The sequence below is a fragment of the Paraflavitalea devenefica genome, assembly GCF_011759375.1.
GTDB lineage: Bacteria > Bacteroidota > Bacteroidia > Chitinophagales > Chitinophagaceae > Paraflavitalea > Paraflavitalea devenefica.
The window spans coordinates 749,728-807,398 of record NZ_JAARML010000001.1 but is presented as its reverse complement, the minus strand read 5'-3'; the positions used below and the strand labels follow the sequence as shown (position 1 = coordinate 807,398).

48 protein-coding genes (2 of these 48 only partly in view) are annotated in these 57,671 nt (G+C 47.5%); 29 read left to right on the top strand and 19 right to left on the bottom strand.

All coding sequences use genetic code 11. The annotated features are described in order from the left end of the window. A protein-coding gene (locus HB364_RS03135; protein WP_167286438.1) for a T9SS type B sorting domain-containing protein crosses the window boundary here: on the bottom strand, positions 1-456 show its beginning. Its footprint begins 3,351 nt before the window's first position; only the first 456 of its 3,807 coding nucleotides appear in the window; it begins with the start codon at positions 454-456; the stop codon falls past the left edge of the window. Positions 457-884: 428 nt separating this feature from the next. Here HB364_RS03135 and ileS point away from each other — a divergent pair, with 428 nt between their 5' ends. Together ileS and HB364_RS03125 are read left to right on the top strand one after the other, a co-directional pair. Then, positions 885-4,298: an isoleucine--tRNA ligase gene (gene ileS / locus HB364_RS03130; protein WP_167286437.1), complete on the top strand. Its 3,414-nt coding sequence runs from the start codon at positions 885-887 to the stop codon at positions 4,296-4,298. A 4-nt stretch (positions 4,299-4,302) separates the two neighbouring features. Then, a complete protein-coding gene (locus HB364_RS03125) occupies positions 4,303-5,166 on the top strand; it encodes a TraR/DksA family transcriptional regulator (protein WP_167286436.1) in 864 nt (287 codons plus the stop codon). A gap of 157 nt (positions 5,167-5,323) precedes the next feature. Here HB364_RS03125 and HB364_RS03120 read toward each other — a convergent pair whose 3' ends face one another. Then, on the bottom strand, positions 5,324-7,462 hold the full coding sequence (locus tag HB364_RS03120) for a S9 family peptidase (RefSeq protein ID WP_167286435.1): 2,139 nt from the start codon (positions 7,460-7,462) through the stop codon (positions 5,324-5,326). A 90-nt stretch (positions 7,463-7,552) separates the two neighbouring features. After that, complete coding sequence (locus HB364_RS03115; RefSeq protein WP_167286434.1) at positions 7,553-9,367, bottom strand: ABC transporter ATP-binding protein; 1,815 nt, start codon at positions 9,365-9,367, stop codon at positions 7,553-7,555. A 140-nt stretch (positions 9,368-9,507) separates the two neighbouring features. Here HB364_RS03115 and rbfA point away from each other — a divergent pair, with 140 nt between their 5' ends. Both rbfA and HB364_RS03105 read left to right on the top strand, forming a co-directional pair. Next, a complete protein-coding gene (gene rbfA / locus HB364_RS03110; protein WP_167286433.1) occupies positions 9,508-9,885 on the top strand; it encodes a 30S ribosome-binding factor RbfA in 378 nt (125 codons plus the stop codon). 115 nt (positions 9,886-10,000) lie between these two features. Beyond that, entirely contained in the window at positions 10,001-11,227 is a 1,227-nt protein-coding gene (locus HB364_RS03105) for an FtsX-like permease family protein (RefSeq protein ID WP_167286432.1), read from the top strand. A 133-nt stretch (positions 11,228-11,360) separates the two neighbouring features. Here the strand turns inward: HB364_RS03105 and HB364_RS03100 are convergent, their stop codons facing one another. Then, entirely contained in the window at positions 11,361-12,197 is an 837-nt protein-coding gene (locus HB364_RS03100; RefSeq protein ID WP_167286431.1) for a transketolase, read from the bottom strand. 234 nt (positions 12,198-12,431) lie between these two features. Between HB364_RS03100 and HB364_RS03095 the strand changes: the two genes are divergently transcribed. The 7 genes from HB364_RS03095 to HB364_RS03065 all read left to right on the top strand — a co-directional run bounded on the left by HB364_RS03095 (position 12,432) and on the right by HB364_RS03065 (position 18,688). Next, positions 12,432-13,556, top strand: coding sequence for an MraY family glycosyltransferase (locus HB364_RS03095; RefSeq protein WP_167286430.1), 1,125 nt, complete (start codon positions 12,432-12,434; stop codon positions 13,554-13,556). Between the two features lie 86 nt (positions 13,557-13,642). Next, positions 13,643-14,206 (top strand): ribosome recycling factor, encoded by a 564-nt coding sequence (gene frr / locus HB364_RS03090; RefSeq protein ID WP_167286429.1) that lies wholly within the window; start codon positions 13,643-13,645, stop codon positions 14,204-14,206. Positions 14,207-14,305: 99 nt separating this feature from the next. Then, positions 14,306-15,067, top strand: a complete 762-nt coding sequence (locus HB364_RS03085) for a PPK2 family polyphosphate kinase (RefSeq protein ID WP_167286428.1) — start codon at positions 14,306-14,308, stop codon at positions 15,065-15,067. Between the two features lie 110 nt (positions 15,068-15,177). Beyond that, positions 15,178-15,606: a large conductance mechanosensitive channel protein MscL gene (mscL, locus tag HB364_RS03080; RefSeq protein ID WP_167286427.1), complete on the top strand. Its 429-nt coding sequence runs from the start codon at positions 15,178-15,180 to the stop codon at positions 15,604-15,606. Between the two features lie 71 nt (positions 15,607-15,677). After that, positions 15,678-16,721, top strand: a complete 1,044-nt coding sequence (locus tag HB364_RS03075) for a DUF3078 domain-containing protein (protein WP_167286426.1) — start codon at positions 15,678-15,680, stop codon at positions 16,719-16,721. A gap of 114 nt (positions 16,722-16,835) precedes the next feature. Continuing rightward, positions 16,836-17,735, top strand: coding sequence for a segregation and condensation protein A (locus HB364_RS03070; RefSeq protein WP_167286425.1), 900 nt, complete (start codon positions 16,836-16,838; stop codon positions 17,733-17,735). 101 nt (positions 17,736-17,836) lie between these two features. Then, complete coding sequence (locus HB364_RS03065; protein ID WP_167286424.1) at positions 17,837-18,688, top strand: pirin family protein; 852 nt, start codon at positions 17,837-17,839, stop codon at positions 18,686-18,688. On the opposite strand, the gene HB364_RS03060 is transcribed toward HB364_RS03065, so the two are convergent. Both HB364_RS03060 and dxs read right to left on the bottom strand, forming a co-directional pair. Then, positions 18,685-19,326: a murein L,D-transpeptidase catalytic domain-containing protein gene (locus HB364_RS03060; protein ID WP_167286423.1), complete on the bottom strand. Its 642-nt coding sequence runs from the start codon at positions 19,324-19,326 to the stop codon at positions 18,685-18,687. The genes HB364_RS03065 and HB364_RS03060 overlap by 4 nt on opposite strands. A 110-nt stretch (positions 19,327-19,436) precedes the next feature. After that, on the bottom strand, positions 19,437-21,371 hold the full coding sequence (gene dxs / locus HB364_RS03055) for a 1-deoxy-D-xylulose-5-phosphate synthase (protein WP_167286422.1): 1,935 nt from the start codon (positions 21,369-21,371) through the stop codon (positions 19,437-19,439). A gap of 286 nt (positions 21,372-21,657) precedes the next feature. On the opposite strand from dxs, the gene HB364_RS03050 reads away from it, so the two are divergent. The 3 genes from HB364_RS03050 (at position 21,658) to HB364_RS03040 (ending at position 24,846) form a co-directional block, all read left to right on the top strand. Next, positions 21,658-22,698: a sensor histidine kinase gene (locus HB364_RS03050; protein WP_167286421.1), complete on the top strand. Its 1,041-nt coding sequence runs from the start codon at positions 21,658-21,660 to the stop codon at positions 22,696-22,698. Between the two features lie 6 nt (positions 22,699-22,704). Further along, on the top strand, positions 22,705-23,442 hold the full coding sequence (locus HB364_RS03045; protein WP_167286420.1) for a LytR/AlgR family response regulator transcription factor: 738 nt from the start codon (positions 22,705-22,707) through the stop codon (positions 23,440-23,442). 123 nt (positions 23,443-23,565) lie between these two features. Further along, the gene (locus HB364_RS03040; RefSeq protein ID WP_167286419.1) at positions 23,566-24,846 is read left to right on the top strand and encodes a M28 family peptidase; all 1,281 of its coding nucleotides are present in this window, start codon (positions 23,566-23,568) and stop codon (positions 24,844-24,846) included. A 64-nt stretch (positions 24,847-24,910) separates the two neighbouring features. Here HB364_RS03040 and HB364_RS03035 read toward each other — a convergent pair whose 3' ends face one another. Beyond that, positions 24,911-26,593, bottom strand: coding sequence for a TlpA family protein disulfide reductase (locus tag HB364_RS03035; protein WP_167286418.1), 1,683 nt, complete (start codon positions 26,591-26,593; stop codon positions 24,911-24,913). A 211-nt stretch (positions 26,594-26,804) separates the two neighbouring features. On the opposite strand from HB364_RS03035, the gene HB364_RS03030 reads away from it, so the two are divergent. Both HB364_RS03030 and HB364_RS03025 read left to right on the top strand, forming a co-directional pair. Continuing rightward, positions 26,805-27,011, top strand: coding sequence for a hypothetical protein (locus HB364_RS03030; protein WP_167286417.1), 207 nt, complete (start codon positions 26,805-26,807; stop codon positions 27,009-27,011). 185 nt (positions 27,012-27,196) lie between these two features. Then, positions 27,197-29,143 carry a lectin-like domain-containing protein gene (locus tag HB364_RS03025; protein WP_167286416.1) on the top strand — a complete coding sequence of 649 codons (1,947 nt, stop codon included), beginning with the start codon at positions 27,197-27,199 and terminating at the stop codon, positions 29,141-29,143. Positions 29,144-29,177: 34 nt separating this feature from the next. On the opposite strand, the gene HB364_RS03020 is transcribed toward HB364_RS03025, so the two are convergent. The 4 genes from HB364_RS03020 to HB364_RS03005 all read right to left on the bottom strand — a co-directional run bounded on the left by HB364_RS03020 (position 29,178) and on the right by HB364_RS03005 (position 32,488). Continuing rightward, the gene (locus HB364_RS03020) at positions 29,178-29,789 is read right to left on the bottom strand and encodes a hypothetical protein (RefSeq protein WP_167286415.1); all 612 of its coding nucleotides are present in this window, start codon (positions 29,787-29,789) and stop codon (positions 29,178-29,180) included. Positions 29,790-29,931: 142 nt separating this feature from the next. Continuing rightward, positions 29,932-30,570: a hypothetical protein gene (locus HB364_RS03015; protein ID WP_167286414.1), complete on the bottom strand. Its 639-nt coding sequence runs from the start codon at positions 30,568-30,570 to the stop codon at positions 29,932-29,934. Between the two features lie 97 nt (positions 30,571-30,667). Further along, positions 30,668-31,939 carry a serine--tRNA ligase gene (gene serS, locus HB364_RS03010; protein WP_167286413.1) on the bottom strand — a complete coding sequence of 424 codons (1,272 nt, stop codon included), beginning with the start codon at positions 31,937-31,939 and terminating at the stop codon, positions 30,668-30,670. Between the two features lie 111 nt (positions 31,940-32,050). Next, complete coding sequence (locus tag HB364_RS03005; RefSeq protein WP_167286412.1) at positions 32,051-32,488, bottom strand: GNAT family N-acetyltransferase; 438 nt, start codon at positions 32,486-32,488, stop codon at positions 32,051-32,053. Positions 32,489-32,529: 41 nt separating this feature from the next. On the opposite strand from HB364_RS03005, the gene HB364_RS03000 reads away from it, so the two are divergent. The 6 genes from HB364_RS03000 to HB364_RS02975 all read left to right on the top strand — a co-directional run bounded on the left by HB364_RS03000 (position 32,530) and on the right by HB364_RS02975 (position 36,147). Continuing rightward, a complete protein-coding gene (locus HB364_RS03000; RefSeq protein ID WP_167286411.1) occupies positions 32,530-32,877 on the top strand; it encodes a hypothetical protein in 348 nt (115 codons plus the stop codon). 64 nt (positions 32,878-32,941) lie between these two features. Beyond that, positions 32,942-33,661: a peptidylprolyl isomerase gene (locus tag HB364_RS02995; protein WP_167286410.1), complete on the top strand. Its 720-nt coding sequence runs from the start codon at positions 32,942-32,944 to the stop codon at positions 33,659-33,661. A gap of 134 nt (positions 33,662-33,795) precedes the next feature. Then, entirely contained in the window at positions 33,796-34,176 is a 381-nt protein-coding gene (gcvH, locus tag HB364_RS02990; protein ID WP_167286409.1) for a glycine cleavage system protein GcvH, read from the top strand. Between the two features lie 90 nt (positions 34,177-34,266). Then, entirely contained in the window at positions 34,267-34,812 is a 546-nt protein-coding gene (locus tag HB364_RS02985) for an RNA polymerase sigma factor (RefSeq protein ID WP_167286408.1), read from the top strand. Next, positions 34,809-35,615 carry an anti-sigma factor gene (locus tag HB364_RS02980; RefSeq protein WP_167286407.1) on the top strand — a complete coding sequence of 269 codons (807 nt, stop codon included), beginning with the start codon at positions 34,809-34,811 and terminating at the stop codon, positions 35,613-35,615. Before HB364_RS02985 ends, HB364_RS02980 begins: the two co-directional genes overlap by 4 nt. A gap of 124 nt (positions 35,616-35,739) precedes the next feature. Continuing rightward, positions 35,740-36,147, top strand: coding sequence for a VanZ family protein (locus tag HB364_RS02975; RefSeq protein ID WP_167286406.1), 408 nt, complete (start codon positions 35,740-35,742; stop codon positions 36,145-36,147). Between the two features lie 390 nt (positions 36,148-36,537). Here HB364_RS02975 and HB364_RS02970 read toward each other — a convergent pair whose 3' ends face one another. Then, positions 36,538-37,104 carry a hypothetical protein gene (locus HB364_RS02970; RefSeq protein WP_167286405.1) on the bottom strand — a complete coding sequence of 189 codons (567 nt, stop codon included), beginning with the start codon at positions 37,102-37,104 and terminating at the stop codon, positions 36,538-36,540. Between the two features lie 144 nt (positions 37,105-37,248). After that, positions 37,249-38,313: a peptide chain release factor 1 gene (gene prfA, locus HB364_RS02965; RefSeq protein WP_167286404.1), complete on the bottom strand. Its 1,065-nt coding sequence runs from the start codon at positions 38,311-38,313 to the stop codon at positions 37,249-37,251. Positions 38,314-38,462: 149 nt separating this feature from the next. Here prfA and HB364_RS02960 point away from each other — a divergent pair, with 149 nt between their 5' ends. After that, complete coding sequence (locus tag HB364_RS02960; RefSeq protein WP_167286403.1) at positions 38,463-39,629, top strand: amidohydrolase family protein; 1,167 nt, start codon at positions 38,463-38,465, stop codon at positions 39,627-39,629. A 182-nt stretch (positions 39,630-39,811) separates the two neighbouring features. Here HB364_RS02960 and recO read toward each other — a convergent pair whose 3' ends face one another. Then, complete coding sequence (gene recO / locus HB364_RS02955) at positions 39,812-40,549, bottom strand: DNA repair protein RecO (RefSeq protein ID WP_167286402.1); 738 nt, start codon at positions 40,547-40,549, stop codon at positions 39,812-39,814. Then, a complete protein-coding gene (porZ, locus tag HB364_RS02950) occupies positions 40,546-42,846 on the bottom strand; it encodes a type IX secretion system anionic LPS delivery protein PorZ (RefSeq protein ID WP_167286401.1) in 2,301 nt (766 codons plus the stop codon). Before porZ ends, recO begins: the two co-directional genes overlap by 4 nt. 270 nt (positions 42,847-43,116) lie before the next feature. Between porZ and HB364_RS02945 the strand changes: the two genes are divergently transcribed. The 6 genes from HB364_RS02945 (at position 43,117) to HB364_RS02920 (ending at position 53,267) form a co-directional block, all read left to right on the top strand. Further along, the gene (locus tag HB364_RS02945) at positions 43,117-45,471 is read left to right on the top strand and encodes an efflux RND transporter permease subunit (RefSeq protein ID WP_167286400.1); all 2,355 of its coding nucleotides are present in this window, start codon (positions 43,117-43,119) and stop codon (positions 45,469-45,471) included. 381 nt (positions 45,472-45,852) lie between these two features. Beyond that, the gene (locus HB364_RS02940) at positions 45,853-46,008 is read left to right on the top strand and encodes a hypothetical protein (RefSeq protein ID WP_167286399.1); all 156 of its coding nucleotides are present in this window, start codon (positions 45,853-45,855) and stop codon (positions 46,006-46,008) included. 168 nt (positions 46,009-46,176) lie between these two features. Continuing rightward, positions 46,177-49,197: a SusC/RagA family TonB-linked outer membrane protein gene (locus HB364_RS02935; RefSeq protein WP_167286398.1), complete on the top strand. Its 3,021-nt coding sequence runs from the start codon at positions 46,177-46,179 to the stop codon at positions 49,195-49,197. Between the two features lie 21 nt (positions 49,198-49,218). Then, positions 49,219-50,676, top strand: coding sequence for a RagB/SusD family nutrient uptake outer membrane protein (locus tag HB364_RS02930; protein ID WP_167286397.1), 1,458 nt, complete (start codon positions 49,219-49,221; stop codon positions 50,674-50,676). A 31-nt stretch (positions 50,677-50,707) separates the two neighbouring features. Next, positions 50,708-51,526, top strand: coding sequence for a hypothetical protein (locus HB364_RS02925; RefSeq protein ID WP_167286396.1), 819 nt, complete (start codon positions 50,708-50,710; stop codon positions 51,524-51,526). A 943-nt stretch (positions 51,527-52,469) separates the two neighbouring features. Further along, entirely contained in the window at positions 52,470-53,267 is a 798-nt protein-coding gene (locus HB364_RS02920; RefSeq protein ID WP_167286395.1) for a hypothetical protein, read from the top strand. Between the two features lie 84 nt (positions 53,268-53,351). On the opposite strand, the gene HB364_RS02915 is transcribed toward HB364_RS02920, so the two are convergent. The 4 genes from HB364_RS02915 to alaS form a co-directional block, all read right to left on the bottom strand. Beyond that, on the bottom strand, positions 53,352-54,536 hold the full coding sequence (locus HB364_RS02915) for a TlpA disulfide reductase family protein (protein ID WP_167286394.1): 1,185 nt from the start codon (positions 54,534-54,536) through the stop codon (positions 53,352-53,354). Between the two features lie 4 nt (positions 54,537-54,540). Further along, entirely contained in the window at positions 54,541-56,046 is a 1,506-nt protein-coding gene (gene gatB, locus HB364_RS02910; RefSeq protein ID WP_246228293.1) for an Asp-tRNA(Asn)/Glu-tRNA(Gln) amidotransferase subunit GatB, read from the bottom strand. A 75-nt stretch (positions 56,047-56,121) separates the two neighbouring features. Further along, positions 56,122-57,150 (bottom strand): PDZ domain-containing protein, encoded by a 1,029-nt coding sequence (locus HB364_RS02905; protein ID WP_167286393.1) that lies wholly within the window; start codon positions 57,148-57,150, stop codon positions 56,122-56,124. Positions 57,151-57,400: 250 nt separating this feature from the next. After that, positions 57,401-57,671, bottom strand: the 3' portion of a protein-coding gene (gene alaS / locus HB364_RS02900) for an alanine--tRNA ligase (protein ID WP_167286392.1). Its footprint extends 2,366 nt past the window's final position; 271 of the gene's 2,637 nt are visible here — the last part of the coding sequence; the start codon falls outside the window, past its right edge; the stop codon is at positions 57,401-57,403.

Genomic DNA, 57,671 nt, shown 5'->3' with positions numbered 1-57,671 from the left:
ATGACTGGGTGGCCTGCCGCTGGAGCGATCGCCTACCTGCGCCCATAAGAAAAGACCGTAGATCTGTATATTGGTGGCATTGGTGGCCTGGAAGATGTAATAATAGAGGCCGTCGTCGGTAAAAAAACCTTGTATGGCCACCCCTACTTTGGCTTCGGTAACGCCAAAAGGATCACCCCGTTGTGAACTTCCGTCAATGACAATATTGGAGGTAAGCCCGGGAAGGGGTTGATTGGGATTAAGCAGGATGGTAACGGGGCCGCGGCCTGAAGGCAGGTTGAAGAGGATATAATCGGTAACAGCGGTACCATTGGCATTGGCCTTTTCAATGGCATCCCGCAGGCTGCCGGCGCCCGTAGGCCGGGAGCTGGTGACCACAAAGGTATCGGCCCGTGTGGCGAGGTAGCTGGATAAGGTTATGACTAGCCAAAGGCAGGTCAGGTATAGTTGTCTCATGTAGTTCTGGCTGCTTTAAAGTTACTGAAAGCGCGCCAGATAGCCTGAAAGGTAAGTGGGGAAAGTTGGCTGGAAAAGCGGAAAGTTGGGTGGGTAATGGTAGTGGAATGCGCTGAGGGTTGTCTGGGAATGGTCAGAGAATGGTCTAAGAGTGCTCTGGAATAGTACTGTATAGAGCCATCCCCGTGCTATCTTAGTGCTATCTCAGAGCATTCCCGTAGCCTTTTGCTACCAGTTGGGTACACTGGGCATACCCCTACAATATCACCCTCTGTAGCTATTGCCATATTTTGGTATTTTATAATTTGATTGGACGCATTTGAGCCTAACCCTACAGATACGGCCCTGAAGCAGCCCTATATAGTATATTTCTGTAACTTTGCACACTTTTTAATTACAGTTTTACCCGGCTTTACGCTAAAGAAATTATGTCATCCAAATACAGAGAGTTTTCGCATTTGAATTTACCTGCCATGGAGCAGGAAATACTGGCCTTGTGGAATGAGCAACAGGCTTTTGAAAAAAGTATGTCGGTACGGGATGGGGCAACCCCCTTCGTATTTTATGAGGGACCGCCCAGTGCCAATGGTATGCCCGGCATTCACCACGTTATCAGCCGTACCCTGAAGGACTTGGTATGCCGGTATAAAACGATGCAGGGCTTCCAGGTAAAACGGAAAGGAGGCTGGGATACCCACGGTCTGCCGATTGAGTTGGGCGTGGAAAAGGAACTGGGCATTACCAAAGAAGATATTGGCAGGAAGATCTCCGTGGAGGAGTACAATCAGAAATGCCGGGAAGCGGTATTGCGGTATAAGGACAAGTGGGATGATATTACCCGCAAGATGGGTTATTGGGTAGACCTGAATGATCCTTATATCACTTTCGATAATAAGTATGTGGAGACCCTGTGGTGGATACTGAGCACCTTGTATAAGAAAGGCCTGCTGTATGAAAGTGTGAGCATCCAGCCTTATTCACCTGCTGCCGGTACCGGTTTAAGCTCACATGAGCTGAACCAGCCGGGCACTTATAAGATCGTGAAGGATACTTCAGCGGTAGTGATGTTTAAAGCAAAGCAGGATGCGAAGACGGAATTCCTGTTTAAAGTTGCGGGCGAAGGAGCTGAGGTTTTCTTCATGGCGTGGACGACCACTCCCTGGACGCTGCCTTCCAACCTGGGCCTGACAGTTGGTGGTAATATTAATTATGTACTGGTAAAAACGTTTAATCCTTATACGCACCTGCCTATAAACGTGGTGCTGGCGAAAGACCTGTTGGGTAAGTATTTCAAACCCGAAGGTGAAACTGCCGACTTCAGCGCCTATAAGGAAGGCGATAAGTTATTACCCTGGAAGATACTGGCTGAATTTAAAGGCAGGGATATAGAAGGCGCGCACTATGAGCAGTTGCTGCCTTTTGAGGCCAATTCGCCGGAATCCATCAGTTACAGTATGCCCGATCCAAAGCCATTCCAGGTATTGGTGGGTGATTTTGTGACTACCGAAGATGGTACCGGTATCGTGCATACAGCTCCCGACTTCGGCGCCGATGATTACCGGGTAGGTACAAAGTATGGCATTGGATATTTCACAGGTATCAATGAATACGGAAAAAGAGAAAAGCTGGTGTTGGTCGACAAGCAAGGTAAGTTTGTTGAGGGCCTGGGCGAGTTTAGCCACCGCTATGTAAAGGATTATAAAAACGAACCGAATTACGTAGATGTGAATGTTGATATCTGCGTAAAGCTGAAGAAAGAGAACCGTGCTTTTAAGATAGAGAAGTACGAACACAATTACCCCCATTGCTGGCGTACCGATAAGCCGGTATTGTATTATCCGCTGGATGCCTGGTTTATCAAAACCACCGCCCTGAAGGATAAAATGGTGGAGCTGAATAAAACGATCAACTGGAAACCCAAATCCACCGGTGAGGGCCGCTTTGGCAACTGGCTGGAGAATATGGTGGACTGGAACCTGAGCCGTAGCCGTTTCTGGGGTACCCCCCTGCCGGTATGGAGAACGGAAGATGGAGCGGAGGAAGTATGTATAGGTTCGATCGGTGAACTGAATGCGGCTATTAAGAAAGCCAATGAAGTGCTGGGTGGCGAGGTGAATAAGAACTACCTGCATGAAGGTATCCTGGACCTGCACAAGCCTTATGTGGATGAGATTGTGCTGGTGAGCGCCTCCGGCAAACCCATGAAGCGCGTATCCGACCTGATTGACGTATGGTTCGACAGTGGCGCGATGCCTTATGCCCAGTGGGGACTGGATTATGACAAGCTGGCGGCGGGCGACCCGTGTCCGTTCAAAGCGCCTTTTGACCAGAACTACCCGGCTGATTTCATCGCCGAAGGGGTGGACCAAACCCGCGGCTGGTTCTATACCCTGCACGCTATTTCTTCTTTACTGTATGAAAGTGTGGCTTATAAGACCTGCGTGTCCAACGGCCTGGTGCTGGATAAGACTGGCGCCAAGATGAGTAAACGTCTGGGGAATGTGGTAGACCCGTTCAAGACGATCGAGCAATTTGGGGCCGATGCCACCCGCTGGTACCTGATCACGAATGCCTCTCCCTGGGATAACCTGAAGTTTGACCTGGATGGTATTAAAGAGGTGCAGCGCAAGTTCTTCGGTACCCTGTATAATACTTACCAGTTCTTTGCCCTGTATTCCAATGTGGACGGTTTTGCCTTCAGGGAGGCTTATGTGCCCCTGGAGCAGCGCCCGGAAATAGACCGCTGGGTCCTTTCCTCGCTCAATACGGTGATTAAGAAGGCCACGGAATATATGGATGATTATGAGCCTACCCAGGCTGGCCGGGTAGTGGAAGAGTTTGTGGATGAGCATCTTAGCAACTGGTATGTGCGCCTTTGCCGCCGCCGTTTCTGGAAAGGGGAGTATGAGCTGGATAAGATCTGCGCATACCAAACCCTGTATGAGTGCCTGGAAACCATTGCGAAACTGATGGCGCCCATTTCGCCCTTCTTCAGCGATATGCTGTTCAGGAACCTGAATGCGGTAACCGGCCGACATAAAGAACAATCGGTACACCATGCTTTGTACCCCAAGGCTAATGAGGCGGCCATTGATAGCTCCCTGGAGGAGCGGATGCAACTGGCGCAGGACATTTCGTCACTGGTATTATCACTCCGCAAAAAAGTGAATATCAAGGTGCGTCAACCCCTGCAAAAGATCCTGATACCGGTATTGAATCCGGGTATGAAGGACCAGGTTGTGCGGATAGAAGACCTGATCAAGAGCGAAGTAAACGTGAAGGAGATTCAGTATCTCACGGAAGATGCCGGGTTTATCAAAAAGAAGATCAAGCCCAATTATACAGCCCTGGGTAAGAAGCTGGGGGGTAAAATGAAGGCCGTAGCTGCCGCTTTGGCCGGTTTTTCACAGGAAGATATCGCCCGTTTAGAAAAAGAAGGGTCTATTTCATTGTTTATTGATAACGAACCCTTAATATTACAGGTTAATGAAGTGGAGATCGCCAGCGAGGATATTCCCGGCTGGATGGTAGCCAACAAAGACTCTCTGACCGTAGCACTCGACGTAACCGTAACCCCCGAGTTGATCAACGAAGGCAATGCCCGCGAATTGGTTAATCGTATCCAGAAAATTCGAAAGGATAATGGCTATGAATTGACTGACAGGATTGCAGTACAGGTCACCAATCACCAGGATCTGAAACAGTCAATAGCCCAATTTAATAACTATATTTGCGCCGAAATTTTGGCAGACACATTGGAATTGGTACCCGAATTGCCCAATGGCACTGAAATTGAGGTGAACGATATTTCACTAAAAGTGTTCGTTATAAAAAAAGCCTAACAGTATGGCAACCAAGAAGAAAGCAGCTAAGCCAGCTAAAAAAACGATTGCACCTAAGAAGGCAGCGCCGGCTAAAAAGCCTGCTGCCAAACCTGCTGGTAAAGTTAGTAAGCCTGCTCCCAAGCCCGTAGTCAAAGCTGCGAAGCCGACGGCCAAACCCAATGGCAGTAAAGCTGTTCCGGACAAGAAGCCGGCTGCTAATAAACATGCTGTGGTTGTTAAACCTGCCGCTAAAGTTGTAAAACCCGAACCAAAACCATTGGTGAAAAAAACTGTTCCTGAACCCGTGAAAGTGGAAAAGAAACCCGAAGTACCGAAAGAGGAAGTAAGGAAACCTGACCCGGTCCCGCCCCCGCCGCCGCCCAAAAAGCCGGTAGCACCCGCCAAACCAGTGAAGGTGGTAATTCCTGAAATTAAAACGAAAACGGTTCGAAAGTATGAACCGGAGTTTACGAAATCCGTATTGGATCAACCAGAAAACACTCAAACAGGACCGACCATGCGTTACAGCGATGCCGAATTAGCAGAGTTCAAAGAACTGATCTTAAAAAAACTGGAACAGGCTAAGAAAGAACTTTCTTATCTGCAAGGTTTGATCACCCGCAAGGATGAAATGGGTGGAGATGAAACCGAAAACCGTTACATGACCATGGAAGATGGTAGCATGAGCATGGAACGGGAGCAGTTGGCCCAAATGGCCAGTCGCCAGATCAATTATATTGATCACCTGGAGAAAGCCATGATGCGCATCGAGAATAAAACATATGGTATTTGCCGTGTTACCGGAAAGCTGATTGACAAAGCCCGGTTAAAAGCAGTGCCACATGCTACCTTGAGCATCGAGGCGAAACAGATGATGAATAAATAATTGTTTCTTAACATTATTAGCCTATAAAACAGGTTGCTGCAAAGCGACCTTTTTTCGTTTATAAGAGGCAGAGCATGATGGGAAAAGGTGAGTAGTATAAAAAAAGACCGTCATGCGACGGTCTCTTTCAGACAGAGCAAGATATGTTGTTGGAATATCAGAATCCTCTTGGTGCCGGAGTAGTGGTAGTACCGGTGAATACGGCTGGCAGCGGTTTGCCCAGCAGGTTCTGGTACCAGAAAGCATAAGCCTCATTGCGGTTATGCTGCCCCTTCTTCATGTTATTGGCGCCGATGCCATGTCTTTCACCCGGGTACACCATGAACTCAAAATGCTTACCCAGGTTCTGCATTTTGTCTATGAGGGTAAGACTGTTTTGCATGTGTACGTTATCGTCAGAGGTACCATGCACGATACGCAGCAGGCCCTTGTACTTTTCAGCATAGGCCATCGGAGCTGTATTTTTATAACCCTCCGGATTTTCCTGCGGGGTATCCATGAAGCGTTCTGTATAGTGCGTATCATAGAAGTGCCAGTCGGTAACAGACGCATTGGCTACACCGTGTGTAAATACATCGGCGCCATACGTGAGCGCCATACAGGTCATATAACCGCCGAAGCTGCCGCCGGTCATAGCTACCTTCGTAGTGTCTACCCAGGCTTGTTTGCGCAGCCATTTGCCACAGGTCATGTAGTCTTCTATTTCCCATTTGCCGAGCTGGCGGTGGATATAGTTCAGTCCCGCTTTACCAAAGTGGCCGCTGCTGCGGTTGTCGAAAGCCACCTGTATAATACCTTCCTGCGCCCACCATTGGGAAATGCCGGAACCACGCCAGCGGTCATATACCGTACCGGAATTGGGCCCGCCATAGATGCTGATGAGTACCGGGTATTTTTTATTGGGATCGAAGTTCACCGGGTAAGTAATGATCATGGGCAGATCAAACACATCATCTCCTGATTTTACGCGCACCAGTTCCGATTTGGGTAAGGCATAAGTGTCAAAATCGCTTCCCTTGCTATCGCCCAGTGTACGGATCACCTTGCCTTTGGCATCGGCCAGGGCCATGGTGGTAGGCGTGGTGAGATTGGAATAGGTGGTGATGAAATATTTACCGTTGGGTGAAAGGTTGACCTGGTCATGGGAGTATTCACCAAAGCTCAGGCGGGTGAGTCCCTTACCATCGAGCCCTACTTTATAGAAATCAAAGCGGGCAGAGTTTTCTTTGCGTGCACGGAAGTAAATGAGCTTTGCCTTCTCATCTACTTTGGTAATGGAAGTACCCCAGAAGTTACCGGTAGTAACCTGGTTGATGAGCTTACCGGTAGCATCATGGTAATACAGGTTTTCCCAGTCATCTTTATCACTCTTGAGGATAAAGCCTTTGCCGGCAGCCAGGAATTCTATGCGGGCAGCTTCGTCAAGGTCGATCCATGTTTTTTGCTTTTCATCATATACTTCTTTTTTGGCCCCTTTGGTAAAATCTATAGTATAGATCTTCAGGTTATCCTGCCCGCGGTTCATCCATTGCACCCATAGCTGACCTTCCGGTGTCCAGAAGGGAGTGCCGAAATATTGATCATCTTTCGGGTTGAAGTCGGCCCATACAGTAGCACCGGTGGTTACGGTAGCAATGCCCACTCTTACTTCGGGGTTCTTTTCACCGGCTTTGGGATAACGTTCGTTTTCGAGATAGCCATCCTGGCCATCCAATACGTAGATGGGAAATACAGGCACCTGCGCATCATCAAAGCGCATGTAGCAAATGCGTTTGCTGTCGGGACTCCACCAGAATGCTTTATAGCGGCTGCCGCGCCCGAGTATTTCTTCATAGTATACCCAGGAGGCATAACCGTTAAGGATGGTTTCCGAGCCATCTTGGGTGATTTGTACAACCTCTTTGGACGCCAGGTCCATGGCGTAGAGGTTATTGTCTTTCCGGGTATAGGCCACCCATTTCCCGTCGGGGGAGGTGGTGATGTTGCGGGCATCCGACACACCAATGGAGGGTACCGTTTGCTGCCGTGGTTCGGCAGGAACGGGACCGGTGTAGGGTTGCGACTTACCCGTTTTAACATCTACGGAAAGGAAGACGGTTTTACCGGCTGTATCTTTTTGTAATTCGATATAGTGTTCATCATCCACCCATCCGCGGATAACGGGGAGCGGTTTGGTGGTATTGGACGCAGCATTTTTAAATAGCTGATCGTACGTGAAATTCTTTTGTGCCGTTGACGATAAGGCAACAGCCAGTAACAGCAGGCAGGCTGTGCCGGATAGAATTAGCTTTCTCATGTAATGAAATATTGCAGGGGTGAATGTACGAAAATGAGTGAATTGGGGGCGGAGAAGGGATTGGTTTGTGATAAGTGGTTAAAAGAGGTTCTATTTTACTTCCTGCATTTCTACCAGTCTTTTATAGAAGCCGTCCTGGCCAAGTAATTGATCGTGAGTACCCCGTTCAACGATCTTTCCTTTTTGCAGTACGATGATCTCATCGGCGTGACGGATGGTGCTGAGGCGGTGGGCAATGACAATGCTGGTGCGGTTGGCCATCATTTTGTTAATGGCATCCTGTACCAGTCGCTCACTTTCTGTATCGAGCGAAGAAGTGGCTTCGTCGAGTATTAAGATGGGCGGGTTCTTGAGTACCGCCCGGGCAATAGTTACCCGTTGACGTTCACCACCACTCAGTTTGTTGCCGCGGTCGCCGATATTCGTTTGGTAATTGTCTTCCTTGTGCATGATGAAATCATGGGCATTGGCAATGCGGGCTGCTTCTTCAATTTCATCAATGGTGGCTACGGGGTTGCCCAGTGCAATATTGCTGGCAATGGTATCATTGAACAGGATGGGTTCCTGCGTTACAATCCCCATCTGATCACGGAGGGATAGTAAAGAATAATCTTTAATGTTAACCCCGTCAATGAGCAACTCACCACTGGTTACATCGTGAAAGCGGGGCACCAGGTCGGCCAGGGTCGATTTACCGGCGCCGCTGGAACCTACCAGGGCAATGGTCTTTCCTTTTTCAATGGTGAGGTTGATATTATCGAGGATGGTGATGTCTTCATATTTGAAGGTCACATTGCGGAACTCAATAGATTTTTGGAAGGTAGCGAGTTGTTTGGGATTGGCGGCTTCTTCCACGGCCAGCGGCGCTTTGAGTATTTCTTCTATTCTTTGAATGGCAGCCGCACCACGTTGTGCATTGTAGAAGGCGGTTGACAAGGCTTTGGCAGGGTTGATGATCTGGGTGAAGAATACCACATAGGTGATGAAGGCCGCAGGTTCTATGTAATTGTCAAATACCAGCTTGCCGCCAAACCACAGGATGCAGCTTAGGGTGAGTACGCCCAGGAATTCAGATATGGGAGAGGCCAGGTCACGGCGGAATGACATTTTCACCCGGAGGTTGTGCAGGAGATTGTTGGTAGTAAAAAAGCGGTTGCCCAGCAGTTTTTCAGCATTGAAGGCTTTGATCACCCGCAGGCCGGTGAGTGTTTCATCGAGGACAGACAATAGCAATCCCTGTTGTTCCTGGGCCATAGTGGATTGTTTTCTCAGGCTACGGCTTATCCGGCCAATGATAAAGCCCATCAGGGGTAGTAATACTACCAGGAATAAAGAGAGCGTGGGGCTTAAGAAGACCAGCCAAAATAGAATGATTAATATGGTCAGCGGTTCCCGGATAAGTCCTTCAAGGGTGCCCACAACGCTCCATTCAATTTCGTTCATGTCGTTACTCATGCGGGACATGATATCGCCTTTGCGTTGTTCGGTAAAAAAACCGATGGGCAGGATGAGGATCTTCCCATACATATCGCGCCTGAACTTGGTCATTACCCGGTTCCGGAGCGGTACCATTACCCGGAGAGAAAAGTAATAGAACAGGTTTTTGAAAAGAATGGATATGATCAATACCGTACAAATGATTGCCAGTGCCCGCTCACGTCCGTGGATGACGATCAATTGTCCCAGTTGGTATTTGAGGTAGTCCATGATACCCGTGGAGTTGAATTCAAATACCGGCTCTTTCACGATGGTCTGCTCTATGCCAAACAACAATTGCAGGAAAGGGGCCAGCATACCCAATGACACGAGTGAGAACAAAACGGATAATAAGTTGAACAGTAAGTATAAGCCCATTTTCCCTTTCTGGTCACGGAGGTAAAAGAGAATCGTTGAAAATCGCTTCATGAATGTTAAAATAGTTCAATAATAGGGTCCTTGCCTGTCCTTTTACAGTTAAATACGCTGTTTGTTGTGCTAATCTGCGCCAGGAATGGCCATAAACAGCGCAAAGTAACTAATTTTACCACGATAAAATCGTTAAGGATATGCAAGAAGGGAAGCGACAAAAACAAATAGCCGGCCTGTTGAATGAAGAGCTCAATGCCATTTTCCAGCGCCTGGGGCTCACGATGATCAATGGTGGCATGGTGTCTATCGTTACGGTAAAAGTAACGCCCGACCTGCTGGAAGCCCGCATTTACCTGAGCCTGTTCCAGACTGGCGACCCGCAGGCTACGCTGAAGAAGATTGAGGAAAGAGCCTGGGAGATCAAAAAGGAGCTCACCGCCCGGGTGGCCAAACAACTTCGCCGCATGCCCGAACTGAGGTTTTACCTGGACGATACGCTGGACCATGTGTTTAAGATGGAAAACCTGTTTAAGAAGATCAATGACGATAAGAAGGAAGAGGGAAGTGAAGAGTAGTGAGTAGGCACAAGCACGCCCCACACTTGTCAGCGCTGCATGCTTGCGCCAGTGCAGGGACAGGAAAGTGCGGTAGCAACCCGAAACTACAAACCCGAAACTCAAAACAGTTTTAATGAATTTCCTTTTCGCCTGGCGCTATTTTAAAGCAAAGAAGTCGACCAATGCCATCAATGTCATTGCATGGATCAGTATGGTGGCCATTATGTGTATCACCTTTGCCTTTATTGTAGTGCTCAGTGTGTTCAATGGGTTTGAAGGGCTGGTGAAGTCCCTATATTCTTCTTTCTATCCCCATGTACTCATCTCCCCTAAAGCAGGTAATAAAACGATCCTGGTATCACCGGAACAACTGAAGCAGTTGAGCGCGGTGAAAGATGTGGTGCATTATACGCGCATCATAGAAGAGAAAACCCTTTTGCTGAATGGAGATATCCAGGTGCCGGTTGAACTGAAAGGCGTAGATGAAAATTATACAAAGGTTACTGGCGTTGCACAGAACATTGTTCGTGGCCAGTATGCTACCGGCACAGCCGACAGGCCTGTTATTGTATTGGGCAATGGAGTGGAAGGAGCGCTGGACCTGGAATCGGACAAGAATATGTTCCCGCTGGTAGCTTATGTATTCAAAGGGGGTGCATCAGTTAATGTGACCGACCTGTACCAGTCGGTAGCTGCCGACAATGTTACTACCGGCGGCACTTTCCTGATACAGGCCGATATTGATAATAAGTATGCCATTACGAATATTGATTTCATGCGGCGGATGATGGGGTTGAAGGAAAATGAGTACAGCCACCTTGAGATTGCCCTTACCGATGAAAGGAAGGGAGACGCTGTAGTAAAGAACCTGCGGCAGCTCTTTGGCGGCAACTATGTGGTAGAAACACGCTATGAACAAAACAAGAGCCTGTACGGCGTGATGACGCTGGAGAAATGGGCCATCTATGCTATTCTTACCTTAATGCTCATTGTCTCTGCTTTTACCATGATCGGTGGATTGACAATGCTGGTACTGGAAAAGCAAAAAGATATACAGGTGTTGAAAGCCATGGGCGCCAACAACCGGCTGATACAAAAGATATTTCTGAGTGAAGGATTGCTGCTGGCAGGCATTGGCGCTATCACTGGTATTGTACTGGCCGTGCTCTTTTGCTGGGCGCAGGTACAGTTTCACCTGATCTCCCTCGAAGGCGGCACTTTCCTCATTGATTATTATCCTGTAAAACTGGTGGCGGGCGATTTCCTGTTGGTCGTTGCTACTGTATCGCTGGTAGCATTGATCGCTTCCTGGTTCCCTTCACGCAAGGCAGCACTGCAGCCGATAGAGTTGAAGAGTTAGGAGGAAAGGCAACGAGGCAGCAAGGCATAAAGGCAACGAGCTTAAAACTACGAGGGTTTATAAAAGAAAATCCGGAATGCGAAGTCTGATGCGCATGCCGGATTTTTTATTTACAGTAATTAAGAAGTCCTTACTAATAATCGCCCAATGTTTCGGGCAATTGGGCCAACGCCTTTTGCAATTGCTCATCATTGGGGGCGATGCCATGCCATTCATGGGAGCCCTGCATGAAGTCAACGCCACTGCCCATGGCTGTGGTCATAAGGATAACGATGGGCTTGCCTTTGCCAATAAAGGTTTTGGCTTTTTCCAGGGCAGCTACTACTGCCTCTACGTCATTCCCTGTTTCCAACCTGATCACTTCCCAGCCAAAAGCGTCGAACTTGGCGCCTAGGTCAAGCAGGTTCATTACTTTTTTAGTAGGTCCGTCAATTTGCTGGCCATTCCAGTCAACAGTAGAGATGAGGTTATCTACCTTATGGTGGGCGGCAAACATGATGGCTTCCCAGTTCTGGCCTTCATCCAGTTCACCATCTCCGTGTAAAGAATACACAACATTCTTTTCACCATTCAGCTTTTTGGTAAGGGCAGCGCCAATAGCTACACTCATACCCTGACCGAGGGAACCGCTGGCAATGCGTATACCGGGCAGGTGCTCATGGGTAGCAGGGTGGCCCTGTAACCTGGAGTTCAGTTTGCGGAAAGTAGATAATTCTTTAATATCAAAATAGCCGGAACGGGCCAATGTGGAATAGTATACCGGGGAAATATGACCATTGGATAATACGAAAACATCCTCATTGGTGGCGTTCATATTGAATTGCGGGTTGTGCTGCATTACTTTAAAGAAAAGGGCTGTAAAGTAATCTGTGCATCCGAGGGAACCGCCTGGGTGACCGCTGGCAGCGCCATGTACCATACGAACAATATCGCGTCTAATCTGCGTGGCAATGTCTTTTAATGGGGGCATAAGCTGTCTTTAAAATGTGGAAGCAAAACTACATGAATTTGCATTTGGCCCATTAGTGGGACTAAACTTTTTATTGATTTTTATGTCTAAAAACTTCCTTATTTACAATAAAGTATCTATTACAGAAGTTGTTATTTCAGAAATAGGCCGTAGTTTTGCTCCCGGCATCAAATTTGCCCCCAACGGCCCTGATTAGCAGCACGTATGTAAATTTGGTCACCAATAACCAGGCTGATGTTTGATGTATTACTATCAATAGCTATTTCTTTTACGATCACTTTTTTAGCTATCCCGGTAATTATAACCGTAGCGGAAAGAAAAAAACTTTTCGATTTGCCTAATGAGCGGAAGATTCACCAGAATCCTATTCCTTCGCTCGGTGGGTTGGGCATTTTTGCCGGCTTTATTATGGCCTGCCTGATTGCTATCCAGTTCAACGCTACACCCGAATTTCAATATTTCCTCGCCGCCTGTTTTGTGATCTTCTTCCTCGGTTTAAAAGATGATATACTGGTTATATCACCCATTAAAAAATTTATCGGGCAGGTACTGGCTGCTTTCCTGATCATTTATAAAGGCGGTGTACAGATCAGAAGCATGCATGGTTTTATGGGCATTCATGAATTGCCCGAATCCTTTAGCCTGCTCCTGACCTACTTTACCGTTATTGTGATCATTAATTCCTTCAACCTGATTGATGGTATAGATGGCCTGGCCGGAAGCCTGGGATTGATGGCGGCTACCGTTTTCGGGTTCTATTTCCTGCAGGTGGATATGGCTGCCTACTCTATCCTGGCCTTTAGCCTGGCGGGTAGCCTGGCTGCCTTCCTCATCTTTAATTTTCACCCCGCCAAGATCTTTATGGGCGATACAGGGTCGCTACTAATAGGATTGATCAATTCCATACTGGTGGTAAAATTCATTGAAGTGGCCAATGCGGTTAATATTCCTTATCCCATTGCGGCTTCACCGGCTATCGGGTTTGCCATCCTCATGATACCGCTGCTGGATACATTACGGGTATTTGCTATCCGTATTGTAAACCGCCGCTCGCCCTTTAGTCCCGACCGTAACCACGTGCACCATTTATTGCTGGATAAAGGGCTTTCACACCGCAGTATTACCTTGCTGCTGGTATCCATCAACCTGTTTGCCATTGTGACTTCCTATGCCCTGCGCAATTCCGGCTGCACCTGGATCATACTGGCCCTGCTGATCATATTTTTTACCGGCATTGCCGCCCTGTATTATACCCGTCACAAACCCCGCCTGTTTGTAGCCCGCACGGTAGAACCGGAAAATAAGAATTCCCGCATCGTACCCCTGACGAAGGATACCATCCTGGAGCAGAAGAATTAGTGAGTGCATTTGCTGCTGGCTGCTGAATTCTGGATTCTGGTTTTCTGTATTCTTCCTACATTTGCAGCGCATTAATATTCACATATATGTCTGACGAGTTAAATAAAATTGAAGAACATGTGCTTGAAGCCATGGAAAAAGCCATTAACCACCTGGAAACAGAACTGATCAAGGTGCGGGCCGGTAAAGCCAACCCCAATATTGTAGATGGTATTGTGGTGGATTATTACGGTACGCCCACCCCCATTAACCAGGTAGGCAATATTACTGTTGCGGATGCACGTACGCTGAATATACAGCCCTGGGAAAAGAATATGTTGCAGCCTATTGAGCGTTCCATCATCAACGCCAACATCGGCATTACGCCCCAGAATGATGGTAATATCATCCGTCTGTTCATGCCGCCTTTGACCGAAGAGCGCCGCCGGGAACTGGTAAAGCGCGCCCAGGGCGAAGGAGAACATTCCAAGGTAGCCATCCGTAATATCCGCCGCGATGCGATGGAGCAGGTGAAGAAATTACAAAAGAACGGCCTCAGTGAGGACGTAGCCAAGGATGCCGAAAAGAACATACAGGAAATGACCGATAAGTACATTGCCCTGGTGGAAAAACACCTTGCCGCCAAAGAAAAGGATATCATGACCGTATAGTTTTTTTTACTATACCCAAAGCATATCAGCCACTTCACCCCGAAGTGGCTTTTTTTATGCGCCTAAAATATAATACCTTAAGTAATTGAAATACCAATTATGGGAAAGATCAGGCTGGATGATATCTCTACGCGGGCGCCAAAAGACTTCGATAAGGAAGCTACCAAAACAAAAACACAGGAAATATTGCAGGAACTGGATGAACTGCAGAACCTGTTGTTTGCCGAATCCAAGCATGCCATACTGGTCATTTTACAGGGGCCTGATGCCAGTGGCAAGGACGGCGTGATACGCAATGTATTTACTTCTATGAACCCGCAGGGGATCAATGTAAAATCATTCAAAACACCCACCGCCCTGGAGCTGAGCCATGATTTCCTGTGGCGCATACATGCCGTTGTTCCTGCCAAAGGCATGATACATATATTCAACCGCTCACAATACGAGGATGTACTGATAACGCGCGTGCATAAATGGATTGATGATGAAGGGGCCTATAAACGAATGAAGGCCATTAATGATTTTGAACGGTTGTTACAGGAGCACAACAGTACCCGGATATTGAAGTTTTACCTGCATGTATCGCCCGAAGAACAACAGGAGCGGCTGCAGGAACGTATCCAGGACCGAACGAAGCAGTGGAAGTACAATGAAAATGACTTTAAGGAGGCAAAGTTGTGGAAGGAATACCGGAAAGCTTATGAGGATTGCCTGGAACATTGCAATGATATTCCCTGGACCGTTGTGCCGGCCGATCAGAACTGGTATAAGGAATACATGATAGCTTCGGAACTGCTGGCCACCTTGAAGAAGCTGGATATGAAATACCCCGGATTGAAGAAAAGCAATGAAGGTTTCTGATAGTGCTGGCAGGTGGATTTTTTTATAAGGATAATCCGTTTTATGGTTATCGCTTATATATTACTAAATTTATGATGGTTTTTATCTTCTAACCGTTAAAACAACTGACCATGGGATTTATCAAAGAGTTTAAGGAGTTTGCTATCAAAGGCAATGTTATTGATCTGGCGGTGGGTGTGATTATCGGCGGAGCTTTTGGAAAGATCATTGACTCAGTGATTAAAGATCTTGTGATGCCCATCGTTGCGGCCATTGTAGGCGCCCCTGATTTCAGTAATGCCTACCTGCCGTTAAAATCGGGCATACCACGTGATCTGGCATTGGCAGAAGCCCAGAAGTTAGGGCCTGTATTTGCCTATGGCAGCTTTATCACGGTAGCTATCAACTTCCTTTTGCTGGCGCTGGTCATTTTCTTCATGGTAAAAGGGATCAATAGTCTTAAGCGTAAACAGGAAGCTGCACCTGCCGCACCCGCACCCCCTACCGCAACCGAACAATTGCTGATTGAGATACGCGATGAGTTAAAGAAAAAGAGTTAAATGTGGGCGTTATCTCCCGCATTTTGAGTATCTTCAAAATAGCCTTATACCAAACCAAACTATCTTATAATATGAGAAAATCGCTCTTGCTCACGATATTCAGCGTGTCGTACGTTATTGCCTTTGCCCAGGATGCAGGCGTAAAAGATATGAAAGCCCAGTCGGAGAAAAAGCTGGCGGCTGATACATCCCATAAATCAGGCTGGAAGAAAGGAGGGGTCTTTTCCCTCAATGTAGGCCAGGGCGGCAGCCGCAACTGGGCAGCCGGCGCTGAAAAGTTCTCCTTCACAGTAGCCGCTTATTTAAGCCTCTATGCCAATAAAAAATCCGGCAGGTTCTTTTGGGATAATACCCTTGATCTGGGATATGCCATGGTGAATACCACTTCACAGGGCAACCGTAAAACGGATGATAAGATTGACCTGTTCAGCAAAGCGGGCTATGAACTGACCAATACCTTGAGCGTAGCAGGAGTGGTTAACTTCAGGACCCAGTTTTATGACGGATTCGATTATAATTACCGGGGTAAAGGATACCAACGGCGGATATCAGGCTTTTTTGCCCCGGCTTATCTGGTCGTGGCGCCGGGTATTGACTGGCACCCTGTGGACTATTTCAGCGTTTTTGTTTCTCCCATCTCTACCCGCCTGGTCATCGTTACCAATCAGCCTAAGAGTTATTTTTATCCCGCCGGTGATCCGGGCGTCGATGGCGGCGCTTATGAAGCTCCTTTATCTACCTTTTATGGCGTTGATCCCGACCGGGAAGTAAAAATGGAGGCCGGCGCTTATGCCTCGGTCAACTTTAATAAAGAGATCCTTAAAAATGTAATCTATAAGAGCCGTCTTGACCTGTATTCCAACTACCTCAAAACATACCGGTTTACCCCCACAGGTCCCGATCAGTTACAAATAACTAAGATCAGCGCCAAGCCCCAGAATGTGGATGTTTTCTGGACCAATGCCATTGTGATGAAAGTAAATAAGTTCCTGAATGTTACCTATAACTTAGATCTTATATACGACGATGATGTGCGCCAGTTTGGCCCCGATAAAACATCGGCTGCCACCCAGATAAGGTCATTGCTGGGTGTGGGTATTTCTGCTAAATTCTGATCTGGGATTTCCTTACATTTGTCCGCTCTGCCGGAAGGTTTTTTGCCCGAAAGGCGGGAAGACGGGAAGGGCAAATACCTTCCCGGTCCCTTTTTATCTATTAAATAAGCTCGTGTGAATCAATCCAGTTACCAGATCAAGTTACCGCAGTTTGAAGGCCCTTTCGACCTCTTGTTATTCTTTATTGAGCGGGACGAACTGGATATCTACAATATACCCATTACCAAGATCATCAAGGATTTCATGGATTATATCCATGGTGAGCAGGGATTGAACATTGAGTTGTCCAGTGAGTTCATCCTCTTTGTATCTACCCTCATGCGCATCAAGGCCAAAATGCTGTTGCCGCGCAAGGAAGTGGATGAGCAGGGCAATGAAATAGACCCCCGCCAGGAACTGATTGACAAGATCCTGGAGTACAAACGCTATAAGGAAGCGGCGGTGAAGATGGCCGAAATGGAAGCTATCCGCATGCTGATGGTAAGGCGTGGTAACCTTCAGAAGGAACTGGCCACCATTGGCGAAGAGACCGGTGAAGGTACTGAGATACAAACCATTACGCTCTTCAAGCTGATGAAGACCTTCGAGAAGGTGATGAAGCGGCTGGAACAGCGTAATGTAAAACCCGTGCATACGGTGGTACGGTATAACTATACCATGGACGATAGCCGGGAATTTATGCTGAGCAGTGTGAAGAAAGAAAAGGTAGTGTCTTTTGAAAAGGTGTTTGAGATCTGCCAGGACCGTATTCATGCCATCTTCCTTTTCCTGTCCATACTGGAGCTGGTACAAATGAAATATATGACCCTCATGGTAGGGGAAGGCCGCAATAATTTTATTCTCGAATTCAACGAGAACCGCGAAGAAGACCCCATCCTCGACGCCAGGACCCTGGGCCTGGAACCCCCGTCAGCCATCTCTTCCGATGAACAACCCATCGGTGGATTGTTTGGCCAGGAGCCCCCCGCTGACGAACCGTCTACCGGTGAAGACGCCACTGACGAAACGGCGTAAAATACTCCCTTATTACTGCCAATACGGAATAGGTACAATAGTTGGTGTTTAAACGCCGAACCTATTGTTATTGACTGTATTTAAACAAAAAAGGAGTATGTATGACTACCAGAACAATAGCGCAGATTATAGATGCTACCAATGAAAGGGTAGGCCCGTTCGGGATCAGGAATGTATTGCCTGCCCGCACCTTGAAACAGGTAGATCCGTTCCTGTTGATACACCATATGAAACCTAATGTGATCGAAGCCGGCTCGGAAGTAAGACTGCCGCCCCATCCCCATGCAGGCTTTGAAGTGGTGACTTACCTGCTGGATGGTGAGTTCTTTCACCGTGATAGTAAAGGGCACGACCAGGTGGCTACCGGTGGCGATGTTAACTGGATGACTTCCGGCAATGGTATCGTACACTCAGAAGGCCCTACACCTGCTTTCCTGCAACGGGGTGGTACCGTGCAGTTACTGCAGGTATGGATCAACCTGCCGGCCGATAAGAAAACACTGGATGCTTCTTTCCGGCATTATGCTTCGGCTACCCTGCCCCAACAAACCGGTGAAGGCGCCTGGGTGAAAACCTTGATCGGTAGTTACAAGGGACAAACATCGCCCATTGCTACCCATACACCGATGTTCCTGCACCACGTGAAGCTCAAAGCCGGCGCCTTGTTTACCCTGCCCGTTGATAATTCGTACTCTTCGGCCTTATATGTATTGGATGGAAAAATAAAATTGCTGGGAGAAGAAGTGAAGGCTGGACAATTGGCCGATTTTCATATTGATGGCGATCAGTTGGTATTTACGGCTGTTAGTGATGCCGATCTGATCGTATTCGGCGGACAACCGCTGAAAGAGAAAGTAGTCAGTTATGGACCTTTTGTAATGAATAGTTTTGAAGAGATCCAGGAAGCGATCAGGAAGTATGAGATAGGAAAGATGGGTGTGTTGGATTATTAGTTAAAGATCCATAACAATATTGGCCGCGGCGATGCATCAATCGTTGCGGCTAATTTTTTTAAGAAAGCAGGTGATACAGTAGGGCAGCCATCGCTCTGGCAGATGGGGTAGGGATCTACTTCTGCCACGGGTACACATTCATGGGAATGCAGTACTACATATCTTTTAAAAGCATTGCTGTTGGTGGAATCCTGCCCGTGTAATTTATAGGCCAGGCCAAACCTGCCTTTATAAGCGGCGCCGATCTTGTACCTGCCCAGTGAAGTACAGCCGCAGCCCACTTCATTGCCATAGCGGCGTCCGTTGAGCCAGTCTTCATTGCAGCGACCATGCGTTACCAGTCCGGCTTCTGTAATAGAATCTTTTTTCAGGTCATATACAAACAGCCTGTTCTTACCCGACTCAATGCTCATGTCTACCAGGAAGCACAACTCGGTATTGTATTTATGCCGGGCGGCATAGTCTCTCGCCCGGGCTGCCCGCGATTCCAGTTTAAGCAGGAGCTTTTTGTGCAGGTTGGCTGCTACATTATGCTTCACCGGTGTACGGCCGGGTTTCATTTTAGAATAATACCAGGCAGCACTGCCCAGTATGAACAATACCACGGTGGCAAGAGTCAGCAGCAAAAAACGTTTCATGGCAGAAGGGGGTTATGGCAGATCAGATGCCATAAGAACGCTACTCCATAAACGAATAGTGGCAAAATGCTGTTAAAGATTCCTGAAGGTTTGCTCGTCGCTCACAGCTATTACTGTAACAGTGACCCTACGGTTACTTTGTCTTTCATCAGCTCCCGTACGGTTTGTGCAATGCCGGCGGCATCATAGCCACATTCGCGGTGCAGTTCTTTGGGTGTTCCATGCTCTACCAGGCGGTCGGGGATACCCAGCATCTTCACCGTTGCATGGTAATTGTGCTGCGCCATGAATTCCAGTACCGCACTGCCAAATCCACCAACAATAGTACCATCCTCAACAGTAACCACCTTGTCAAATTTGCTGAACACTTCATGCAGCAGGGCTTCATCCAGCGGCTTCGCAAAACGCATGTCATAATGCGCCGGGTTCAGTCCTGCTGTCTTCAGTTCGCGGATGGCAGTGGTCACAAAATTACCAGGATGGCCCAGGGAAAGAATGGCTACATCATCGCCATCTTTCAACTTGCGGCCTTTGCCGATGGGAATCTCCTCAAAGGGCGTTCTCCATTCGGGCATCACCCCTTCGCCACGCGGATAGCGGATCACGAAAGGATGTGTTTCATTACTGTCCAGTTGGGCCGTATACATCAGGTTGCGCAGCTCGCTTTCATTCATCGGCGCGCTGATCACCATGTGTGGGATACAACGGAAATAAGGAATATCATAAGCGCCGTGGTGCGTAGGTCCGTCCTCCCCCACCAGTCCTGCACGGTCCAGGCAGAAGATCACCGGCAGCTTTTGTATGGCTACATCATGTACCACCTGGTCATAGGCGCGCTGCATGAAAGAAGAGTAAATATTACAGAATACCTTCAGTCCCTGGGTGGCCATACCGGCGCTGAGCGTTACCGCATGCTGCTCACAAATACCTACGTCAATAGCGCGGTCGGGCATTTGCTCCATCATGAACTTCAGGGAAGAGCCGGAAGGCATGGCCGGCGTAATGCCAAATACATTTTTATTCTTTTCCGCCAGTTCTATAATCGTATGGCCAAATACATCCTGGTATTTGGGAGGCTGTTTCGTTTCAAACGTCTTCTTATAGATCTCCCCGGTGATCTTATCAAACAGGCCGGGTGCGTGCCACTTGGTTTGGTCTTTCTCGGCCAATGAATACCCCTTGCCTTTCACCGTAATAATATGTAGCAGCTTGGGGCCGGGTATCTTTTTCAGGTCCTGCAGGGTATCTACCAGCTTGGTGATATTGTGCCCGTCAATAGGGCCGAAATAACGGAGCTTCAGCGCCTCAAACAGATTACTGCTTTTATTCACAAATCCTTTAACGCTGTGTTCCAGTTTACTCGCCATATCGCGGGTAAAATTCTTACCTACCGGCAGCTTACCCAGCGCTTTCCAGATATCATCCTTTAAGCGGTTATAAGTATGGGAAGTAGAAATATCGGTGAGGTATTCCTTCAGGGCGCCCACATTGGGGTCAATGCTCATATTGTTATCATTCAGGATGATCAACATATCCGCATCGGTCACCCCGGCATGGTTCATGCCTTCAAAAGCCAGTCCGGCAGTCATGGCGCCATCACCAATAACAGCTACCGACTTACGGTTTTCCCCCTTGTGTTTGGCGGCCATCGCCATACCCAGTGCAGCGGAAATGGAGGTGGAAGAATGCCCCACGCCAAAAGTATCGTATTCGCTTTCACTGCGTTTTGGGAAACCGCTCAGGCCATTGTATTTCCGGTTGGTGCTGAAATTATCCCGGCGGCCGGTCAGTATCTTATGTCCATAAGCCTGGTGACCTACATCCCAAACCAGTTGATCGTAAGGAGTATTATAAATATAATGAAGGGCTACAGAAAGTTCTACCACGCCCAGGCTGGCGCCAAAGTGACCACCGTGAACACTCACTACATCAATGATATATTGACGTAATTCATCGCACAACTGATGAAGCTGTTCCCTGCTTAGTTGTTTGATAGCAGCAGGAGACTGAATGGTTTTGAGTAAGGGACCGGGAGCAATTTCCATCAGGGAAAAATTTATGGCTCAAAAATACTATTTTATAGGTTGAATTTCAGGGATTCCGGCTTTTTGGGATTTGCTTAGGAATTCCTGTACAGCCTTTTATCGGGAGCCTGGACTAAAAGGGTGCCCCGGTTGGATATATTGGATTGATTTTTAATAGAATGGCGTACATTGAGCGCCAAAAAAGGTAGCTTGAGCCTGCCGATAGCCCGGCTATTTAAGCCATATATCCAAAATACGGCAGGAGGGCTATCCAAATGTATAGTTTTGCTTAGACCCAAATTCTGAGATGGCGAAAAGAAATTCATATTACTGGCTTTGCCAGATAGGTGGCTGGGGCCTGGTAGGTCTTTCCATGTTGTTCTATGCTTTTACGTTCAAAGAGGAAATATCCAATGCTTATCTCTACCGGATACTGATCTACATCGTATCGGGCATTGTGAGTACCCATATCCTGCGGGAGTTTCTCAAACGCACCAATTGGCTCTTATTGCCCATTGAAAAAATGGTTACCCGGCTGGCCGCTGCGGTGGTCATCACCAGTATCCTGTATGGTTTACTCGTGTTGGGCGCCTATGAAGTGTTTAAATTTGAGAACAAGAGTAAGCTGGACTTCTCCACCCGCCTGTTTGCCAATGTACTCAACATTGGTATCTTCATGATCCCCTGGACGCTGCTGTATTACTTCTATCACTACATTGAAAAAAGCCGTCGCCAGCAGGTAGATACTTTAAAACTGGAATCCCTGGTCAAAGAGCTGGAGCTCAAGACCATCAAGTCGCATATCAATCCCCACTTCATCTTTAATGCCCTCAACAGCATACGGGCATTGATTGATGAAAATCCCAACCGCGCCCGGAATGCGATTACAGAGCTGAGCAATATCCTGCGCAGCAGCATGCAGGCCGAAAAACTGGAAACCGTTCCTTTTGAGAAAGAGCTGAATATTGTAAAAGACTACCTGGCGCTGGAGTATATACGTTTTGAAGACCGCCTCCGCATAGAATACCAGATTGATGAAGATACGCTCGACCAACCCGTGCCGCCCATGATGTTGCAGACGCTGGTAGAAAATGCCATCAAACATGGCATCGGCAAGCAGATCAGCGGCGGTATTGTGAAAGTGATCTCCGACTTTAAAAATGACTTCCATGAGCTGATCGTATTGAATTCAGGCTCCCTCAATGGCCATATTAACGGAGATGGGTTTGGGTTGTCCAGTACCAAAAACAGGTTACAGCTATTATTTGGTGAAAAAGCTAACTTTGAAATTAAGCAGGTAGACGGACTGGTAGAAGCGAGAATTCTAATCCCTGTTGAAATAAAATAAGGATCTATGATCAAAGCGATTATTATCGATGACGAGCGGCTGGCAAGGAATGAACTGAAAAAGCTGCTGATGGAATTTCCGGAAATTGAAGTGGTGGCAGAAGCAGCCAATGCCGGAGAAGGCATTGAGAAGATAGAGCACATTAATCCCGACCTCGTTTTCCTGGATATACAGATGCCCGGTAAGACCGGTTTTGATATGCTGTCGGAGCTGGACAGAACGCCGAATGTGATCTTCACCACGGCGTATGATGAATATGCCCTGAAAGCTTTTGAGGTCAATGCGCTGGATTACCTGCTCAAACCGGTGGAGCCCAAACGCCTGGCAGATGCTATCCAGAAACTGCACATGCAGGATGAGCGCGGAGATACCAGCAGTCCCATACCGCTGAATGTAAACCGTTCCATCCTAAGCGAGAATGACCAGGTATTTGTAAAGGATGGCGAGCGCTGCTGGTTTGTGAAGCTGTCCGATATTCGTTTGTTTGAAAGCGTAGGCAACTATGCCAAAGTATACTTTGGTCCCAATAAGCCATTGATCCTGAAATCGCTCAATGCACTGGAAGAAAGGTTGGATGAGAAAACCTTCTTCCGTGCCAACCGTAAGCACATTGTCAACCTCCGGCTGATTGATAAAATTGAACCCTACTTCAATGGCGGCCTGCTGCTGGAACTGAAAGGCGGGGAGAAGATAGAAGTGAGCCGCAGGCAGACCGTGAAGTTCAAGGAAATGATGAGCTTATAAATACTGGCCGCATACACCTTAACTCCTATATTTACTGCATGATTAAGCAAATAACACTCTGTTCTCAGCAGAGTCTCCCGCAGGGGACTCTGCGTATTAAACCTTAACCTCTATATTTACCGCATGATTAAGCAAATAACACTGGCGGGTGCCCTCCTTGTTATGGGTCACCTCAGCTTTTCCCAATCCATTGACCAGGTCATTAATGAAACCGAAGTAGCGCGTGTAGAACGTATACTCTCGGCCGATGACATGCAGGGACGTAAGCCCTTTACGCCCGGCATTGATAAGGCCGCCGCTTTCATTGCTGCGGAATTTAAGCAAGCGGGTCTGAAGCCTGCAAAAGGTAAATCCTTTCTGCAGGCGTTTACCATGCTCCGTACAAAGTTTGTGGCAGCAAGTGGTATGGTGAATGGAAAAGCGATAGAAGAAAAAGATATTGTAGGTGTTACAGCAAAACCCAACCTGACAATTACCCAACAATCGAAGTATAAAAAAATGCAGGTGTCTAAAGATAGCCTGTATGCGGTGTATGGGCGTTTGACCAAAACAAAGGGCAATTACCTGCTGGTGGTAGATACCAATGCCAGGGGCCAGTTCAACAACCTGAAACGCCGTTCCACTGCTTTCCCGCCAGAGTCCAATATCATCGCATTGCTCACGATGGAAGATCCCGCTACCTACAGTGTGGCATTTACACAGGAGGTAACTGTTATGCCGCTGAAAAACGTGGTAGGCATCCTGCCGGGTAAAAGCAAAAAGAAAGAATACGTCATCTTCTCGGGCCATTATGATCACCTTGGTATCGGCAAGCCCAATGCAGCAGGTGATTCTATCTATAACGGGGCCAATGATGATGCCGCCGGCACTACGGCCGTTATCATGCTGGCGCATTACTTTGCTCAGCAAAAGAACAATGAGCGCACCATCGTATTTGCCGCCTTCACCGCAGAAGAGTCCGGTGGTTTTGGCTCACAATACTTCTCCCGCCAGTTTGATCCTGCCAAAGTCATGGCCATGTTCAACATTGAAATGATCGGCACCGATAGCAAATGGGGTAATAATTCAGCCTTTATCACCGGGTACGAGAAAACGGATATGGGAAAGATCCTGGAGAAGAACCTGGAAGGCACCAACTTTAAATTCTATCCCGATCCCTACCCGCAGCAACAACTGTTCTACCGGTCAGACAATGCTACCCTGGCGAGGCTCGGTGTGCCTGCACATACCATCTCCACCTCCAAAATGGACAGTGAAAAATTCTATCATACCCTCGATGATGAATTTGAAACACTGGATATGAAGAACATGACAGAGATCATCAAGGCCATTGCACTCAGTTCTACTTCAATCATAGCAGGGAGAGATACTCCTTCAAGAGTAGATGCGAGCTCATTGCGGTAATCAATAAATAATTGAAAAGGGTGGGTCACCTTCCAAAGATGGCCCACCCTTTTTATATAAGCTGTTACTTCAGCAGACTATTGATCTTCTTCAGCAGCCTTGTTTTATCGCTGGGCCGCATGGCCTTATCATCGGCTACTTTCCCGTTCTTATCTACCAGTACATAATGGGGTATACCGGAAACATTGAACTTATCAGATAATAGTTTACCGTCGTTGTCGTTGGCAAAATAATGCTCGCCTTCTATCCCCTTGTCCTTGATCGTATTCTCCCAGGATTGTTTCGTGCAGCTAAGGCCAATATACAGGAACACCACGTCCTTGCCGGCCAACTCCCGTTGCAGTACTTTTGATTCGGGCATTTCACTCATACAGGGGCCGCACCAGGGCGCCCAGAAATCAATATACACTACTTTGCCCTTGTAAGGCTTTACCAGTTCATCAAAAAACTTGTCACTGCTCACCTGCAGGGCAGTACGTACATGGGTGGCGTCTGTCATCTTACCGGCCAGCACATTGCGCAAGCGCTCATTATCCCGGATTACCTGCAACCGCAGGTTGGCATTGGTTATGTTGCCAGATAATTTATCCATGGCGGTATTGGTAAGAGGAATGCGGGAAGTGTTTAAATACTCATTTATCACCTGGGCATAAATAATATCCCTGCCAATACCCGGTGGAATATGCGATGCCAGGGAGTCTATTTGCTGGTTAAAAAGAAGCGTTGCTGAAAATTCTTGCTGTTCTGCCTGGTATTTTTCAAGAAATGATTCAATCAGTTGAATTTGGTCCTGTCCGGCGGCGGGCTTCTTAAATAATTGTTCTTCTTTGGCAGTAACCGGTTTTCCTGCCTGCTTCAGATAGGCAACAAACAATTCCAAACTGAACGTAGTCTGCGAAGACTTTTGCGCGTTGTAAAAGTTATTGTACTCGTTTAAAAATTTGCCGTAATTCTCGGTGATCACTGCTTCTTCATTATTCACCGTCATATTATCCAGGAAATCCAGGTATTCCGGTGTAAGCTGAACCTTCGGCTGTTTTGTTTTTCGGCCATGCATCCACCGGTAACGCAGCAGGTCTTCGGCTGCATGGTAGCGGAGATGTTGGATCATATACTGTCTGAATTCCGAACTGGTATTGTTTCGTTGATTGAAAGCGGCCAGTGTATCCAACTGGCGCTGCATCACGCCCAGGCGATAGGCTTTATAAGCCGTCTGGTCCAGTGAATCTATCAGGGGATAATGTTCCACGTAAGATATGGTGGCGAACTGCAGTGGCCTGAAGGCATTCAATTCTTTATTGAGCTGCGCATAGGTGCCGGTAAAGGTCAGGGGATTTCTTAGTTTAATCTGTTCCGGGAAAGGAAGCTTACTGATCGCTTTAATGGCCGCCAGGTCTAATTGTATATCCAGCGAAGAGCCGGGTATGGCATAAAACGAGCTCATTGTTTCCATAAAGCTAAACATGATCTCCTGCGGGCGGTTCAAAGGGAAAGTAATGCTGAACCGTCCATCTTTATCAATCTCACCCACATGGGTTTGTTGGTCATCCTTGTACAGGTGATTATAGATCACTTCACAGAACCGGAAAGAATCAACAGCCGGGTTATAACCCACAAAAGTGCCGGTTAGGGTAAACGGTTTTTCAGCCAGGCTGATCTTGCTGAAAGCATTGAGGGATTTTTGGGGCTGCGCCTGCAGTGATAAGACACCTGTGGCGGCCAGGAAAAAAAGGACAATGTTTTTCATGTTGGTGGTGGGGTATTTGATAATAAGCGCATTAAAATAATACATTTAGCCGGGAAGGGCCGGACAAGGTTTTGTTAATATCAAATGATTGAAAATCAGCACGCATAAGCCTGTGTTACAAAAAGCTGTATATTTATTGATCCTTTAAACCCAATCCGGTCGCATTTTTGAAGGATAAGACTTATTTTACTAACCATTTAAAGTATTTATTATGGCAGATGTACAACTTACTGCATACAATGTAAAGACAAAGGAGAAAGGAGTACCTATTCAGGATGCAGTGATTACTAAAACCGCTAAAGGGGCTTATATGGCACAGGGGCACGATGGCAAGGGTAATAAATTAACGACCCTGCTGGGTGAAGAGAAAGCGCTGGCTGCCATTAAAGCCGGTGTGGCAAAACAAGGCTGGGAATAGTTATTGGCGGATACATTTAAGTTGTTCGTTCTCTGAACTTTTCAGTTTAACTGTCGTAGGCTGCTTGCAGGTGGCCGATGATGTATAAAACACGGTCTGATCGTTACTGGTCCGGCCGTGTTTTCTTTATACCAGGGCTATAAATATCATTTAACACTAATCTATTCAGCGGAACTGCTGCTTTCATGAGATCTTGCCTGCTATACCTGCTGCTATGGCTATCCTTCAGTAATGCGCTGATGGCGCAGTCCGCTAATCCCTACCATACCAATGGCGCTGCCTATAGTGAAAACTGTAACTGCTACACACTTACCAACGAACAAAATACCCAATCCGGTTCCGTCTGGAACAAGAACAAAATAGACCTCAACCAGTCTTTCGATTACAAATTCAACATCAACCTGGGCTCCCGCGACGCCGATGGGGCCGACGGGATCGTCTTTGTATTACAAAACATCAGTGTCAGCATTGGTTCCACCGGCGAAGGAATGGGGTTTGGAGGGGTAACACCTTCTATCGGCATTCCGATTGATACCTGGCAGAACGGTAACCAGAGTGATCCCGCGTATGACCATATTTCCATCAACCGTGATGGAGACATCAATCACACCACTTCCAATAACCTGGCAGGGCCGGTATCTGTGCTGTCGGGTAATAACAACATTGAAGATGGCCAATGGCATACTTTCCGCGTCATCTGGAATGCAACCACCAAAACATTGTCGGCCCAGGTAGATGGAGTAGAACGGGTTCAGGCTACCATTGACCTGGTATCCCAGGTATTTAACAATGATCCCCTGGTATTCTGGGGATTTACAGCCGGTACCGGCGGCTCCTATAACCGCCAGCGGTTTTGCACCTCCCTGAATCCCGGCTTCGCCATGGCGCCGGATCAACTTACCTGCTTCCCCACTCCCATCCAGTTCAATGATAATTCAGCATCCTTTGGCACCATCGTAAAATGGTATTGGGATTTTGGCGATGGCACCATTGATTCAGTCAAGACGCCTGATCCGCATGTATATCCTGCGCCTGGCAACTACCAGGTAAAGCTGAACATATTGGGCAATAATGGCTGCTTGTCCGATACCTTTAAAACCAATATCATCGTTGGCTCAAAACCGGTAGCCAGGTTCGGCTTTCCGCCTGGTTCATTCTGTGATGGCAACACCGTGATTTTTACAGATACTTCCGGTGTGCAATACGGCAGCATCAATAGCTGGGAATGGAATATCAACAATGGCCAGTCGGTCATTACAAATACCAGCCCTGCTTTTCAACAGGCATTTCCATTGGGTCCGCATACGATCAGTTTGCAGGTGAAAACAAAAGAAGGATGTGTATCTGATCCGGTAACCCAATCCGTTATCATGTCGCCTTCGCCGGTGGTAGACATGGATTTCTCTGATACCTGCTTCCGGGTGCCGGTTACCTTTACGGCCAATAACCTTGATCCGGCCATTTCTATACAGCGATGGTATTGGGACCTGGGCGATGGCGCCAGGGGCAGTTCCACCAGCCTGCAACATACTTACAGCAAGGGAGGCGCCTATACTGTAAAATTATATGCCCTGGGCGATAATGGCTGTTACTCCGATACCATCAGCAGGTTGATTAATATCTATGCCACCAATGCATTTGCCGGTAATGATACCGTGGTAACCGACAATCATCCGCTGCCCTTACAGGGTTCGGGCGGATTACTGTATACCTGGTCGCCGGCAGATGGGTTAAGTAACCCCTCCATTGCCAACCCCATTGCATTGATCAAAAAGAGTACTGCTTATGTGCTCACCGCCTACACGCCCATGGGATGCGCTTCCACGGATACCATCCACATTAAAGTATTCAAAGGGCCGGCTATTTACATACCCAATGTATTTTCACCCAATGGCGACAGGCGGAACGACCGCTTCCGCATGACGGCCGTAGGTATGACAGACATTTATTTCTTCCGCATTTTTAACCGCTACGGACAACTGGTGTATCACTCCACCAATCCCAAAGAGGGATGGGACGGCACTATTAAGGGCCAGCCCCAGCCCACCGGTACTTATGTATGGGTGGTGCGCGGTAAAGACTTCACCGGGCGGATCCATGATCAGAAAGGTACGTTTATGCTGATACGGTAACAGCGGTAAGCACATTAGTAGAAAGGCATATCTTTTATTTCTTGCCCAGTATAAAATCAACACCAAACGTGAAATTGCTAAGCAGATTGAAATTTATACTGGAGGCCTTGCCAACAGGAGCTCCATCCATTTTACTTCTCCCATGAGTGTAATTCAACCCGCCGAAGTCGACATTGACCAATAACCTGGGCAAAGCCTGGTAATAGATGCCCGGTATTACATTGGCTCCGTACTGCGTGGTAGTGGTCTTGCTTTTGGTGTTTGAATAGTAAGAAACAGCCCTGTAGAAGTTTACGCCTCCGTTGGCTTCCAGGTACCAGCCCAGTTGTTTTTTGATGGGCATATACCGTCTCCAGAATGCGGAGGCGCCTACAGTAGTGCCCCTGCTCTTCTGATCAGATAGCTCGGATTTCGAAGTGTAATAGCCAAAATTCGTCCGCAGTCCCAATACCGAATTTTCACCTATGGCCAGTGCTACGCGTGGAGAAAGATTGGTATTGGAGCTGGAATAATTGCCGCCGTTGTTATTGTTGGAATTGAATCCGAGGGTAGCACCCAATAATAGATCTCCTTTTTGGATTTGTGCCTGCAGGCAGGTGGCGGAAGTAATAACAGTAAGGCATAAGAGTAGAGCTTTGATTTTCATACGTGTGTTTGTTTTAGTGTGGCACAAATATGAAAAGCAAAAAGGAAGTAAAGAACAATCCTTACTTCCTTTCACACAGATTTATGTTAAGCAAAATGAAATGTTAACGGTTTCGAATAGGTGATTATATAATGATAGATGGTTACAGAATGAACTTCACGCCGAAACTTAATCCTTCAGTAATCGAAAATTTAAACTCAGAATTGTTGATATCCCAAAAAGGGGTATTTACTTCGTAATCCTGTTTTGTGGAAGTATAGCCAATCATCCCAAACGTAGCTTCGAGTATTACTTTTTTACCAGGAAGGAAATAAAAGCCAGGCTGTATATTGGCATTGAAAGCACTGACATCGGATTTTGTAGAAACAAACAAAGTGGATGGCTCCCTCTTGGCTTTGCCAAAACCTACAGCGAAATTGCCCTGGCCATAAATGCCAAATTTGTCCAGGAGCGGGTAGAACTTTCTGGTCCAGGCTCCTATACCAAAGATGTTTGTTTTAATTGCCTCTTCCACACCCATGCCATCTCTTTCCTGTTTTTGATGGGTATAATTATAACCGATCATGCCTCCCACAATCCAGTTCTTCCCTAGGCCAAATCCTATTGAAGGCTGGATATTAAATTGAGATGCTTTTATGGTACGGTCACTTACATATTCCAGCTTATTGCTTATATAGGAGAGGGAAGCCCCCAGCATCTTTTCTCCTTTATTAAGCTGCGCCTGGCTGTTGAGTGAAAATAAGATACCCGTAATGGTAAGTGCGGTAATGGCAAACTTCATGGGGATTATAGTTTAGGTGGTATAAAAAAGGTAGAGCGCAATATAATTATTGCGCTCTAATAACGAATACTGACATTAAAATAAATGAACAGATTACTTAATCAATAGATGTGTAGCCCAGATAACTGTGCAGCACAGGGGGTAACTGTATACCCGTCTCCGCCTGGTTATTTTCCAGCAGGCAGGCCAGGATACGGGGAAGGGCCAGCGAACTGCCGTTCAGGGAGTGTACCAGGTGGTTCTTGCCGTTACTGTCTTTGAAACGTACCTTCAGGCGGTTCGTTTGGTAGGCTTCAAAATTGGATACCGAACTTACCTCCAGCCACTTTTCCTGGGCGGCGCTGTACACCTCAAAGTCATAGGTCTGCGCCGAAGTAAAGCCCATATCGCCGCCGCACAGGTTTAAAATGCGGTAAGGCAACTTCAGTTCCTGCAGCAGCTTTTCTACATGGTTCACCATTTCTTCCAGTACGGCATAACTTTTATCAGGATGTACCAGTTGAACCACCTCTACCTTGTCAAACTGGTGCAGGCGGTTCAGTCCGCGTACGTCCTTGCCATAACTGCCGGCCTCGCGGCGGAAGCAGGGGGTATAGGCGGTCATCTTAACCGGCAGGTCGCTTTCTTTCAGCAACTCATCGCGGTAAATATTCGTCACCGGTACTTCGGCCGTAGGTATCAGGTAGAAATTATCTTCCGTTACAAAATACATCTGCCCTTCCTTATCCGGCAACTGACCGGTGCCAAAAGCAGACGCTTCATTCACCATCAGCGGGGGCATATACTCTGTATAGCCGGCCGCTGTATTATAATCCAGGAAATACTGGATCAGGGCGCGTTGCAGTTTGGCGCCCTTGCCAATATATACCGGAAAGCCACTGCCGGTAATCTTATTGCCCAGCTCAAAATCGATCAGGTTAAACTTTTTGGCCAGGTCCCAGTGTGGAACAGCGCCATTGTGCAGGAGGGGCTTCTGACCGCCTTCGCGCACAATAACATTCTCCTCCGGCGTTCTGCCGCGGGGCACATTCGCCGATGGCAGGTTGGGGAGTTTAGTGATCGTATCCTGCAATTGCTTCTCCACAGTGGCCAGCCGCTCGGCAATGGGTTGCAGGGTTGATTTTAAGGCGGCTACTTCCTGTCTTTTGGCATCGCCTTCCGCTTTTTGTCCTTTTGCCATCAGGGCGCCGATCTCCTTGGAAGTCGTATTTATTTTCGATTGCGTATTCTCGGATTCGGTTTGTAACTTTTTACGTTCATCATCCAGCGAAATGATCTCATCTACCAGTTGCAACTCTTTAAAATGCTTAACTGCCAGTCGTTCCTTTACCAGCTCAGTGTGCTGGCGTATAAATGCTACCTGTAACATCGAAAATCAAATTTGTGGCAAAGATAAACGTGGATTGATGGATTTGACGGATTTGCACAGATTTTATGTCATCCACAACCGCTCATTGCTCGCCGCTCACAGCTTGTATTCCTAAAGCTGTTTATACACATCCGGGAAACGGATCAGCATATAGATCTCCGGGTTGGTAAGGGGCGTAAATCCGAATTGGGCATACAGGCCATGCGCATCGCGGGTGCGCAGCTCAAAACGCCTGATACCCTGCAGCGTGGGATACTGCAGGATCACTTCCACCAGCCATTTGCTCAGCCCTTTACCACGCTCTGTTTCGTCAATAAATACATCCGCCAGGTAAGCGAAGGTTGCCTCATCCGAGATCACCCGGGCAAAACCCACCTGTTGTTCGCCTTTATAAACGCCAAAACACAGGGATCCGGCTATAGACCGTTGTACCGTATCAACCGGGATCCCTTCTGCCCAGTAAGAAGTAGTAAGAAAAGCATGAATGTAGGGAATGTTTAATATATCCTTGTTGGTAGAAATCGTGTATTCATCTTTTGTAATCGTCATGGCCGCCTTTTTCACAAAAATAAGCTTCCTATCTTTGCGCCATGCAAGCACAGGATGATCTGCAGAGCCGCTGGTGGAACCTTGAAGCCAGCCTGGTAGAGCGGTTTGGCAAAAAGCCCGACATGGAAACTATTTTATTCCTCATCGGTATACAGGAATTTGGTGACATACGCGCCAAATTCACCAAAGAACAGAAACAGGACCTCATGCACGTGGCGGTATGCTCCCTCTTATCGCAAAGTGGTTACTATGAGCTGGAATCGGTGGATGAGGACGGATGGCCGCATTTTAAACAATTGAAGCCCCTGCCGGAATTCAATATGGTAGAACAGGAAAATTTTCTGAAAGACCATATCTTACTGTATTTTCAGCAGAACGGATTTCAGTAAGAAAACAGCAAGTGGTAAGTGGGGAATGGCCACTCACCATTTACCACTTGCTTTTCATACAATCATGAAAAAAAGAACAGGTCCCTTCTTATTCCTTATCCCTGCAGGATTGATCGTCCTCATCTCTTCCTGCAATCCCAGGCTGGGCAATGGTTTACGTAAAAATGATTACCGGCGCGATGTGGAAATGGTCACCAGTAAAGGTACCATGATCATCCGTCTGTCGGATAGTACGCCCCTGCACCGCGATAACTTCCTCAAGCTGGTGCGGCAGGGCTTTTATGACAGCATCCTCTTTCACCGGGTCATTAAGAACTTTATGGTACAGGCCGGCGATCCCAAGACCAAACATCCGAAGCCGGGTGAAACCTACGGTGATGGCGGGCCGGAATATACCATACCGGCAGAGTTCCGCAGCACCTTATTCCATAAAAAAGGGGTAGTGGCAGCCGCCCGTACAGGCGATAACATCAATCCGCAACGGGCCAGCAGTGGCGCGCAATTTTATATCGTACAGGGAAAAATATTCACCGATGTGGGACTGGATTCGGTAGAGACCTTCCGGCTGAAAGGCAGGAAACTGCCTGCCGCTCACCGTACCGTATACAAAACACTGGGCGGCGCTCCCCACCTCGATCAGAACTATACCATCTTTGGGGAGGTCATAAAAGGTCTCCCCGTTATTGACAGCATTGCCGCGGTGCCTACCGGCGGCCGTTCCGGTGGCGACAGGCCCCTGCAGGATGTACAGATCATCAAAGCAAGGTTGATTAAAAGGACTTGAAGTCTGAGGTCGGAGGTCTGAAAAGCACGTATGCAGCTTCTGACCTCGGACCTCAGACTTCGGACTTCCGGCCTTCAGATTTCTGACTTCCGACTTCAGATTTTTCCTAATATTGCAGCACAAAATTCAACAGCATGAACATTCCCGCTAATCTCCGCTATACTAAAGACCACGAATGGGTATTATTGGAAGGTACTACCGCAACCATTGGCATTACAGACTTTGCACAGGGCGAGTTGGGCGATATCGTATATGTAGATATTAGCACAGTAGGTAAGTCACTGGGTGCAGAAGAAGTATTTGGAACCGTGGAAGCCGTTAAGACCGTATCTGACCTGTTTTTACCCATGGCTGGTAAAGTTACTACCGTAAATCCCGCATTGGATGGCGCTCCGGAGCTCGTCAACAGCGACCCCTATGGCGAAGGATGGATGGTAAAGGTGACTGTTGATAACCCGGCTGATATGGACGGACTGCTGGATGCGGCCGCTTATGGAAAATTAATAGGGGCATAGAAATCCAACGATATTTATTTTTCGTATATAAAAGAGTGGTTATATCCACTCTTTTTTAGTTATATTGAGCATCGCTTTGGGTAAAACACATTGAGCGCCATTCCTACATATACGGAACAGGAACTGGTTTCCCTGCTGAAAAACAGGGATAATAAGGCTTTTGGTTATCTCTACGATCATTATTCCGGCGCTTTATACAGTATCATATTACAGATATTGAATGATGCAGAGCTTGCCAGCGACGTGCTGCAAGATGTATTCGTCAATATCTGGCGGAAGATTGAAAGCTATGACTCCACGAAAGGACGCCTGTTCACGTGGATGTTGAATGTTGCCCGTAATGCTTCTATTGATACGCTTCGTTCCAAGACCTATCAGAATGACCGTAAAAACCAATCTATGGACAACCAGGCAGAGGATGTCCTGGTGGCGCTTATTACCCAGGTGAACGTAGACAATATCGGGTTCAGGAAGGTACTAAACGAATTGAAAGAAGAACAAAGGCTGTTAATTGACCTGGCTTATTTTAAAGGATACACGCATGAGGAAATTGCCGAATTGGAGAAACTGCCATTGGGCACCGTGAAAACACGTATCAGAAGTGCATTACTTCAACTAAGGGGATTACTAAAGTGAATATTAAAGAATACATATCAAGTGGCATAGTACAAAGCTATGTATTGGGGCAGGCAGACGCAGCCGAACGTGCCGAGTTTGAAGCACTGTGCGCCCAATACCCGGAGCTTGTTGCCGAACGCAAAGCCTTCGAGGAAGCACTCGAAAAATTCGCTTTGCAACATGCGGTTGTACCACCGCAACAGGTTAAGGACGGATTTTTAGAAGTTATTCAGCACCCTTCTATAAATCAATCTAAAGTCATCACAATGGAACAAACTTCAAACGCACCTGTTCGTAAAAGCAGTGGCGCATTGCGCTTTTTCGCTGCTGCTTCTGTGGTATTACTCATCGCCGCCGCCTGGTTTGCCTACAGCTTCTACAACCAGGCCAATGACCTGAAAGAGCACAATCAGGACTTACAGTCCCGGCTCGATTCATCCGAAAACACCCTCAACAAGATCATTGACGAACAAAAACTCATCAAAGACCCCAATGTCACCGTGGTCAACATGGTAGGCTCCTCTGCAGCGCCGCAATCCTCTGCCAACGTTTTCTGGGATACTGCGTCTGCTTCCGTATTCCTCATGGTCAAGAACATGCCCCGCCTGCCATCCGACCAGCAATACCAGCTATGGGCGCTCATAGATGGCAAGCCCGCCAGCCTTGGTGTATTTGATTCCCTCCAGAACAACGTCATCCTTAAAATGGATAACACCAAAAAGGCCGATGCCTTTGCCATTACCATTGAAAAGAAAGGTGGCAACCCATCACCTACCCTGGAGAAAATGCAATCATCAGGACGAACCAAAGCACCTTTATAAAGGCATTGCATAAAAATATAACAAGGGCTTCCCGCCGCAACGGGAAGCCCTTTCCGTCTCTTCCACTAAATCATTCAAATCCTGAAAATCGTGGTTCAGACATTTGCTTTATCTTTCCGGCAGTATGACATCACTCTTCCAAAGGCTTTGTTCCAAACCAGGATTTCCCATTGGCTGGACCCTTTTAACCATCGCACTCCTATGCTTACCGGGATCATCCATTCCCGGCAATGGCTTATTCAGCATCCCCCATCTTGATAAAGTGGTGCATGTCATCCTTTTTGGCGGCATTGTGCTCTTTTGGGGAGGTTACTATGCTTTTCGCGCCCAGGCAAGGGCCGGTTGGCGTAAAAAGGCAATACTATGGGCAGTTTTAAGTATAACATTGGGGATTGTCCTCGAATTTGTACAATTTAACTTCATCCCACTCCGCAGTTTTGACAGGGGAGATATTGTGGCAGATGCCGCCGGCTCCGTTGCAGCTTCCCTTTTCCTGCTCTTCTTATATCCCGGGCGACAAATTAAAGACTGATAAACAGGTTATTGCAAAAAAAATGGCCCTTGTAGAAACAAGGGCCGTAACCAAAACTAACTGCTTATGAGAAAATTGACTGCTTTATGTGAGTCTTTTAAAAAGAACTTCAAATATAGTAACGCAAATCCGGTGCCATTAGTATGATCCCTGCCGTTAAAGAAGGTTTAAAATACCCGGCGGAATTTGCTGAATTATGATCTATGAAAGAACTCTGTTGTTGACAGCACAAAGGAACGACCTCTGTCTATATTTTCCATTCTCTTAATGGATTTTTTCAAAATGTTAACATTCACGGACAGCCCAGAAAGGGTTTTATAATTCATTTCAAGGGGTTAAAAAATACCTGTTGATTAAAAGTATATTAAACTTGCCGTAAATGGCTGGCTGCTAACGGCTAAATAACCCTTTTACGGTGTCCGGCACATGGCCGCCCTGACCACCACCGGAGAACATGGTCGCCACATCCTGCAGGTCGGTATCTCCATCACCATCCTTGTCCAGTCCTCCCTGGGTTACTTTGCCCAGTAATCCCTGGATATTAATGTTCTGCGACTTGCCACCGGAGAGCTGGTTAAAAATCCCCTGTATATCAAAGCTATTATCAGCAGGATCATTTGTTTTATTCACCAGTTGCTGAAATACATCAGGCACCAGCTTACCGGCAATGCCGCTGGCAGCCTGCTGATCAAAGCCAAACTTATTCATCAACTGCTGGATCACATTGCCCGAAAGATTTTGAACCACAGGGTTATTGTTGGAAGGGGCTTCCTGTCCGCCAAACAACTTCAGTACATCCTTCAGTCCTCCGGAGGCGATCACCTGTTGAAGGCCGCCGGCAATAGATTGGCCTGTTTCGGCAATCACTTCTTCATTGCGTTCATTGGGAACCGTGGGGTTATTAATAATGGCATCCCCGGCCTGTTCGCGTACGAGGCTAATAAGATTGTCTAACATAAACATTACTTTAATGGTGAATAAAGAAAGTTATGTGTAGAGTCTGGGGTATATGGTATGGTTACCGGCTCGCTTAATGCTGTTTAGCTATCTCGCTCGCCTCTGGCGAGTGAGGCTATTTGGTAGCCTCTGGCTACATGCTTCTTAGTTTTGCTTCGCTATCTTCTCTGCATTCTCTGCAAACTGTAAGGCATCTAAAAATTCCTGGATATTGCCGTTCATAACATCGTCCAGGTTATAAACCGTTAAACCGATCCGGTGATCGGTTACCCGGCCCTGCGGGTAATTATAGGTACGTATCTTGGCACTCCGGTCGCCGGTACTTACCAGGCTCTTCCGGTGCCGGGCTATCTCATCTTCCTGTTTGCGCACTTGTTCTTCGTATAACTTGGTACGGAGCATCTGCATGGCTTTTTCACGGTTCCCTAACTGCGACCGTTCTGTTTGGCATACTACCACCGTGCCGGTTGGTATATGCGTGAGCAGTACTTTGGTTTCTACCTTATTTACGTTTTGTCCGCCGGCGCCGCCGCTTCGGGCTGTTTCCATTTTCACATCTGCCGGGTTTAGTTCAAAGTCCACCTCTTCGGCTTCGGGCATCACCGCTACGGTAGCGGCTGAAGTATGCACCCGTCCGGACGCTTCTGTATCAGGTACACGCTGTACCCGGTGCACGCCACTTTCAAACTTCAGGGTGCCATACACATCATCACCGGTTACTTCCAGTTGCACCTCTTTATAGCCTCCCACTGTTCCTTCTGTTTCACTCAGGATAGCTGTTTTCCAGCCCCTGCGCTCACAATAACGAAGGTACATACGAAGCAGGTTGCCGGCAAATAAACTGGCTTCATCACCACCCGTACCGCCCCGTATCTCCAGGATCACATTCTTTTGGTCCTGCGGGTCCTTGGGTATCAGCAACTGGCGGATCTCCGCCTCCAGCTTTTCTTTCTTTTCTTCCAGCAGGGGCAGTTCTTCCTTGGCCAGCTCGCGCAGCTCCTCATCATCCCCCTTCATAGCCGCCCGGTAACTGTCCAGGTCATTCAGCACTTCCTTATATTGGGTATGGGCCGATACGATCTTCTCCAGGCTGCGGTACTCCTTGCTCAGTTCAGTAAACTTCCTGTTATCGCTTACAATAGCAGGGTTTGTCAATGCCACACCAAGATCTTCAAAACGCGCCCTGATCGCTTCCAGTTTATCTAACATGTTTGCTGTATTTTTATGCCCCTATAGAACAGGAAGCCGGAACCAAAGGTCTGGAGCCAGCGACAAAATGCTGTTTTCAGACTTCCGACCTCAGACTTCTGACTGAGGGCTTTTAAAAGGCTTGCAAAGTTAATCGTTTCATTCTTTACATGGGGTACAGAAAATTCACAGCCGACCATTTATTTACCGGCAACGGGTTATTGGATAACCAGGTGCTGGTTACTGATGAGAAAGGCCGGATAGAAGCCATCCTTCCTGCCGGCGAAGCGGGGGAGGATGTACAGGCTTTCCGGGGCATCCTTTCTCCCGGATTTATCAATGCCCATTGCCACCTGGAGCTCAGCCACCTGAAAGGCATCATACCGCCCCATACCGGCATGATCAACTTCCTGCTGACCGTCATGAGCCGCCGGTTCGTCCCGGAGCAACAGGTCATGCAGGCCATAGCCGATGCGGAAACAGCTATGTTTCAAAATGGTATCGTGGCCGTAGGGGATATCTGCAATACGGCCGACACCCTCCCGCAGAAACAGCACCAACGGTTATATTACCACAACTTTATTGAAGCTACCGGCTTCGTGCCGGCTACTGCCGGTGACCGGTTCCATAAAGCCCTGACAATATGGGAACAATTCAGTGAGGCTGCCGGGCCGGGGGCCAAAAATAACTCCATGGTCCCTCATGCCCCTTATTCCGTTTCCCGTCCCCTCTTTCAGCTCATCACTGATTTCGCAGAGGATGACCTGTTCACCATGCACAACCAGGAGAGCAGGGAGGAAGAAGAATTCTTCAGGACCGGGACAGGCGGTTTTAATCGTTTATATGAAGCCCTCGGGCTCGACATTTCATTTTATAAGCCGGATGGTAAAAGCAGCCTGCAAACCTGCCTGGGCCGGTTCCATGCCGGGGAATCAATCATATTGGTACATAATGTAATGACCAGTGAGGAAGACCTGCAATTTATCCAAAGGCGGCAAGCCCTGCTCCCGGATTGCCATTTTTGTTTGTGTCCTAATGCCAACCTGTATATTGGCAATGGGCTGCCGGACATTGATTTGCTGCGTCGTTATGAGGTAGCCATCGTAATGGGTACCGACAGCCTGGCTTCCAACCACCAGTTAAGCATTTTAGCCGAATTAAAGACCTTACAGCAACACTATCCCGCTATTCCCCTGGAGGAAGGATTACAATGGGCCACCCTCAATGGCGCAAAAGCATTGAACATCCAGGACCGTTTTGGCAGCTTTGAAAAAGGAAAAACACCAGGCGTATTACTATTGGAGCATGATCTGAGCGGCGTGCAGCGGTTATTATAATCTTCTTCAGTCGCCAGCCTCTGGCTGGTGACGGCTATTTCAAAGCCTCTGGCTTTGCTGTTGTCTAAAGGAACTCGTCGAAGAGCGCTGTCCCGTAGGGACTACCGCTTTGTAGAAAAACATTCAACAATGTATTTGTGCCCCGTAGAGCCTGCCCCGCTTTGCGGGGGGCTACCCTGATATTAAGAAAGAACTTCCTGCAGCACCGGCAGCGTTTTTAGTACGCCAAAATCAGCTACATGCAGGGCATAAAAAGTTTGGTAGGCCTGCAGTAAGATCCTCCTTGTTTCCTGGTTCAGGCGTATCTCCTTCAACTCATGCGGCTGCATCACCTTCAGCAACTGGGAAGTAATAAAACTATATTGGCCTTGCAGGAAATAAGGATGGATAGGATGGTCGTGTACAAATTCGCCTTCCTGCAGGTCAAGAAAGGGAGTTGCTTCTGTATAATCATCACTAAACCGGAATCCGTAAAAACTCGTCAGGTGCAGGGCAAAGAACAGGGCAAAATTGCCGGTAACATGTTCGTCGGCCACATCCAGGTGCATAAAGGCATCTTCAATAAAATGGAAAAGATCGGGATTCGCTTCAGGCTGTTTCAGTGTTTTTTGTAACAGCTCCACCATAAACAAGGCTACTGAATTCTTCACCACATTAAAAAACAGGTGTTGGTAAATAGTGCCCCATTTGAACTCCTTAATACGTTGGAGGTTCTTTAGTTCATGGTGATAAACAACGAGGTCCAGGATAGCGGCGGGCTGGAACAGGTTGGCTTTACCAGGCCCTTTCTTCGTAGAGATCCTTACGCCATTCACCAGGTAAGATTGTATGCCGAACAGTTCGGTATAAATGGTCACAATAAGGCTGGTATCACCATACTTAACCGTTCTCAATACAATACCTTTTGTGGAGTGGATCATTGCTTTACAAATACAATTTTAGCAACCGTTTTCTCTTTCTTATTGTCATCGCTCACCAGCACCAGGTATACGCCTGTCGAGATCGTTCTTCCTTTATAATCCTTTCCGTTCCATACCGCCTGTCCGCCCAGGGCTCTGGTTTGGTATACCAGGCGGCCATCCAGCTCTGCTATCTTCACAAGGGCATTATTCGCTACGCCGCGTACAGCGATCGTGCCTGTATAACCGGGCGGCACAGGATTGGGAAATACCAACACATTACTATTCGTGGCAGTGCCTTCAGTGGCGGTGCTCCTAAAAGAGCAAATACCTTTAGCCGTGGCAAAAAATACTTCTCCGCTATGGCCATCAATGGCGATCTGCCGTACATCATCACTCACCAGCGGGCTGTTTTCAGTAGTAAACCGGGCAATTGTTTTAGCCCCATCGGCACTGATCAGCCACACCCCGTGCTGAGTGCCGATCCACTTCCGGTCGGCGCCATCTACAGCAATACTTTGCACCTGTTCATCGCTAAACAGGTAGCCGGCAAAATTGTCCTGCTGCACCACCGGCAAAACTGCTTCACACCCCGCCGCCGTAAACACTTCCTGCGGACATTGAACAATACCGATGCCCTGGCGGGTGCCGATCCATATAAAACCATTCTTATCCTTCGCTATACTCAGTACCTCATTATCGGGCAGATTGCCGTTGCCCCGGCCGGCGCGGTACCATTTCCACTGGTCATCACCGGGATTGTCAATCGTTTGGCCATGATGAAAGCAAAACAGGCCATTGCCCTTGGGAGATACGATCCACTTTTGGTTCACATCATCAATAACGATTTGTGATACGGCATTCTCCGGAACAGAATAGGGTATAAAAAAGTTGCGCCAGGTGCCATCCTGCTTCCTCACGGCAATCGGTTGAAGACCGCCATAATTGGCTATCCATAAATTATTGTCTGTATCAAATGCCAGTCCGCTGACCCGGTAACTGCCAGGGGCAAAATAAGCTGGCAGCAGGGGAGCGTTTTGTTTATAAACCTGGGGCGAGCCGGGTTTAAAATGAAGCAGGCCGCCGCCAAACGATCCTGCCCATACACTTCCATCCGCAGCAGGGTCAGCAGCCACAGCCACCACATCCGGAAAACTATCCATCAGGGGAACGTTACGGGTGTTCACATTCGCCCAGTCATCATGGGTAAATCCATACAGACCATCTTTATTATTGGCAGGTTCCCAGTTGGCAGTTACTGCGCCGGCGCCTGCCCAAAGCATATCATTATATACCTGCAGGGCGCCTGTGGCAATGGAGTAGGGAGAGTTGGGAATAAAAGAATCAAAACCATTGCCCGTATACCTCGATAAGCCGCTCAGCGTATCGGCAATCCAGTAATGGCCGGCGGCAAAAACGGCCTGCTTCGGATGTGGGGTAAACCGGCCATCCTCCATCAGGGCGTCAATATTGCCCTGTGCGGAAAGCGACACTACCCGGCCGGTAGCAGGCAGTGTTTCACTTAGCAACAGCTTGCCGCCGGAAACAGTCATACTATTGATCTTTCCTGCGCTGGCATACATAAAGTTCCAGGTACTATTCATTAACCTGAACAAAGAATCATTCTTCAGGGCTACTAAGTTATTTTGAAATACCACGACCGATTGTACAGAGCCAGCGCTTAACCCATTCATACCGGAAATGAGTTGCCAGTTGCGGAAATCCGATAAGTTGTTGCTGCTAACAGGCGCTTTCTTTAATCCTTCTGCGGTGGCTGCATAAAAAAATTGCCCGTCGGCAGTGACTGCATTCACCCGCACCTTATTGCCGGTATTGCCAATCACATACGTATCTTTTACCTCATACTTCTCCAGGTTAATCACAATAATGCCGATGCCAGTGCTCAGGTAAGCGGCTTGCTGGTAAGGAAAAATGTGGTAAATCGTTTTATCGCCCGTCTGGGAAGAGTGCTGAATCGCATCAATCGCATGAATGGCATTATCTTCTAATACATCAAGGCGACTGTTATAATACGCTACCACCAGCTTATTGCTTGTTGCAGAAAGGCCCAGGGCGCTTACGCCGGTTTCATACAGCCCGTTCACCTTGCTGTAGCGTTCGATAGTATGATCTGCTATATCGATAGAAAAAATGCTCCAGGGGGTAGCGCACCATATCCGGTCGGCAGAAGCGGCTACCTGGGTGGCCTGGTGATAGGGCAGGTGATCTCTCCATTGACCGATGGGCGGCGTCTGGCTCAGTAAAGGGACAGGAAAAAGGAATACCAGGCAATAAAAAGCGAAAATGCGTATTGGCATATAACTCAAAGTTAATTCAATGAAACCAACCAATTAAACGGGCCAAAACTTCATTAATCCCATCAAATTAACTTTCTTTGCCCTCGCCTTTTATTCTCCGCAGAGTCTCCCGCAGGGGACTCTGCGGGTCTTCCCGCCTTTCCGCCTTCCCGGCTAAGGTCGCAGGCGGGCCACCAAAGCATACTTGTAAGTGAGATTTGACCGTTATTATTCCATTCTACGCAGCGTCTCCCGCAGGGGACTCTGCGGATCTTAAATCGTTGATCACTCATGTGGGGAAGCCTTGCACGTTTTATACTACGATTCCGCTGGACATTACTTTTTCTGTTACTGGCCGTTACCGGTTTCATGACCTGGCATGCTATCAAAGTGCAGTTGAGCTATGAATTTACCAGGGCCATCCCCACCGACAATCCCAAATACCAGGCCTACCAGGCATTCCGCCAGCAGTTTGGAGAAGATGGCAACCTGCTCGTCATTGGTGTGCAAACAGAACAACTATTCACCGAAAAAATATTCAATGACTACGTGGCCCTCGTGGCCGACCTGAAAAAAGTGCAGGCGGTAGAAGATGTATTAAACGTGCCGGCTGCTACCAACCTGCTCAGGGATTCTGCGGCTGAAAAACTCAATCCGTCACCGGTATTTCCCCCCGGTCCGCTGTCTCAGGCTGCTATTGACAGCAGTGTGGCCGTTTTCCACAGCCTGCCTTTCTACCAGGGATTACTATACAATCCGGCTACATCAGCTTACTTAATAGGTATCCGCATCAACAAAGACGTGCTCAATTCAAAAAAGCGGAATGATGTAGTGGCAGATATCATAAAAGTAGGCGATGCTTTTGGCAAAAAGCACACCATAGAAATGCATTACAGCGGCCTGCCGCTGGTGCGCACCAACATTGCTACCAAGGTAGCCCGGGAAATGCAATGGTTCCTGCTGGGGTCTATCATCCTGTCGGCTATCCTGCTGCTCATCTCTTTTCGCAGCTTCAGCGCCATGGGCCTCTCGCTGGCGGTGGTCATCATTGGTGTACTATGGAGCCTGGGCACCATGGTGCTCATGGGGTATAAAATCACCATCCTCAATGCCCTCATACCCCCGCTGGTGGTGGTCATAGGTATTCCCAACTGTATCTACTTCTTAAACAAATTTCATACGGCCTGGAATGATACGGCGCATATTGCCGATCCGGCGACCAGGAAACATACAGCTCTTACTGAAATGATCAGCCGCATGGGCATTGTAACGCTCTTCTGTAACATTGCGGCCGCCATCGGTTTTGGTGTATTTGCGCTCACCAAAAGTGCGGTGCTCAAAGAATTTGGATTTGTGGCAGGGATCAACATCATGGCCCTCTTCTTCATTTCCATCATATTTATTCCGGTAGTATTGAGCTTTTTGCCGCCGCCCAAATCACGTCATACCCGTTACCTCGATAACAAATGGTTGCTCTCTGTATTGGACAGGCTGGAAATATGGTCGGTAAGTCACCGTGCCATCATCTACCTCGTTACCGGCGTGCTGCTCATAGCGGCAGTGGCCGGCATCTTCCGCCTTCGTTCAGAGGGCTTCATGGTGGATGACCTGCCCAAAACAGATAAGATCTATACCGACCTCAAATTCTTTGAAAAGCACTTTAAGGGCGTCATGCCACTGGAAATAGTGGTAGATACCAAAAGGAAGAACGGGCTCCGGGCCAACATGCTGCAAACCTTTGGTAAAATTGATTCCCTCTCGGCTTTCATCACTGCCCAGCCGGAAATGGCGCGGCCGCTCTCCATTGTGGAGGGGCTGAAATTTGCCCGGCAGGCTTACTATGAGGGAGATAGCGTACAATATGGCCTGCCCACCAGCTTCGACATCGGTTTCCTGGCCCAGTACCTGGGCAGCAAAGCCGAAGACAGCACAGGCAAACAAAACAACTTTACACGGGTGGTGCGTTCTTTCATGGACAGTACCCGCCAGCGTACCCGTGTCAGTGTGAACATGGCCGATGTGGGCAGCAAGCGTTTGCCCGAGCTCATTCAGTCTATACAGAACAAAAGCAGCCAGTTATTCGATACAGCCAGGTACCAGGTTGAATTTACCGGCACTACTGTAACCTTCCTCGAAGGCAGTGCCTTCATCATCAATGGACTCAAAGAAAGTATAGGCTGGGCCTTCCTGCTCATCGCCCTTTGTATGTTGTACCTCTTCAGGTCCTTTAAGATCCTCTTGTGTTCGCTCGTGCCGAACATCATTCCGCTCATCATTACCGCCGGGGTAATGGGCTGGACCGGCGTGGCCATTAAACCTTCTACCGTATTGGTATTCTCGGTAGCCCTTGGTATTGCCATTGACATTACCATCCGCTTCCTGGTCAACTATAAACAGGAGCTGCAGGGCAGTGATAAATCCCCGCAGGAAATAGTCATCAGCACCATTCATAAAACGGGTATCAGCATCATCTATACCTCACTGGTGCTTATTGCAGGGTTTGTCATCTTCTGTTTTAGTGCATTTGGGGGCACCCAGGCATTGGGGTGGCTTACTTCCCTCACCCTGGTACTGGCTACCCTTACCAACCTCATCTTCCTGCCTACCTTGCTCATGACTTTTGTAAAAAAAGAGCGCAAGCAATAAATAATATTACCTGGAAACAGTTTATAAGCCGGCAAATGAACCTTGCCGGCTTCTTTTATTCATATAATTGATTCTTAATATTTCGCCTGTGGAAGGGCGTTAATAAGGTATACGTGGGTACTGTTAGCGTTATAAAAACACATTCACGGTATTGTACGAATCCTAAAAACGTACAATTACTAATGGTAAACCATGAGTATGGCGGTTTAATCAGAAGTGTTAGGACAAACGAACTTATCAAGTTGACCTTTAATGTATTAAAAAATGCATCCCTGCATTAAAAAAATGTATTTTACGCAGCTTGTATATTACTTTTGCTGTCTAAGGCATACTAATTTGTGTTTGTAGTCACAATCGCATAAAGAAACCCAAACTTAAATCATGAGAAAGATTGCTCTGCAATTGTCATTGTTGGTCAACCCTCATAGTGACAATGCCGTTTCTCCACCATTAGCTGCCAATAATTATTATCAGCCGCATCCCGGTTGCAGCAATTCCTCTCATTGTTTAAGGATACAAATAGCAAACGTCTGTTAAGGCTTAAAAGATCAAGGCAGTTCAGTTGATAGATGCCACGGCATTTTTGACAACTGTTCCGGTCACCTGATCTTACAGGGCCTTTGTATGTATAGCCGATTTTCGCTACAATACATGGTTATGAGTATCATTTAATTCTTTATTGTTTTTAAATCTAAAAAACTGTTCATGAGAAAAGCGATCTTATCGTTATTGTGTGTAGCCCTTGGTCTGGGGCAACTATCCGCACAAACCCGGATGATTTCGGGAAAAGTAACTGATTCCAAGGGAGCTCCCATTCCCAATGCATCAGTACTGGAAAAAGGTACCAGCACAGGTACCGTTACAAAAGACGATGGCACCTATTCATTAGGTATCTCCCAAAATGCCAGGATACTGGTAATCTCCTCCATCGGAATGGCTCCTCAGGAGGTCAGCATTGGTTCAAAAAATGTGATCAATGCTACTTTACAACCAGTTGAAAATAGCCTGACCGAAGTAGTGGTAGTGGGTTACCAGACCTTGAAAAGGTCGGAAGTAGCTGGTGCCGTTGCTACGGTGGGTGGAAAGGAACTGGCCCAAAAGCCGATCGGTAACTTTACCCAGTTGCTGCAAGGTAAAGCTACCGGTGTGCAGGTAACTGGCCAAAGCGGTAGGCCCGGCGCTGCGGGTTATATCCGTGTAAGGGGTACCGGCTCTATCAATGCTTCTAATGAACCATTGATATTATTAGATGGTATTCCCATCAGTTCAGTTTCCTACAGCTTGCTGAACCCCAACGATATTGACGATGTTAACATTTTAAAAGATGCCGCCTCCCAGGCCATCTATGGTTCCCGGGCTGCCAATGGCGTAATCGTGATCACTTCCAAAAAAGGCAGGGGAAAACCCGAGATCAGGTATTCCTTCCAATATGGCCGTTCCAAAGCACAGGAACTGAAGAATATAGACTTAATGAACAGCCGTCAAAAACTGGAATATGAATTCGGGGCAGGCCAGTCAAACCCTATCCTCGATTCTATGATCACTAACCGCGTTACAGCAGGCGCATTACCTGCTGGTTCTACCCTGTTTAACCTGACACCAGCCCAAAGAGAGGCGCTGTGGTCGCTGGCCGAAAGCCGCGGCGCAGGTGACTGGGGCGATTATTTGCTGCAGGATGGTACACTTACTTCTCATGAAATAGCAGTATCTGGCTCAGGGGAAAAGGTTAAATACTACTTCTCACTCAATAAGAGCGACAATGAAGGGGTATCCTACGGTTCATTCTGGAATAAAACAGGCGGCCGCTTAAATGTGGAGTACAATGCGCTCGATTGGTTCAAAATAGGTACCAATACAGGGGTTACTTACAGCAAAGAGAACAACGTGCGTTCTTTGTTCAATACCCAAAGCGCCTATATGGCGCTCTTTGCCTTTAATCCTTATGAGCCGGTTCGCATGCCCGATGGCACGTACAACAATACCCATACAGGATACTCTCCGATAGAAGGAACTGATAAGAACCCCAGCTTGCTCAACAGGCTTTCCACCTTCTCTACCTTTTATGGAGAGGCCAAATTTTTCGATCACCTGACATTAAGATCACAGGTAGGTATCAACTACAACACCCTGCAGCAGGAAAACTACCTGATGCCTGGTTCTAACCTGGCGGCTATCTTGGGTTACAACCAGAAAGGGGATGCCGGTAACTGGGACTTTACGTATGTAGTAACCAATACGGCAGCATGGCAGCAAACCCTGGCCGATGTACATTCCTTTACTGTAATGGCTGGTCAGGAATTTACCAAGAACAAATTCTATAGCTGGTCATTGGCTGGACGCGCCATGCCAACGCCCGATGTTAACACCGTAGATAATGCCGGTAGCGCACAAACGGCTACTACCAGCCGGAGCGATTGGGCGCTGTCTTCATTTTTTGGAAATATTTCCTATGACTACGATAAAAAATATTTCCTCACGCTGAGTGGTCGTCGTGATGGATCATCCAGGTTTGGCGCCAATAAACGTTATGCCAACTTCTGGGCCGTAGGTGCTTCCTGGGATATCTTGAAAGAAAACTTTATCAAAGTAGATTTCATCAGTGCTTTAAGGCTGAGGGCTTCCATTGGTACAGCGGGAACCGTTCCTTCAGGATTATATGATAATTTACCTACCTACACATTTACTACCAAATACCGCGATTTACCGTCTGCTATTCCATTACGTCTTGAAAATGCCGATCTTACCTGGGAAGAAAATAAAAACTATGATCTCGGGTTGGATTTTGGATTCCTGAATAACAGGATCACAGGCTCTTTTGATTTTTATAACAAAAAAACAAACGGCCTCATCTATCCTAAGAATGTATCCCTAACAACAGGCTTTGCTAATTATGCAAGCAATATTGGAACTATCCGGAACAGTGGGTATGAAATTTCACTGAACGGTGATCTTATCAGGAGAAAAGACCTTACTGTAAGTCTCTTTGCAAAATATACCAATAACGACAATAAGGTACTGGACCTTTATTCCGATAATGTTCCGCAAACTTTATCCCGCTTTAAAGAAGGAGAACCTTTATATACTTATTTCATGGTGCGTTGGGCAGGTGTTAACCCCGCCAATGGTAAAAACCTTTATTACAAAGCCGATGGAAGCCTGACAGAAACCTATGCTGCCAGCGATGCCGTATTATTAAGCGGAAAATCACCAAACGTTAAATTTTATGGAAGCTTTGGCGCCAATGTGAGCTACAAAGGTTTTGACCTGTCTGCAGAGTTCTACTACTCCGGTGGTAACTACATCATGAACTATATATACCAGAATGGCGCCAGCGATGGGGAGAGCATTGCTGATAACCAATTCACGGATGCGACTAATTACTGGAAAAAACCAGGCGATGTAGTTCCTTTTGCCAACCTGAATGACCGTACACAACGGGTTACTTATGATACCGACAAGTACCTGGAAAAAGGTGATTACGTTTCCCTGAGGGATGTTACGCTCGGCTATACCATGCCGGCTGCTATTGCCCAGAAACTGAAATTTGTAAAAAGCATCCGCCTCTATACACAAGGTACCAACTTGTGGATTGGCACCAAATTCAGGGGCCTTCCCGAAGTAGGTGAAGCAAACGGTGAAAGTACCCTGGTGTCGCCAGGCTTATACAACCTGTATGCACAGCCACAATTACGTGCTATCACTTTTGGTATTGATGTTAGGTTCTAAATGAATAAATAATTTATTACTATGAGAAAAGTTAAATATATAGTCTTCGTATTTTTAGCCGGGATCATTTCCTGCAAAAAATCGGATCTGGAGCTTGTTCCTTACAACCAGATTGAAACGCCCGTGCTGTTGGAATTGAAAACAGAAAATGATGTTAACATAGCTGTTAACGGTATGTACGCCGGCTTGAAAACATCAGCTTCCTACTTTGTAAACGGTACCTGGAACATCATGGCCGATGTACTGGCCGATAACCTCATCACCAACCAGAGTGGACCTGGCCGTGGCACCCTGAGATCATTTGCCAATTGGCAATATACCGGCGAAAATACCTATGGCCTGTTTGCCGGTGGTTATACCATCATACGGAGAGCGAATGCCATCCTGGAAAACATAGATAAATTCCCTGCTGGCGCTTTTAAGGACAATGCAAAAGGGGAAGCGCTGGCTATTCGGGCTATGACCTATTTCGATATGGTAAGGGTATTCAGTAAAACCTACTTAAATGCCACTGCTACCGATTCTACCATGCCTTATATCACCACAACGGCGCGTGACAACATGCCTGCCAAAGAACCGGTACATGGTTTTTATGATAAGGTGATCGCCGACCTGGAGCTGGCCAAAACACTCGTTGGTACTACCAATGGTCTCTACCGGGTGAATAAACTGTCTGTTTCCGCTTTATTGTCAAGGGTATATTTATACAAAGGCGACTGGGCAAAATGTATCCAGGCTTCTAATGATGCCTTGGGCACAACCCCCAGCCTGCCCGATAGAGCAAGCTTCGCTTCCATCTGGAGGGATGCTGATGCCAGTTCCACCACAATACCTTCACTGGGCGTTTTCTTTAAAGTGAGGAATACCAATTTGGATAATGTCAACTCACAAGGTGTTAATTATTATCAAACAGTACAAGGATTCAGAAAGTCTGAATTTTTAGTTGAATACAACTTCAAACAATTGTTTGTAGCCAGTGATATCAGGACCTCAACATACATTGCAACCAGTCCTTTTAACGGAGCTAATGCCAACCACGTTATAAAATATGCCGGCAGAACAGGTTCTCCTGCAGGTGTGGTAGATGGCAAAGTGATCAGGACTGCAGAAGTATTGCTGAACAGGGCCGAAGCTTATTACCGTTCAACCGATGAGACCAATGCTTTGGCCGATCTGGTGCTGTTAAAGAGCAACAGGTACACTGGTTATGTTCCCGAAACATTAACCGGCTTGCCATTATTAAATGAAATAGTGAAACAGAGAAGGCTGGAACTGGCTTTTGAAGGCGACCGTTTCTGGGACCTGAAAAGAAGGAATCAACCTGTAGTGCGCGATGGAACAAAAGGCGACCTGGCTGATGGAACTGGATATCCCTATATCTTCACCTCGCTCCCGGCAGGTGATTACAAGTTCCAGCTTCCGTTTCCGCAAGAAGAAATTAACTTTAATACCAAGCTCACACAGAATCCCAATTATTAAACCGGTATTCATTTTTAATAAATAAAATGATATGAAATATAAATTCTTTAAATCACTGCTTATACTCGGACTTGTTTCGGGGATGGCATATTCTCTGAATGGCTGTAAGAAAAATGATGGGATTGTTATTACCAACACAGCCGCACTGTTTGCTGATGCGGCTGAAGAAGGGTCTTATTTTATTCCTGACGATCCAGGTACAGTCTTTAAAATACCTGTAGGTATTACCGCTGCTGCTGGTAAGGATGTAACCTTTCAGTTTACGGTTACTTCACCCAGTGGCGCCGTAGAAGGGCAGCAATATACCCTTGCATCCAAGTCAATAACGATCCCCGCTGGAAAAACAGTCGATTCCATTTCATTAAAAGGGATTTTTGACGCCTACGACGGTGGAAGAAAGGATACGCTCATATTTAAAATAACAAGCGGCGGTGTGCCGGTTGTATCAGGATCTGGTGAGTATACAGTTATCTTGCAACAGTTTTGTCCGCTTGTAATGAGTGAATTTGCTGGTGATTTTAAAGTGTTGGTAGATGAGTGGGAAGACTATCCGCCCGGTACAACAATTCCGTTGACTGTTAGCGGTAACAAAGTTTCTTTCTATTACAATGTTGCCCCCGATGCCAATATGAAGCCTATTGAGATCGCTATAGATCCGGTAACATTTGAAACTTCTGTAGCGCCACAAACCTATGGGGATTATGGTTCAGCTACTATTTATTCGGTTAAAAGTGTTGCTTCTGATGATAATGTTGCGGTACCCTGTGATAAAAAGATTACTGTAGTTTTAAACCATACAGGATCTAATGGCTTTAGCGGTAATTTTATGATTCGTTTACAAAAGCAATAATAGCCTCATTTTTTGAGCCTATATTATCAAAGAGAAGGCTGTCTCACTCCCGAGGCAGCCTTCTCTATTTTCGGTGTGCACTTATTCGTCCAAACTGCACACTTATGCCTTCAAACTACGCACTTATTCATTTCCCCTTTGCTGGTTAAGCGATTAGTATTTATTTCGTATTAATAAAACAACAATTACCACTTCGTGGTATTGTTACTGTTTAGAAAAGAATTTTCTTTGCTTAACCTAACCGCCGTGGTTTGTGTCCGCACAAACCACTAAAATAGGTCCTGAGAAGCCAGATAACAGGACACCCCCACGCAGGAACCGGGATGGTAACCAGTTACTTTATAGCTACTAAAGGGCAAAGGTATACCAACCTTACACCATAGCTATATTAAAGGCGCATTTCACTAAAATCGCAACCCCGTCACATCTCTCGCATATACACGGCTGTAAACGTTCAACTGCTTTACAATCAATCACTTTACTATTCTTCAAATTGGCTCAAGTATGCCGCCCGGCCCTGTGCAGAAGTTTACTTGTGCCCTCCAAACCCTTAGTGCTTTTTCGTTCAAAGCTCACGGCTAACAACCGGTTCCACCAGAGCGGGAGCCAGCAACTCAGCTTAGCAGGGGATCAGCCTCAGATCAGCCGAACTTCAGCCGTACTTCAGGAGTATTAAAGGCGCATGTAACTAAAACCGCAACCCGGTTACACCACTTGGTTAAATACCTCTATAAGCATTCAACTTATTTACAGTCAATCACTTTGCTGCCTGGCGCAAGTAGGCAGCCCGGCTCAGCGGGAAGGGTACTTGTGCCCCCAACCCTTAGTGCCTTTCTGCTCGCAGTTCGTAGCTCAAAGCTCATTGCTCATCTCCTTCCAATCCCAAAAATCTTTCAATCCCGGTTCAGACAAATTCGTAAATTCATGCATATAATCCAATCCCATGGCAAAGCAAATCGCCGGACTCTGCTTTCTCGAAGGCACCTTCGATGATCTTACCTTCTATAAAATGGACGGGCAGTACTACGCCCGCGCCAAAAGTTCCCTCAGCAGCAAGCGTGTCAAAACAGCACCCGAATTCCGCAGAACCATGCGCAGTGCCGGCAGACTCGCCCGTGCTTCAAAGATCGGTGCACACATCTACAAAGCCCTGCCTCCCGGCTGGCGCCAGTTCTGGATGTACCGCTCCTTTACCGGCGAAGCCTTTACCTTATTAAAAGAGAATGCCTATACAGACGAAGAAGTAAAACAACTCCTCTGGAAATGTTATGTCGAATACTGGGAACAAATCAAAGCCGTTGATCCCAACAATCCCATCTGGCAACCCAAACCCCAAAAGATCAGGAAGAGAAGAAAATACAGTGAAGCATCCATACAGCGCCTGCTGCACCGGAAAGACAAATACGGGCGGTACAAATACCCGGAATACGTTAAAGCAGAAAAACAAAGAATAGAACGCGAAGCCAGGGAAGCCTGGGCCAAAAAATGCGAAGAGAAAAAACTGTCCCAAACCTTGCATGAAGCCACTGGAACGCAACCCGAAACACCAAACCCGGAGCCCGAAACCCTCAGCACCTGGCACATAACCAGCGACGGCAGCATGCATACAAACGAAAACCTTGCAACTCCCCAGGAAATAAAGCAGGATCATTATTTATTGCGCAGTAGCACCAGGAAAATCTTCAAATCAGCAACGAGCAATCTTGAAATAGCCATAAACGAAACTTGCAATTCATCATGACGCCGCTCAACCTGTGCCAATAAAAAAGGCCGCTGAATAACCAGCGACCCAATAATCTATAATTAGTAATCAATAATCCGCCTTCTACTGCAGCACTTCCTTCAACTTCTCCTCCAGCGCACTGCCACGCAGGTCCTGGGCGATGACTGTTCCCTGCGGGTCCAGTAATACATTAAAAGGAATGCCGGTAAAACCAAAAGTAGCTACTGCCTTACTGTCCCAGTAAGCCAGGTCGCTTACATGCGTCCAGGTCAGTTGGTCTTCCTTGATCGCTTCCAGCCACTTGCCTTTCGTTCTGTCCAGGGAAACACCCAGGATCGTAAAATTCTTATTCCTGAACTGCTGATAGGCGTTCACCACATTGGGATTTTCGGCCCGGCACGGCCCGCACCAACTGGCCCAGAAATCTACCAGCACAAACTTTCCTTTAAAAGAGGACAAGGCAATATTCTTGCCCGATGCATCCGGCAATACCAGTTCAGGAGCTGGCTTGCCGAGCCAGTTTCCGGAGCGGGCTGCCTGCTGCTGCTTATAAGTTTCATACTTATTCTTGATGTCCAGCAGGTTGCTGTCTTGCGGAAACTTTTGGGTGAGCTGGTTCAGGGAAGCTTCAAAATCTGAAATAGGCAATGTTTGTGCAGCCCGGCCCAACGCAAAAGAAGCCAATGTGCCCTGGTTCGTATTCACCAGGAAATTCTTCAGGTAGGCATTCAGTTTGTCCAAAGCCTGGTTCTTTTGATTCGTGGCGGCAAAGATCGCGCTGTCAGGGGCCTTAAAGTGCTTCAGGCTGTCCAGTGCCTGCATCCGCTGCTCAACGGCCGTACGTTCATCACTATACGTGAAAATAAAATCCTTCAATTGCTCACTGGCTACAGAGCCTTTCACCGTATAGAACCTGCTTTTATTGCTAAAATCTATATTTACAGTCATGGACTTGCTGTCATTGATCAGCGGCAGCAGCGGACCATTCTCAATAGATAAATTATACAGCTTGCCACTGCCGGTGGTGGCTCCTTTCAGACGGTAAGATTCCTGGCTCACATGAATGCTGGTCGTGTCCAGCAGGATGGGCTGTTGGTTATCGCCGTAAGGGATCTCGTACAAAGCCAGCTTGATCCTGCCCTGACTTACAGCGCCGGGGTAACTGCTCCCGATCTGTTCTACATGCTCCAGCTTGCCTTTTACTTCCAGTTCATTTTCTTTATTGCCCGAACAGGCAGCCAGCATCACCACCACCATCAATACAAGCCAACGCAAAGAGTAATTCATAAAATCAGGGTTGTAATTTTTTTAACAGTATATCGTTCGTCAGTTTGGGATCGGCCTTCCCCTTCGAGATCTTCTTCACCTCTCCCACAAAAAGTCCCATCAGTCCTTTCTTTCCTTTCTGGTATTCGGCCACCTTCTCCGGCATCCTGTTCAACACCTCTTCAATCCAGGCGGCTACATTGCCTTCGTCCGAATCCTGCAGCAGGTTCAGTTCTTTCGCTACTTCCAGTGGGGTGGCGCCGGGCGTTTTCACCAAGGCAGGTAATACCCGCGTGGAAGCAATAGAAAAATTCAGTGCATTACTATCTACCAGGGCAATCAGGGCGGCCAGGGTAGCAGGAGGAACAGGGAACGAGTTGATAGCCGCATTATTTTCGTTCAGCCACGACTTCACCGGGCCCAGCATCCAGTTGGCGGCTGCTTTATAATTGGCCGTATGGGCAGTCACTGCTTCAAAATAATCGGCTGTTTCCTTCTCATCACAGATCACCCGCGCATCATAATCGGGTAACTGTAACTGGGATACATAACGGGCGATCCTTTCTTCCGGCAGGGCAGGGAGCTCACTGCGGATGGATTGCAGCATATCTTCGGTTACACGGAAAGGAGTGAGGTCGGGATCGGCAAAATAGCGGTAATCATTGGCGTCTTCTTTCGTGCGCAGGGCAAACGTAGTACCGTTGCCGGCATCGAAGCTCCTCGTTTGTTGTAGCACTGCTTCACCGTTCTCCAGCAGACCTATCAGACGCTGTGCTTCAAACTCGATGGCCTTCTTTACATTGCGGATAGAGTTAAGGTTCTTCACCTCCACCTTCGTGCCCAGCTTCGTATCGCCTTTCTTGCGCACGGAAACATTTGCATCGCAGCGCATACTGCCTTCTTCCATATTGCCATCGCAAATAGCGAGGTAGCGCAACAGCTTCCGCAGTTCGGTGAGATAGGCATACGCCTCATCGCCACTCCGTATATCGGGTTCGGTAACAATCTCCACCAGGGGAACTCCCGCGCGGTTATAATCCACACACGTACTTTCCGGATCGGCGTCATGGATGCTCTTGCCGGCATCCTCTTCCATATGGATGCGGTTCAGCCGGATAGCCTTTTCTCCTTCCGGCATACGGATATTCACCCGGCCGCCAATACATACCGGTGTTGTGTGTTGCGACAACTGGTAGCCTTTGGGCAGGTCGGGATAGAAATAATTCTTACGGGCAAAATAATTATGGCGACTGATCTCACTGGCGCAGGCCAGACCCAGCCGGATGGCATACTCCACGGCTTTCTTATTCAGCACGGGAAGTGTTCCCGGGTGTGCCAGCGTAATGGGGCTCACGTGCGTATTGGGGTCTCCGCCAAAAGCGGCGCTGTCGCCACAGAACAACTTGCTTTCCGTCAGCAACTGGGCATGTACTTCCAGTCCTACTACTACTTCGTATAAATCCTTATGATCGGCCATAAAATAATAAGCCCACAAAAATACCTCATTCAGGGCATATCTCCCACCCTTCATAATCAGTTAATTCCGCCAATGAAAAAGGCCTCCCGCTTTGCGGGAAGGCCTTCTATAGTGCTGTCATGCAGAATGTTACAGGTTGGCGGTCTTCAGCTTTTTCGGGGTCTTCAGCTCCAGGGTCTGGGCCTTGCCATCCCGGATCAGTTTTACCGTTACGGAAGGTTTCTCCCTGGCATCACGGGCAGCGGCTGCCAGCTCATCGGCGCTGTTCACAGCTTTGCCATTAAACTCGGTGATCACATCATCTTCCTTCACACCGGCTTTCTCCGCGATCGATTCATCGCCTACTTCCAACACCTTCACGCCTTTGCCATCTTCAGTATCCTGTGCTTTAATACCCAGGCGGGGCTTGTTATTGAAAAACACGTGGGGGCCGTCGCCATCACCGTCCAGCTTAAAATCAAAATCGCGGAAAGATTGAATATCGGGTGCGATATGAATATTAGGATTGGGCGTGCCAAATGCCATAACATTGCCTGGCCTTTTGCCCAGCGTGGCGGTAGTCTTACTCTCCTTGCCATCACGTTTATAAGTGATCGTCACCTTATCTTCCGGTTTGTGTTTTTTGACTTCTGCAGAAACATCATCCTGACTGAAAACGGCTTTATCACCCACCTTCGTGATCACATCGCCTTTCTTCAGGCCGGCTTTTTCGGCGGCGCTGCCCTTCGTCACTTCCTCAATCTCGGCGCCTTCCTTGCCTTCACCGGTAGCTACGCCCAGGAAAGGGGTTTTGCTGTCGCCCAGGCCAAAGGATTCGAGATGGTCGCTGTTGAAATTCCAGCCTCCGCCATTATTGCGGAAAGGAGAGGCATCGCCTAAACCTACAATAGCGCCCGATTTACGTTTGCGTACAGAAAGATTCTCATCTTCAAAATCTTCCAGGGGCTTGCCATTCACCGTTACCTTGCCATCCTTGATCTCTACGGTCACCTTGCCGTCCTTATCCGTTTTCTTGCGGATAATAACCTCATCATACTGTTTTATCTTATCCTTGTCTTTGTCTTTATCCTTCTCTTTTTCATCCTGGGCAGAAGCCGGCAGGTTCAATAGTAACAGCAGGCTGGCTGCACTGGCAAGCGATAAAAAATATCGTTTCATGGTTTGTGTGTTTTTGTAAATAAAGAATCAACTACGGTAGTCTTCGTACTTCAAATATAGGGAAATAATTGAAATACGAAAAATTTCGGAAATGGGGCAAATCCTTTAACAGAACCTTAGGAAAATGGCAGGGAAAGGCCTGACTTGCCAGTAAAAACAAAAGCGGGTTATCTGTAAAAGACAACCCGCTCTTGCCGCTCTGCGAGGGCTTGTAGCCTCGCAGCCTTATTTCATTGCTTTCAGCAATACTTTACAACAACGTTTTCACCTTCTCAATCACAGCCTGCAATCCCCCCGCTTCCTGCCCGCCGGCAGTGGCCAGGTTCTTTTGTCCGCCGCCACCGCCCTTGATCAGGGGCGCCACATGCTCTTTAATGATCTTACCTGCATCCAGGTTCCTGGCGGCTACTACCGTATCAGAAATACCAATTGCCACAAAAGGCTTACCGCCAATATTGGCGCCCAGTACAGCTACATAATCGTGCAGGTTATTCTTCAGGTCATAACACAACTTCTTCAGG

Coding starts and splice junctions, on each gene's coding strand:
- ileS (WP_167286437.1), top strand. CDS start 885: ATGTCATCCAAATACAGAGAGTTTTCGCATTTGAATTTACCTGCCATG.
- HB364_RS03125 (WP_167286436.1), top strand. CDS start 4,303: ATGGCAACCAAGAAGAAAGCAGCTAAGCCAGCTAAAAAAACGATTGCA.
- HB364_RS03120 (WP_167286435.1), bottom strand. CDS start 7,462: ATGAGAAAGCTAATTCTATCCGGCACAGCCTGCCTGCTGTTACTGGCT.
- HB364_RS03115 (WP_167286434.1), bottom strand. CDS start 9,367: ATGAAGCGATTTTCAACGATTCTCTTTTACCTCCGTGACCAGAAAGGG.
- rbfA (WP_167286433.1), top strand. CDS start 9,508: ATGCAAGAAGGGAAGCGACAAAAACAAATAGCCGGCCTGTTGAATGAA.
- HB364_RS03105 (WP_167286432.1), top strand. CDS start 10,001: ATGAATTTCCTTTTCGCCTGGCGCTATTTTAAAGCAAAGAAGTCGACC.
- HB364_RS03100 (WP_167286431.1), bottom strand. CDS start 12,197: ATGCCCCCATTAAAAGACATTGCCACGCAGATTAGACGCGATATTGTT.
- HB364_RS03095 (WP_167286430.1), top strand. CDS start 12,432: ATGTTTGATGTATTACTATCAATAGCTATTTCTTTTACGATCACTTTT.
- frr (WP_167286429.1), top strand. CDS start 13,643: ATGTCTGACGAGTTAAATAAAATTGAAGAACATGTGCTTGAAGCCATG.
- HB364_RS03085 (WP_167286428.1), top strand. CDS start 14,306: ATGGGAAAGATCAGGCTGGATGATATCTCTACGCGGGCGCCAAAAGAC.
- mscL (WP_167286427.1), top strand. CDS start 15,178: ATGGGATTTATCAAAGAGTTTAAGGAGTTTGCTATCAAAGGCAATGTT.
- HB364_RS03075 (WP_167286426.1), top strand. CDS start 15,678: ATGAGAAAATCGCTCTTGCTCACGATATTCAGCGTGTCGTACGTTATT.
- HB364_RS03065 (WP_167286424.1), top strand. CDS start 17,837: ATGACTACCAGAACAATAGCGCAGATTATAGATGCTACCAATGAAAGG.
- HB364_RS03060 (WP_167286423.1), bottom strand. CDS start 19,326: ATGAAACGTTTTTTGCTGCTGACTCTTGCCACCGTGGTATTGTTCATA.
- dxs (WP_167286422.1), bottom strand. CDS start 21,371: ATGGAAATTGCTCCCGGTCCCTTACTCAAAACCATTCAGTCTCCTGCT.
- HB364_RS03050 (WP_167286421.1), top strand. CDS start 21,658: ATGGCGAAAAGAAATTCATATTACTGGCTTTGCCAGATAGGTGGCTGG.
- HB364_RS03045 (WP_167286420.1), top strand. CDS start 22,705: ATGATCAAAGCGATTATTATCGATGACGAGCGGCTGGCAAGGAATGAA.
- HB364_RS03040 (WP_167286419.1), top strand. CDS start 23,566: ATGATTAAGCAAATAACACTGGCGGGTGCCCTCCTTGTTATGGGTCAC.
- HB364_RS03035 (WP_167286418.1), bottom strand. CDS start 26,593: ATGAAAAACATTGTCCTTTTTTTCCTGGCCGCCACAGGTGTCTTATCA.
- HB364_RS03030 (WP_167286417.1), top strand. CDS start 26,805: ATGGCAGATGTACAACTTACTGCATACAATGTAAAGACAAAGGAGAAA.
- HB364_RS03025 (WP_167286416.1), top strand. CDS start 27,197: ATGAGATCTTGCCTGCTATACCTGCTGCTATGGCTATCCTTCAGTAAT.
- HB364_RS03020 (WP_167286415.1), bottom strand. CDS start 29,789: ATGAAAATCAAAGCTCTACTCTTATGCCTTACTGTTATTACTTCCGCC.
- HB364_RS03015 (WP_167286414.1), bottom strand. CDS start 30,570: ATGAAGTTTGCCATTACCGCACTTACCATTACGGGTATCTTATTTTCA.
- serS (WP_167286413.1), bottom strand. CDS start 31,939: ATGTTACAGGTAGCATTTATACGCCAGCACACTGAGCTGGTAAAGGAA.
- HB364_RS03005 (WP_167286412.1), bottom strand. CDS start 32,488: ATGACGATTACAAAAGATGAATACACGATTTCTACCAACAAGGATATA.
- HB364_RS03000 (WP_167286411.1), top strand. CDS start 32,530: ATGCAAGCACAGGATGATCTGCAGAGCCGCTGGTGGAACCTTGAAGCC.
- HB364_RS02995 (WP_167286410.1), top strand. CDS start 32,942: ATGAAAAAAAGAACAGGTCCCTTCTTATTCCTTATCCCTGCAGGATTG.
- gcvH (WP_167286409.1), top strand. CDS start 33,796: ATGAACATTCCCGCTAATCTCCGCTATACTAAAGACCACGAATGGGTA.
- HB364_RS02975 (WP_167286406.1), top strand. CDS start 35,740: ATGACATCACTCTTCCAAAGGCTTTGTTCCAAACCAGGATTTCCCATT.
- HB364_RS02970 (WP_167286405.1), bottom strand. CDS start 37,104: ATGTTAGACAATCTTATTAGCCTCGTACGCGAACAGGCCGGGGATGCC.
- prfA (WP_167286404.1), bottom strand. CDS start 38,313: ATGTTAGATAAACTGGAAGCGATCAGGGCGCGTTTTGAAGATCTTGGT.
- HB364_RS02960 (WP_167286403.1), top strand. CDS start 38,463: ATGGGGTACAGAAAATTCACAGCCGACCATTTATTTACCGGCAACGGG.
- recO (WP_167286402.1), bottom strand. CDS start 40,549: ATGATCCACTCCACAAAAGGTATTGTATTGAGAACGGTTAAGTATGGT.
- porZ (WP_167286401.1), bottom strand. CDS start 42,846: ATGCCAATACGCATTTTCGCTTTTTATTGCCTGGTATTCCTTTTTCCT.
- HB364_RS02945 (WP_167286400.1), top strand. CDS start 43,117: ATGTGGGGAAGCCTTGCACGTTTTATACTACGATTCCGCTGGACATTA.
- HB364_RS02940 (WP_167286399.1), top strand. CDS start 45,853: ATGAGAAAGATTGCTCTGCAATTGTCATTGTTGGTCAACCCTCATAGT.
- HB364_RS02935 (WP_167286398.1), top strand. CDS start 46,177: ATGAGAAAAGCGATCTTATCGTTATTGTGTGTAGCCCTTGGTCTGGGG.
- HB364_RS02930 (WP_167286397.1), top strand. CDS start 49,219: ATGAGAAAAGTTAAATATATAGTCTTCGTATTTTTAGCCGGGATCATT.
- HB364_RS02925 (WP_167286396.1), top strand. CDS start 50,708: ATGAAATATAAATTCTTTAAATCACTGCTTATACTCGGACTTGTTTCG.
- HB364_RS02920 (WP_167286395.1), top strand. CDS start 52,470: ATGGCAAAGCAAATCGCCGGACTCTGCTTTCTCGAAGGCACCTTCGAT.
- HB364_RS02915 (WP_167286394.1), bottom strand. CDS start 54,536: ATGAATTACTCTTTGCGTTGGCTTGTATTGATGGTGGTGGTGATGCTG.
- gatB (WP_246228293.1), bottom strand. CDS start 56,046: ATGAAGGGTGGGAGATATGCCCTGAATGAGGTATTTTTGTGGGCTTAT.
- HB364_RS02905 (WP_167286393.1), bottom strand. CDS start 57,150: ATGAAACGATATTTTTTATCGCTTGCCAGTGCAGCCAGCCTGCTGTTA.